General features: G+C 65.1%; 48 protein-coding genes and 2 pseudogenes. 37 read left to right on the forward strand and 13 right to left on the reverse strand.

All coding sequences use genetic code 11. The annotated features are described in order from the left end of the window. Nucleotides 1-318: pseudogene (locus tag LL06_RS15730) on the forward strand (hypothetical protein); the annotation flags it as partial. Further along, nucleotides 311-943 (forward strand): cytochrome b/b6 domain-containing protein, encoded by a 633-nt coding sequence (locus tag LL06_RS15735; protein WP_035528906.1) that lies wholly within the window; start codon nt 311-313, stop codon nt 941-943. The pseudogene LL06_RS15730 and the gene LL06_RS15735, both read left to right, overlap by 8 nt. Nucleotides 944-973: 30 nt before the next feature. Here LL06_RS15735 and LL06_RS15740 read toward each other — a convergent pair whose 3' ends face one another. The 7 genes from LL06_RS15740 to LL06_RS15770 all read right to left on the reverse strand — a co-directional run bounded on the left by LL06_RS15740 (nt 974) and on the right by LL06_RS15770 (nt 8,023). Continuing rightward, nucleotides 974-1,594, reverse strand: coding sequence for a glutathione S-transferase (locus LL06_RS15740; RefSeq protein ID WP_081964010.1), 621 nt, complete (start codon nt 1,592-1,594; stop codon nt 974-976). A gap of 158 nt (nt 1,595-1,752) precedes the next feature. After that, nucleotides 1,753-2,541, reverse strand: a complete 789-nt coding sequence (locus tag LL06_RS15745; protein ID WP_052161628.1) for an ABC transporter ATP-binding protein — start codon at nt 2,539-2,541, stop codon at nt 1,753-1,755. Then, on the reverse strand, nt 2,538-3,296 hold the full coding sequence (locus LL06_RS15750) for an ABC transporter ATP-binding protein (protein ID WP_035528909.1): 759 nt from the start codon (nt 3,294-3,296) through the stop codon (nt 2,538-2,540). The genes LL06_RS15745 and LL06_RS15750 overlap by 4 nt, the downstream gene beginning before the upstream one ends. Before the next feature lie 18 nt (nt 3,297-3,314). Further along, nucleotides 3,315-4,526 carry a branched-chain amino acid ABC transporter permease gene (locus tag LL06_RS15755; protein ID WP_035528913.1) on the reverse strand — a complete coding sequence of 404 codons (1,212 nt, stop codon included), beginning with the start codon at nt 4,524-4,526 and terminating at the stop codon, nt 3,315-3,317. A gap of 3 nt (nt 4,527-4,529) precedes the next feature. Continuing rightward, complete coding sequence (locus LL06_RS15760; RefSeq protein WP_035528916.1) at nt 4,530-5,561, reverse strand: branched-chain amino acid ABC transporter permease; 1,032 nt, start codon at nt 5,559-5,561, stop codon at nt 4,530-4,532. Nucleotides 5,562-5,676: 115 nt separating this feature from the next. Further along, nucleotides 5,677-7,020 carry a substrate-binding protein gene (locus LL06_RS15765; protein ID WP_035528919.1) on the reverse strand — a complete coding sequence of 448 codons (1,344 nt, stop codon included), beginning with the start codon at nt 7,018-7,020 and terminating at the stop codon, nt 5,677-5,679. A gap of 253 nt (nt 7,021-7,273) precedes the next feature. Further along, complete coding sequence (locus LL06_RS15770) at nt 7,274-8,023, reverse strand: hypothetical protein (RefSeq protein WP_035528921.1); 750 nt, start codon at nt 8,021-8,023, stop codon at nt 7,274-7,276. A 265-nt stretch (nt 8,024-8,288) separates the two neighbouring features. On the opposite strand from LL06_RS15770, the gene LL06_RS15775 reads away from it, so the two are divergent. From LL06_RS15775 to LL06_RS15870, 20 genes are all read left to right on the forward strand, one after another. Continuing rightward, entirely contained in the window at nt 8,289-8,816 is a 528-nt protein-coding gene (locus LL06_RS15775; protein ID WP_152599641.1) for a hypothetical protein, read from the forward strand. 91 nt (nt 8,817-8,907) lie between these two features. Beyond that, complete coding sequence (locus LL06_RS15780; protein ID WP_244447156.1) at nt 8,908-10,122, forward strand: imelysin family protein; 1,215 nt, start codon at nt 8,908-8,910, stop codon at nt 10,120-10,122. A gap of 11 nt (nt 10,123-10,133) precedes the next feature. After that, a complete protein-coding gene (locus tag LL06_RS15785; protein WP_035528929.1) occupies nt 10,134-10,466 on the forward strand; it encodes a (2Fe-2S)-binding protein in 333 nt (110 codons plus the stop codon). Between the two features lie 26 nt (nt 10,467-10,492). Beyond that, nucleotides 10,493-10,975 (forward strand): bacterioferritin, encoded by a 483-nt coding sequence (gene bfr / locus LL06_RS15790; protein ID WP_035528931.1) that lies wholly within the window; start codon nt 10,493-10,495, stop codon nt 10,973-10,975. Between the two features lie 109 nt (nt 10,976-11,084). Further along, complete coding sequence (locus LL06_RS15795; RefSeq protein WP_081964016.1) at nt 11,085-12,665, forward strand: di-heme oxidoredictase family protein; 1,581 nt, start codon at nt 11,085-11,087, stop codon at nt 12,663-12,665. Then, complete coding sequence (locus tag LL06_RS15800; RefSeq protein WP_035528933.1) at nt 12,665-13,765, forward strand: imelysin family protein; 1,101 nt, start codon at nt 12,665-12,667, stop codon at nt 13,763-13,765. The genes LL06_RS15795 and LL06_RS15800 overlap by 1 nt, the downstream gene beginning before the upstream one ends. Beyond that, nucleotides 13,762-14,838, forward strand: a complete 1,077-nt coding sequence (locus LL06_RS15805) for a DUF1513 domain-containing protein (protein ID WP_035528935.1) — start codon at nt 13,762-13,764, stop codon at nt 14,836-14,838. Before LL06_RS15800 ends, LL06_RS15805 begins: the two co-directional genes overlap by 4 nt. A 597-nt stretch (nt 14,839-15,435) precedes the next feature. Then, entirely contained in the window at nt 15,436-17,016 is a 1,581-nt protein-coding gene (locus LL06_RS15810) for a globin-coupled sensor protein (protein WP_152599642.1), read from the forward strand. Between the two features lie 63 nt (nt 17,017-17,079). Further along, nucleotides 17,080-17,379, forward strand: a complete 300-nt coding sequence (locus LL06_RS15815; RefSeq protein ID WP_035528938.1) for an STAS domain-containing protein — start codon at nt 17,080-17,082, stop codon at nt 17,377-17,379. Further along, complete coding sequence (locus LL06_RS15820) at nt 17,376-17,741, forward strand: response regulator (protein ID WP_035528940.1); 366 nt, start codon at nt 17,376-17,378, stop codon at nt 17,739-17,741. The genes LL06_RS15815 and LL06_RS15820 overlap by 4 nt, the downstream gene beginning before the upstream one ends. Before the next feature lie 13 nt (nt 17,742-17,754). Further along, complete coding sequence (locus LL06_RS15825) at nt 17,755-20,046, forward strand: chemotaxis protein CheA (protein ID WP_035528942.1); 2,292 nt, start codon at nt 17,755-17,757, stop codon at nt 20,044-20,046. Between the two features lie 13 nt (nt 20,047-20,059). Further along, the gene (locus LL06_RS15830) at nt 20,060-20,515 is read left to right on the forward strand and encodes a chemotaxis protein CheW (protein ID WP_035528944.1); all 456 of its coding nucleotides are present in this window, start codon (nt 20,060-20,062) and stop codon (nt 20,513-20,515) included. Further along, the gene (locus tag LL06_RS15835; RefSeq protein ID WP_035528946.1) at nt 20,512-21,393 is read left to right on the forward strand and encodes a protein-glutamate O-methyltransferase; all 882 of its coding nucleotides are present in this window, start codon (nt 20,512-20,514) and stop codon (nt 21,391-21,393) included. The genes LL06_RS15830 and LL06_RS15835 overlap by 4 nt, the downstream gene beginning before the upstream one ends. A 5-nt stretch (nt 21,394-21,398) precedes the next feature. Continuing rightward, nucleotides 21,399-22,469, forward strand: coding sequence for a chemotaxis response regulator protein-glutamate methylesterase (locus LL06_RS15840; RefSeq protein ID WP_035528949.1), 1,071 nt, complete (start codon nt 21,399-21,401; stop codon nt 22,467-22,469). Continuing rightward, nucleotides 22,469-22,858, forward strand: coding sequence for a response regulator (locus LL06_RS15845; protein WP_035529008.1), 390 nt, complete (start codon nt 22,469-22,471; stop codon nt 22,856-22,858). Before LL06_RS15840 ends, LL06_RS15845 begins: the two co-directional genes overlap by 1 nt. Beyond that, on the forward strand, nt 22,855-23,409 hold the full coding sequence (gene cheD / locus LL06_RS15850; protein ID WP_035528951.1) for a chemoreceptor glutamine deamidase CheD: 555 nt from the start codon (nt 22,855-22,857) through the stop codon (nt 23,407-23,409). Before LL06_RS15845 ends, cheD begins: the two co-directional genes overlap by 4 nt. A gap of 12 nt (nt 23,410-23,421) precedes the next feature. Further along, nucleotides 23,422-23,814, forward strand: coding sequence for a hypothetical protein (locus LL06_RS15855; protein WP_035528953.1), 393 nt, complete (start codon nt 23,422-23,424; stop codon nt 23,812-23,814). A gap of 152 nt (nt 23,815-23,966) precedes the next feature. After that, nucleotides 23,967-25,658, forward strand: a complete 1,692-nt coding sequence (gene fliF / locus LL06_RS15860; RefSeq protein ID WP_035528955.1) for a flagellar basal-body MS-ring/collar protein FliF — start codon at nt 23,967-23,969, stop codon at nt 25,656-25,658. A gap of 364 nt (nt 25,659-26,022) precedes the next feature. Then, complete coding sequence (locus LL06_RS15865) at nt 26,023-26,694, forward strand: helix-turn-helix transcriptional regulator (protein ID WP_161784985.1); 672 nt, start codon at nt 26,023-26,025, stop codon at nt 26,692-26,694. A gap of 13 nt (nt 26,695-26,707) precedes the next feature. Beyond that, on the forward strand, nt 26,708-27,451 hold the full coding sequence (locus tag LL06_RS15870; RefSeq protein WP_081964013.1) for a LuxR C-terminal-related transcriptional regulator: 744 nt from the start codon (nt 26,708-26,710) through the stop codon (nt 27,449-27,451). A 136-nt stretch (nt 27,452-27,587) separates the two neighbouring features. Here LL06_RS15870 and LL06_RS15875 read toward each other — a convergent pair whose 3' ends face one another. The 6 genes from LL06_RS15875 to motA form a co-directional block, all read right to left on the reverse strand. Then, nucleotides 27,588-28,040 (reverse strand): hypothetical protein, encoded by a 453-nt coding sequence (locus tag LL06_RS15875; protein WP_035528957.1) that lies wholly within the window; start codon nt 28,038-28,040, stop codon nt 27,588-27,590. Then, complete coding sequence (gene flhB, locus LL06_RS15880) at nt 28,037-29,128, reverse strand: flagellar biosynthesis protein FlhB (RefSeq protein WP_035528959.1); 1,092 nt, start codon at nt 29,126-29,128, stop codon at nt 28,037-28,039. Before flhB ends, LL06_RS15875 begins: the two co-directional genes overlap by 4 nt. 12 nt (nt 29,129-29,140) lie before the next feature. Next, nucleotides 29,141-30,205, reverse strand: a complete 1,065-nt coding sequence (locus LL06_RS15885) for a flagellar motor switch protein FliG (RefSeq protein ID WP_035528962.1) — start codon at nt 30,203-30,205, stop codon at nt 29,141-29,143. 1 nt (nt 30,206) lies between these two features. Continuing rightward, complete coding sequence (gene fliN, locus LL06_RS15890) at nt 30,207-30,701, reverse strand: flagellar motor switch protein FliN (protein ID WP_345775684.1); 495 nt, start codon at nt 30,699-30,701, stop codon at nt 30,207-30,209. Between the two features lie 208 nt (nt 30,702-30,909). Next, the gene (locus LL06_RS15895) at nt 30,910-31,863 is read right to left on the reverse strand and encodes a FliM/FliN family flagellar motor switch protein (protein WP_035528967.1); all 954 of its coding nucleotides are present in this window, start codon (nt 31,861-31,863) and stop codon (nt 30,910-30,912) included. Nucleotides 31,864-31,867: 4 nt separating this feature from the next. Further along, entirely contained in the window at nt 31,868-32,746 is an 879-nt protein-coding gene (gene motA / locus LL06_RS15900; protein WP_035528970.1) for a flagellar motor stator protein MotA, read from the reverse strand. A 226-nt stretch (nt 32,747-32,972) separates the two neighbouring features. On the opposite strand from motA, the gene LL06_RS15905 reads away from it, so the two are divergent. The 15 genes and pseudogenes from LL06_RS15905 to LL06_RS15975 form a co-directional block, all read left to right on the forward strand. Beyond that, on the forward strand, nt 32,973-33,755 hold the full coding sequence (locus tag LL06_RS15905; RefSeq protein WP_035528973.1) for a DUF1217 domain-containing protein: 783 nt from the start codon (nt 32,973-32,975) through the stop codon (nt 33,753-33,755). Beyond that, on the forward strand, nt 33,755-34,480 hold the full coding sequence (gene flgF, locus LL06_RS15910) for a flagellar basal-body rod protein FlgF (RefSeq protein WP_035528976.1): 726 nt from the start codon (nt 33,755-33,757) through the stop codon (nt 34,478-34,480). Before LL06_RS15905 ends, flgF begins: the two co-directional genes overlap by 1 nt. Nucleotides 34,481-34,535: 55 nt before the next feature. Beyond that, nucleotides 34,536-35,915 carry a flagellar protein export ATPase FliI gene (gene fliI / locus LL06_RS15915; RefSeq protein WP_035528977.1) on the forward strand — a complete coding sequence of 460 codons (1,380 nt, stop codon included), beginning with the start codon at nt 34,536-34,538 and terminating at the stop codon, nt 35,913-35,915. Beyond that, the gene (locus LL06_RS15920) at nt 35,912-36,475 is read left to right on the forward strand and encodes a flagellar protein (RefSeq protein WP_244447155.1); all 564 of its coding nucleotides are present in this window, start codon (nt 35,912-35,914) and stop codon (nt 36,473-36,475) included. The genes fliI and LL06_RS15920 overlap by 4 nt, the downstream gene beginning before the upstream one ends. Nucleotides 36,476-36,574: 99 nt before the next feature. Beyond that, on the forward strand, nt 36,575-36,952 hold the full coding sequence (gene flgB / locus LL06_RS15925) for a flagellar basal body rod protein FlgB (protein ID WP_035528979.1): 378 nt from the start codon (nt 36,575-36,577) through the stop codon (nt 36,950-36,952). A 5-nt stretch (nt 36,953-36,957) separates the two neighbouring features. Then, the gene (flgC, locus tag LL06_RS15930) at nt 36,958-37,377 is read left to right on the forward strand and encodes a flagellar basal body rod protein FlgC (RefSeq protein ID WP_035529017.1); all 420 of its coding nucleotides are present in this window, start codon (nt 36,958-36,960) and stop codon (nt 37,375-37,377) included. Next, nucleotides 37,374-37,712: a flagellar hook-basal body complex protein FliE gene (locus LL06_RS15935; RefSeq protein WP_035528981.1), complete on the forward strand. Its 339-nt coding sequence runs from the start codon at nt 37,374-37,376 to the stop codon at nt 37,710-37,712. Before flgC ends, LL06_RS15935 begins: the two co-directional genes overlap by 4 nt. Before the next feature lie 10 nt (nt 37,713-37,722). Beyond that, the gene (gene flgG / locus LL06_RS15940) at nt 37,723-38,511 is read left to right on the forward strand and encodes a flagellar basal-body rod protein FlgG (RefSeq protein ID WP_035528983.1); all 789 of its coding nucleotides are present in this window, start codon (nt 37,723-37,725) and stop codon (nt 38,509-38,511) included. Nucleotides 38,512-38,528: 17 nt separating this feature from the next. Next, nucleotides 38,529-39,011, forward strand: a complete 483-nt coding sequence (flgA, locus tag LL06_RS15945; protein ID WP_052161632.1) for a flagellar basal body P-ring formation chaperone FlgA — start codon at nt 38,529-38,531, stop codon at nt 39,009-39,011. Then, nucleotides 39,008-40,165: a flagellar basal body P-ring protein FlgI gene (locus tag LL06_RS15950; RefSeq protein WP_081964015.1), complete on the forward strand. Its 1,158-nt coding sequence runs from the start codon at nt 39,008-39,010 to the stop codon at nt 40,163-40,165. Before flgA ends, LL06_RS15950 begins: the two co-directional genes overlap by 4 nt. Continuing rightward, complete coding sequence (locus tag LL06_RS15955) at nt 40,162-40,689, forward strand: MotE family protein (RefSeq protein WP_035528987.1); 528 nt, start codon at nt 40,162-40,164, stop codon at nt 40,687-40,689. Before LL06_RS15950 ends, LL06_RS15955 begins: the two co-directional genes overlap by 4 nt. Next, complete coding sequence (flgH, locus tag LL06_RS15960) at nt 40,686-41,390, forward strand: flagellar basal body L-ring protein FlgH (RefSeq protein WP_052161633.1); 705 nt, start codon at nt 40,686-40,688, stop codon at nt 41,388-41,390. Before LL06_RS15955 ends, flgH begins: the two co-directional genes overlap by 4 nt. 11 nt (nt 41,391-41,401) lie before the next feature. After that, entirely contained in the window at nt 41,402-41,917 is a 516-nt protein-coding gene (locus LL06_RS15965; protein WP_035528989.1) for a flagellar basal body-associated FliL family protein, read from the forward strand. Continuing rightward, complete coding sequence (fliP, locus tag LL06_RS15970; RefSeq protein WP_035528991.1) at nt 41,914-42,651, forward strand: flagellar type III secretion system pore protein FliP; 738 nt, start codon at nt 41,914-41,916, stop codon at nt 42,649-42,651. The genes LL06_RS15965 and fliP overlap by 4 nt, the downstream gene beginning before the upstream one ends. A 360-nt stretch (nt 42,652-43,011) precedes the next feature. Next, nucleotides 43,012-43,204: pseudogene (locus tag LL06_RS15975) on the forward strand (flagellin); the annotation flags it as partial.

Raw genomic sequence — 43,204 nt, forward strand, 5'->3', positions numbered from 1 at the left:
AAGAGCGCGGTCGGGACCGGCATGGAGGCGGCCGGCGCGCCGTTCAGCGGCGACGTGGCCTTCGCCAGGGTCCGGCAGATGATCCCCGTCAACCACATGGTGGCGCCCGCCGACCAGGCGCTCTCGTGCCAATCCTGCCACGCATCGGACGGGCTGCTCGCCTCCCTGCCGGGCGGCTTCGTTCCCCGGCGCGACGGCTTTGCCCTGCTCGACTGGGCGGGACTGGCGATCCTGGCGGCGACGCTCGCCGCCTCGCTGCTGCACGCCATGGCCCGCATCGGCTTCGGCATCTTCTACAGGGGGTCGCGACATGGCTGACACTGCTGCACAGAAATCCAGGGGCGTCTACCTGTTCACCGGGTTCGAGCGGTTCTGGCACTGGTTCCAGGCGGCGCTGATCAGCTTCCTGCTGCTGACCGGTTTCGAGATTCACGGCTATTACGATCTTCTCGGCTTCGAGCGGGCTCTCGATCTCCATGTCCTGGCCGCCTTCACTTTGGTGGTGCTGTGGGTCTTCGCCATCTTCTGGCACCTCGTCACCGGCCAGTGGCGGCACTATGTGCCCACCACCGAGCGGCTGTGGACGATCGTGCTGTTCTATTCGATCGGCATCTTCCTGGGCGCGCCGCACCCGTTCCGGCCGAGCACCAAGCGCAAGCACAATCCGCTGCAGGCCATGGTCTATCTCGGCTTCCAGGTGGTGATGGCGCCGGCGATCTGGATCTCCGGCATCATCCTGTGGGTCTATGGCCGGTTTCCGGATCTCTATCCGGGCGATCTGCCGGTTCTGTGGGTGAACGCCATTCACGTTGGAACCGCCTTCCTGATCGGCTCCTTCCTGATCAGCCACCTGTATCTGATCACCACCGGCGAGACCGTGGGCGCACAATTGCGGGCGATGATCACCGGCTGGGACCGGCACGGCGAGCCCGACAAGGACTGAGCGCAGCTTGGCTCCGGCGGCCGGGTGGCCTTACGGGAAGAGCACCGGCGGATCGCCCTCCTGCCACGGGGCCTGTTTCGCCATGACCCGTTCGAAGCGCTCCGAGGCCATAAACCGCTCCAGCCAGCGCTGCAGGTCCGGCCACGGCCGGGCGTCGAACCAGGCCTTGTCGACAAAGGCGAACTGGCGGACGAAGGGAAGAATGGCGTAGTCGGCCAGGGTCGGCCGGCCGAAGATGAAGCCGTCGATCCGCCTGTCGAGATCAGCCAGGAAGTCCGCAGCAAGGCCGCGCTGCTCCTCCGGATCGGTTCCGGGATAGCGGTCGGCGTATTTGGTCCGGTCGAGCGCCGCCTTGAACGGGCCGTCGGTACGGGAAATCCACTCGAACCCTTCCTCGGGCATGGCGAGCCAGCCCTCCGGGTCGCGCTGCCGGAGCGCCCACAGCATGATGTCGAGGCTCTCGTCGATCACGCCGGTATCGGTGACGAGGCAGGGAACGGTGCCGCTCGGCGAGGCTGCGAGAAAGGTCTCCGGCTTGTGCCGCAACGCGACCTCGCGCAGTTCGACCTCTGCCGCCGCGGAGGCGAGCGCCAGCCGCGCGCGGATGGCGTAGGGGCAGCGGCGGAACGAATAGAGCAGGGGCAGGGTCACGACGCCAGTCTAGGACAGATGCGCGACGCTGCAAACCGGCGGCCGGCGGCGGCGCACCGCACGGCCCGGCTGCTGCGGAGAACCTTGTCCTTGCCGGATCGGTTCTCCGCCGCGGCGGCCCCGGTTCGCCCGCCCCGGATCAGGGCAGGGCGACGGTTCTAGATCGCCAGATAGTCGTGACGCAGTTGCTCGTTGTGCAGCACGTCGTCGGCTGTGCCGTCAAACACGACTTCTCCGGATTCGAGGATCACCGCGCGGTCGGCGAGCTTGAGCGCCCGCACCGCGTTCTGCTCGACCAGGATGGTGGTGATGCCCTGCTGCTTGATGATGTTGAGCGTCTTCTCGATCTCGTCGACGATCACCGGCGCCAGGCCCTCATAGGGCTCGTCGAGCAGCAGGACCTTGATGTCGCGGGCCAGTGCCCGGCCGATCGACAGCATCTGCTGCTCGCCGCCCGACAGCGTCACGCCTTCCTGCTTGCGGCGTTCGCCGAGCCGCGGGAACAGCTCGTAGATCCGCTCGATCGACCAGCCGATCGGCGGCGCGATCTGCGCAAGCTGCAGGTTTTCCTCCACCGTCAGCCCGGCGATGATGCGCCGGTCCTCGGGCACCAGCGACAGACCGGCGCGGGAGGCCTCGTGCGAGCTCATCCGGTGCAGCGGCTGGTGGTCGAGCCAGACCTCGCCATGGGTCATCAGCGGCGAGCCGATCTGGGCGATGGCGCGCAGGGTCGAGGTCTTGCCGGCGCCGTTGCGGCCGAGCAGGGCGAGGATCTCGCCCTCGTGCACGTTGAAGCTCACGCCCTGCACGATGTAGCTCTCGCCGTAATAGGCATGGATGTCGTGCACGGCCAGGAATGCCGGCGCGGTCGCCGCATGGTTGGCGTTCTTGGAAAAGTCGGGCCGCACATATGGCTGCCTGCCCGTGTCGCGTTCGATCTCGCTCATGCTGCGGCCTCTCCCAGGTAGGCTTCCTTCACTTTCGGATGCCCCTTGATGTTTTCGGGGGTGTCTTCGACCAGGGGCGTGCCCTGCGCCAGCACGGTGATGCGCTTGGCCAGCGAAAACACCACATGCATGTCATGCTCGATGATCACCATGGTGATCTCGCGGCTGTCGTGGATCTGGTTCAGGAGATCGATCGTGTTGTTGGTGTCGGCGCGGGCCATGCCGGCCGTCGGCTCGTCGAGCAGCAGAAGCTTCGGCTCCTGCACCAGGCACATGGCCATCTCCAGCCGCCGCTTGTCGCCGCGCGACAGCGAACTCGCCGTCATGTGCCGCTTGTCGATCATGTTGACCTCGGTGAGCATGTGTTCGGCGAGCTCGATCAGGCCCTTCTCCGCTGCGATGGATTCGAGCGCGTGCAGCCGGAACGACCCGTCGCGCTTGGCGAAGCAGGGAATCAGCATGTTTTCGAACACCGTGAGATCGCCGAAGATTTCCGGCGTCTGGAACACGCGGGAAATGCCAAGCTGGTTGATCTCGTAGGGCTTGCGGCCGAGCACCGAGACCCCGTCGAACAGCACCGTCCCGGTGTCCGGGATCAGCTTGCCGACCAGCACGTTGAGCAGCGTCGACTTGCCGGCGCCGTTCGGCCCGATGATCGCGTGGACGGTCCCCTGGGCGATGTCCAGGTTGACATTGCCGAGCGCCTGCAGACCGCCGAACCGCTTGTTGACGTTAGAGACTTCGAGAATTCCCATGTCTGATATCTCCGCCGGTCAGTTGACGTGTGCTGATGGTTTGGGGTGATGGTCGTTGTCCTTGACCGCCCGTTTCGATTTCCGGCCCTTGCCGGTGATCAGGCCCCAGATCCTGTTGCCGCCTTCGATCAGGCCGCCCGGCAGGAAGATGACGACCAGCATGAACAGAAGCCCCAGCGTCAGGTTCCAGCCCTTGCCGATGAAGGGATGCAGCATGAACACGAGCGCGTCCTCCAGCCCGTCCGGAAGCGCGGAAAACCACGTATGCAGGATGTTGTCATTGATCTTCGAGAAGATGTTTTCGAAGTATTTGATGAAGCCCGCGCCGAGCACCGGACCCATCAGCGTCCCGGCGCCGCCGAGAATGGTCATCAGCACCACTTCGCCCGAGGCCGTCCACTGCATGCGCTCGGCGCCCGCCAGCGGATCCATCGAGGCCAGCAGGCCGCCGGCGAGACCGGCATACATGCCGGAGATCACGAAGGCGGCGAGCGTGTAGGGCCGTGAGTTGAGGCCGGTGTAGCTCATCCGCGTCTGGTTGGTCTTGATGGCGCGCAGCATGATGCCGAACGGCGACCGGAAGATCCTGAGCGACAGGTAGAACACGATGATGGCGATGATGGCGCAGAAATAATAGCCGTTGGAGAAGGTGAACTGCCAGCCGCCGATATCGACCTTCGCGCTCTCGTTCATGACGATGCCGAAGAAGTGAGGGCTGGACGGGCTGCCGGGGCCCATCAGCACCTGCGGGTCGTTGGTGTAGACCTGCAGGCCGGTCTCGCCATTGGTCAGCGGCGTCAGCACCGAATAGGCCAGGTTGAACGACATCTGCGCGAACGCCAGCGTCAGGATCGAGAAGTAGATGCCCGAGCGCCTGAGCGAGATGAAGCCGATGAGCAGGGCGAACAGCGCCGACATGATCACCGCCAGGATGAGGCCGGGCAGCACGTTGTAGCTCAGGAGCTTGTACATCCAGACGACCGAGTAGGATCCGACGCCCAGGAAGGCGGCGTGGCCGAACGAGAGGTAGCCGGTCAGGCCGAAGAGAATGTTGAAGCCGATCGCGAAGATCCCGTAGATCGCGAAGCGCTGCATCAGATCCGGATATCCGGCGTTGAACTGTGCCAGCGCCGAGTTTTCCGGGAACGGCTGCAGCAAGATCGGTGTCGCCAAAGTCAGAAAAATGACGATCAGCAGAAAAGTCGTGTCTTTCTTACTCAGACCCAGCATGGATTATTCCTCCATCACGCCTTTGCGACCCATAAGACCGCGCGGGCGGGTCAAAAGGATGATGATTGCAACGAGATAAATGATGATTTGGTCGATCCCCGGGATCACCGACTTGACTTCGTTCATCGAGGCGAAGCTCTCGAGAATGCCAAGCAGGAAGCCGGCCAGAACGGCGCCGGGCAGCGAGCCCATGCCGCCCACGACCACGACGACGAAGCTGAGCACCAGGAAGTCCATGCCCATGTGGTAGTTGGGGGAGTTGATCGGCGCGTACATGACGCCGGCAAGTCCCGCCACCGCCGCGGCGATGCCGAACATGATGGTGAAGCGCTTGTCGATATTGATGCCGAGAAGGCCGACGGTCTCGCGGTCGGCCATGCCGGCGCGGACCACCATGCCGAAGGTGGTGAACCTGAGGAAGGCGAAGACTGCGCCGATGATCACCGCCGAGAACAGGAAGTACACCAGCCGCCAGTAGGGATAGATGATCTCGTTCTGGGCGAAGCCGATCATCACGCCGAAATCCACCGATCCTCTGAACATGTCGGGCGCCGGCGTCGGGATCGGGTTGGCGCCATAGAAATACTTGACGATTTCCTGGATGACGATGGCCAGTCCGAAGGTGACCAGGATCTGGTCGGCATGGGGGCGTTTGTAGAAATGCTTGATCAGGCCGCGTTCCATCACGTAGCCGATCAGGAGCATCACCGGAATGGCGAACAGGATGGCGAGCGGCACCGACCAGTTGACGATGGCGTTCCCGGCCGAATCGCCGAACCAGCTCACGATATAGGGCGTGTCCACCTTCAGCGGATTGCCCAGGAAGTCCTTCTGGGTCGGATCCTCGATCGTGTAGGACAGCGACAGCATCCGCTGCAGCGTGACCGCGCAGAAGGCGCCGAGCATGAACAGCGCGCCATGCGCGAAGTTCACCACGCCGAGCGTGCCGAAAATCAGGGTGAGTCCGAGGGCGATCATGGCATAGGCGCTGCCTTTGTCCAGACCGTTCAGAATTTGCAGAATGATTGCGTCCATGAATGAAGCCCGCATCAATTAATCCGCGCGCGCATCCGGCACAGCGGTTTTCGTCATCAAGTCAATGAGAAAGCCGCGCCGCCCGGAAGGCGACGCGGCAGGCAGGGTGCGTGGCTTATGCGCCGGAGTTGCACTGGCCGAGGTCGCCGCCGGCGAACATCGGATGATCCGGAGCATATTCGACCTGGGCACGCGGGGTCACTTCGACGATTTCCAGCGTGTCGTATTCGTTGGTCGGGTTCTCGGTGCCCTTCATGACCAGCACGTCCTTGAAGCACTGGTGGTCATCGGCGCGGTACAGCGTCGGGCCATTGCCCATGCCGTCGAACTCGAAGCCTTCGAGCGCCTCGACGACGCCGCAGGGATCAAAGGTGCCGGCGCGTTCGCAAGCATCTGCATAGAGCAGGGTCTGCACGTAGCAGGTGTGCGCGGAGTTCGAGGGCGGACGGCCGTATTTCTCGCCGAACGACTTCACGAAGGCCTTGGAGCCTTCGTCCTGCAACTGCCAGTTCCAGTTCATCGACCCGTAGACGCCGCGCACGTTCGCGCCGGCGCCTGCCGCCATCAGCTCGGAGTAGAGCGGAACGATGATCTCGAACTGCTTGCCGTTGACCTGCTTGTCGCGCAGGCCGAACTGCACCGCGTTGGTCAGCGAGTTGACCATGTTGCCGCCGTAATGGTTCAGGATCAGCACGTCGGCGCCGGAGTTCAGCACCGGGGCGATGTAGGACGAGAAGTCGGTCGCCGCCAGCGGGGTGAGCACGTTGTTGACGGTTTCCCAGCCCAGGTTCTCGGTCGCCTTGGCAATGGATTCCTGCTGCGTCCAGCCCCAGGTGTAGTCGGCTGTCAGGTGGTAGGCGCGGCGATCGGCGCCGTAGGCCTTCGCCAGCACCGGCGCCAGGGCTTCGCCCGACATGTAGGCGTTGAAGAAGTGACGGAAGCCGTTGCGCTTCTTGTCCTTGCCGGTGGTGTCGTTGGAGTGGGTGAGGCCGGCCATGAAGATCACGCCGGCTTCCTGGCAGAGGCCCTGCACGGCCACGGCCACGCCCGAGGACGAGCCGCCATTGATCATTACGGCGCCGTCCTTTTCGATCATCGACTTTGCCGCGGCGCGGGCTGCGTCCGACTTGGTCTGCGTGTCGCCCGACACGAAGGTCACCTTCTTGCCGAGGATGCCGTTGCCCTTCAGGGCCTTCGACGAGAAGGTGTTCAGCATGCCGCCGTCGCCTTCGCCGTTCAGGTGCTGAACCGCCAGTTCCTGGGCGCGCAATTCGTCCAGTCCTTCGTCGGCATAGGGGCCGGTCTGGGGAACGTTGAAGCCGAGGGTGACGGTGTCGCCCTTGGGTTCATTGAGATAAGCCCGGGCCGAGCTCGTGAAAATCGTCGGCAGCGCCAGACCTGCGCCGAACGCCGCACCTGACTTGATCAGCGTACGGCGATTCACTTGAAACTTCGTCATGTCATCCTCCCTGGAGTGGAACCGGCAAGACCTCCCAGTCTTGCCACCATAGCTACGGTGATAGCAGGCTTAAGACAAACATGGCCGTGGCTCCGATACTATTCGACTATTGTATATTCACGCGAAAATCTAAGCCCGGCGCCTGTTCGGTCCGCCCGCGACCGCCGCCGGACAGGGACCTGCCCTGGCCCGCTCCCGGGGAAAGCTTCGGCCGTAAACCGCTAAGACGCACCGCCGCCTTGACAATAGTCACTCAGGCGAAACGTCTTTCCAGGTCCGGCGCGGCGCAGGCGCCGAGCCAGAGGCGGTCAAGTCTTGCCAGCGCCGCCGCGTCGAAGCGGTCGGCGTGGCGCCAGTATTCACCGTCCTCGACCATGTATCCGAGCCGCGCTTCCTCGGCGAGCGCCGCGTTGACCGCGTCGGCGTTGATTCGCATCCCGGCCGGCCTCGCGCCGAGCTCGGCGAGCCGGGCGCGGGGAAAGCATAGCCGGCTATCGGGCTCTGCGGACAGATTGAGGCAAGCGCAGCCCTGCCGCGCCGCGAGCGCCATCAGCCGGACTGACTTCGCCTCCAGCGATTGCAGCGTCACATCCGGCCGCAGCGGATCGGCCGTTCCTGCGCCATAGAAATGCGTCACGCTGCCGGAATAGGTCATGTCGCAGGCGAAATAGGCAAGGATATCCGGCTTGAGCACGGCAAGGGCCCAGTAGCCGGCGGTGAAGGCCATGGTGCCGCCGCCATAGACGAATCCGCCATAGCTGTTCTGGGCGGGCACATAGCTTTCATGGCTGTGCACGCGCTGGCCCGGCTCGAGCCGGTCGGGCAGCCGGGAGGCGGGAAAATCGCCGGCGTGAACCAGGTGGTCCCAGTCGGGCCGCGCGCGCCAGGCATTGTTGATGACCACCAGCGCCAGATTGCGCGGCTTCGGCCAGTCGCGCAACAGCGGCGCGCTCGGGGCGCTCCCCACGATCAGCGCAATCGTCACAGGCGGCACGTCACTCATCGGCACAAGTCCCCAAACCCCAGCTCGCTGGCGAGCCCGCCCTGCAATCCAGAACATAGGCGGGGCGGGGCGTTCGGCAATGCGCCGGGCAGGCGGTTTTGATCGGCCGGATTCGGTGGTTGAGCGGGGCGCGCCCCGGCCCTCCAGCGGCGCCGCGGGCCGGTTCCCGGCCGTTCTTTGGAGTCATTCTAAACTATACAGTTTGACTCCACTTTCTAATTACAATACCAAAATTCTCATGTTTAAACGACATGGGGTCGGGACAGTGCGAGCACCACAGCACAGGGACGGGGATTGCCCGGCGGCAGCCTATCTGCGCCGGCAGCCGGAGAACCTGGTCGTCAACGGCTACCGCAATTGCGTCGCGGGCCTCGCGCACCAGGACATGCGTTATTGGGATGCGGCCCGCACCGCCCATGCCGCGGCGCTCGGCGCCATCGACGGCCAGTACGCACTCGACGTGATGGCCTCGCTGATCGGCCAGCTCGGGGTCTGCGCCACCTGTCCGCTCAGGTTCTACAAGCCCGGCACCGGCCATCTGTGCCGCGACGAATGCCTGGTGCTCGGCATGGTCGCCGGCGCGCAGCATGGCGACGAGGCGATGATGGTGCATTCGGCCAAGCTGCTCTCCTGCTCCGACGCCTGCATCGAGGTCGTCGACCGGGCGAGCGCCTATGCCGCGGTCCTGCTCGGCCACGGCCACAGGCTCACGCCGATTCCGCTCGGCGCCATCGCCGACATCGACTTCCGCTCGTCCTCGATCCCGGGATCGGGCGGCGTCTCCCTTCACTGAAAATACGCATAAGACAGGAGTACCACGAACCATGAACACCCTCGCGAAACTGATAGGGCTCGGCCTCCTGGCCTCCACGTCGCTGACGGCGATGGCTCGTGCGGACACCACGCCGGAAGCCGTGATCGAGCACTATGCGGATGTCGCGGAGGCGAAGTTCGCCGATTCGCTCTCGACCGCGAAGGCGCTCGACGCCGCCATCGAAGCCTTCCTCGAAACCCCGACCGAGGAAAAGCTCGACGCCGCCAAGGCCGCCTGGCTGGCCGCCCGCGTGCCCTACCAGCAGACCGAGGTCTACCGCTTCGGCAACGCCATCGTCGACGACTGGGAAGGCCGGGTCAACGCCTGGCCGCTCGACGAGGGCCTGATCGATTACGTCGATGCGAGCTACGGGTCGGAGAGCGACGAGAATTCGCTGTTCACCGCCAATGTCATCGCCAATCCGCAGATCGAGATCAACGGCAAGACGGTCGACGCCGGCAAGATCACGCCGGAGCTGATTTCCGGCACCCTGCAGGAAGCCGGCGGCATCGAGGCCAATGTCGCCTCGGGCTATCACGCCATCGAATTCCTGCTCTGGGGCCAGGACCTCAACGGCAACGGACCCGGCGCGGGCGCCCGTCCCGCCACCGACTACAGCCTTGAAAACTGCACCAATGGCAATTGCGACCGGCGCCGCGACTATCTCGCCGCGGCGAGCGACCTCTTGGTCGCCGATCTCGAGGAGATGGCCGCCAACTGGACCGACGGCGGCGCCGCGCGCGCCGCGCTCGAACAGGCCGGCGTCGCCGGCGGGCTCTCGACCATCCTCACCGGCATGGGGTCGCTGTCCTATGGCGAGCTCGCGGGCGAGCGCATGAAGCTCGGCCTGCTCCTGGGCGATCCGGAGGAGGAGCATGACTGCTTCTCCGACAACACCCACAATTCCCATCGCTACGATGCGGTCGGCATCCGTTCGGCCTTTACCGGATCCTACACCCGTCCCGACGGCACGGAACTCAACGGTCCCTCGCTCGCCGAGCTTGTCGGCCAGAAGGACCAGGCGATCGCCAGGGAAGTGTCGGCCGATCTCGACGCCACGGTCGCGGCCATGGACGCCATGGTCGCCCGCGCCGAGACCACCGAGGCCTATGACCAGATGATCGCCACCGGCAATGAAGAAGGCAACGCCACCGTGCAGGCGGCGATCGATGGGCTGATCAAGCAGACCCGTTCGATCGAACGCGCCATTGCCGCGCTGGAGCTGGGGACGATCGAGCTCGAAGGCTCCGACAGTCTCGACAGCCCCGATGCGGTGTTCAAGTAAGAGAAAGCGCCATGATAGTTTGCAGTTGCAACATCGTCACCAGCAAAGAGATCGAGGCCGTCATCCTTGAGTTCCTCATGGCTGACGAGTGGCAATTGATCACGCCCGGGCGGGTGTTCCAGGCCATGAGCGCCCGCGGCAAGTGCTGCGGGTGCTTTCCCGGGGTGATCAACATCATCGTCGAGACCACCCGCCGCTACCATGAGCTCATGGACAGTCCCGCGCCCAAGGTGGTCGATCTTCTCAACCGCATCGCCGCCCAGCGGACGCGGATCGAGAGGGCAAAAAAGAACGCAGTTGCAAAAAGGAGTTCCTCTCCCGTGACCGGATACTCTAGAGTGTAGCGCTGTCACACAAGGGAAAGAACACCATGAAAAAAAGCAAGAAAGTCGTCGAATGCCTGAACGAGGCGTTGTTTCTGGAGCTGGCCGCGGTCAATCAGTACTGGCTGCATTACCGCCTGCTGGAAGACTGGGGCTTCACCAAGCTCGCGGCCAAGGAGCGTGCCGAAAGCATCGAGGAGATGCAGCACGCCGACAAGCTGATCGAGCGCATCATCTTCCTCGACGGCTTCCCGAACCTGCAGAATGTGGCGCCGCTCAGGATCGGCCAGACGCTGAAAGAGGTTCTCGAAGCCGATCTCGCCGGCGAGCAGGATGCCTGGAACGCCTACACCAAATCCCGCGACATCTGCGAGCAGGAGGGAGACTACGTCAGCAAGAACCTCTTTGAATCGCTGATTGCCGACGAGGAGGGACACATCGATTTTCTCGAAACCCAGCTTCAGTTGCTCGGCAACCTCGGCGAACAGCAATACGGTCAGTTGAACGCCTCGTCCGCTGACTCGGAGTGAGCGCAAAGGGAGTGCAATGACTGTCACGACACTGTCGCCAAGTTGCTTTTTGATAGGCTTGGCGAATTGTTTTTTTGCGCCCACGCGGCTCCGGCCCGTGCGGCGCTTCATGACCGAAAAATTTTCAGCACCTGCCTTCACGGCGCCCCGTCCGCGCCCGTCCGGAACAGCCTTAATCGCCAGCCTCGCAGTCTGCCTCGGGCTCCTCGCCGGGGCGCCGGCCGCCGCCGGAGACCTGTCCGATTTGCCGACCGTCCGCGACGACCTGTCCCGGAAGGACCGCGACCGGGTCGGGCGCGTGGTCGCGCCTGCGGTCTCCTTCGCCGAGCCGGAACAGTTCGAGGCGATGCAGGGCGGCGCCGGCACCTCGACGAAGCTCGTCAACCGCGACGCGCTGTCCCATTTCAATGCCAATCTCACCTTCAAGGAGGAAGAGACCTTCAAGCTCGGCAACGCCCTGTTCCGCAAGCTGTGGGTGTCTTCGCCCTCCTCGACGCAGGCCTCCGACGGGCTGGGTCCGCTGTTCAACGCCCGGGCCTGCCAGAGCTGCCACATCAAGGACGGCCGCGGCCACCCGCCGGAAGGTGCCGCGGACGCCACGTCGATGTTCCTGCGGCTGGCGCGTCCGGCCAGGACCGACGAGGAACGCCAGGCGCTCAAGACCTATCTGGCGGCGTCGCTGCCCGACCCGGTCTACGGCGGACAGCTCCAGGATCTGGCGGTGCCGGGCCTCAAGGCCGAGGGCCGGATGGTGATCGCGTACCAGGACCTGCCGGTCGACCTTGCCGACGGCACGCGCGTGACACTGCGCAAGCCGAGCTACAGCGTCGCCGATCTCGGCTTCGGCCCGCTCGATCCGGAGACCACCCTGTCGCCGCGGATGACGCCGCCGATGACCGGCCTGGGACTGGTCGAGGCCATTCATCCCGCCGACATCCTGGCCCGCGCCGACCCCGACGACCGGGACGGCGACGGCGTGTCGGGCCGGGCGGCGCTCGCCCGCGATCCCGCCACCGGCCGGATCGCGCTGGGCCGGTTCGGCTGGAAAGCCCAGAATGCGACGGTAAGGCAGCAGTCGTCCGGGGCATTTTCCGGCGACATCGGCATTTCCACGCCCGACACCCCGGCCGGCCATGGCGATTGCACCCCGGCCCAGACGTCCTGCATGGACCTGCCCACCGGAGCCCAGGCCGGACTGGGCGACACCGAGGCGCCCGACCCGGTCATGGACCTGGTCACCTTCTACGCGCAGAACCTGGCCGTTCCCGCCCGCCGCAATGTGGGTGACAGGGCCGTGCTCGCTGGCAAGGAGCTGTTCTACACGCTCGGCTGCACCTCCTGCCACACGCCCAAATACGTGACCTCGCGCAAGGCGGAGAACCCGGCGCACCGTTTCCAGCTCATCTGGCCCTATTCGGATTTCCTGCTGCACGACATGGGCGAGGGACTGGCCGACGGACAAGCGGTGGGCGCGGCCAGCGGCCGCGAATGGCGCACGCCGCCGCTCTGGGGCGCGGGTCTCACGCAGGTGGTCAACGGCCACACGTTCTACCTCCATGACGGCCGGGCCCGCAATCTGACCGAAGCCATTCTCTGGCATGGCGGCGAGGCCCGGGCCGCGCGCGACGGCTTTGCCGGGCTGGACGAGGCCGACCGCGACAATCTCGTCAAATTTCTGGAAAGTCTCTGATGTCCCGTGTCCTGACACTGCTTCTCGCGCTGATGCTGGTGGGCGCCGCCGGCCCCGCCGGGGCGGAGACCGGCACGCCGCCTTCGATCGAGCCGGTGCTTGAGCGCATGGTCACCGACTACGTTCGCCCCCGTTACGCCACGGTCAACCAGGCCGCCGCCGGGCTCGAGGCGGGTTTCGACGCATTGTGCGCCACCCCGTCCGACGAGGCGCTTGCGGCAGCGCGGGAGGGTTTCCGCGAGGTCGCCGACGCCTGGTCGCGGATCGAATGGCTCCGGCTCGGCGCGGTGATGTCCGACAACCGGCTGGAGCGCATCCTGTTCTTCCCCGACCGCAAGGGCACCGGCCGGAAGCAGGTGCAGGCCGCCATCGCCACCGAGGACGAAAGCGTCACCGACGCCGCCGCGCTGTCAGGCAAGAGCGTCGCCATGCAGGGGCTCGGCGCGCTCGAATACATCCTGTTCGGCTCGGGCAGCGAGACACTCGCCACAGGCGGCGACAGCGGCGCCGGCCACCGCTGCCGGTTCGGCCGCGCGGCGGCGGCCAATATCACCCATGTGTCGGCCGAACTGATGGCCGAATGGGAGGAGGGAAGTCCGTATCTTACGGCCTTCCTGAAGCCCGGACCCGGCAATCCGCTGTTTCGCACCGACCAGGAAGCCGTCAGCGTTCTGTTGGGGCAGATGATCCACGGGCTCGAGGCCATCCGCGACACCCGCATCGGCGCCTTTCTCGACACCCAGAACCCGGATCGCGACCGGCCCAGATCGGCGCTCTACTGGCGCTCGGACATGACCCTGCCATCGATCAGCGCCGGCGTGTCGGGCCTGGAGGCGCTGTTTACCCGCAGCGGAATCGAGATCGTCGCCCAAGAGATGGCGCCACGGCTTGCAGACACCATCCGGTTCGAGTTCACCCAGGCGATCCGCACCGCCGACAGCCTCGACGCCCCGGTCGAGGACCTGCTCGCCGATCCGAAGACGCGCGACAGGCTGGCCTATCTCGCCTACGCGATCCGGATCATCATCGGCCGGCTCGACCAGGAGTTCGCCCAGGCCGGCGGGCTTGCCGTCGGCTTCTCGTTCGGAGACGGCGATTGACCCGGATCCTGCTTGAACGGCGCACATTCCTGGCCGGCGCCGGCCTCGCCTGGCTCTTTGGCCTGACGCCCGCCGGCGCGGAACGGCTGGCCCGGTCGGAGCTCCTGTTCGCCTCGGCCTACATGGACCCGCAGGGCGCCTATGGCGTGGCCATCCTCGACGATGGAGGCGCGCTCGTTTCGACCCATCTGCTGCCGGGGCGGGGCCACGGCTTTGCCACCTCTGCGGCCGCGCAATGGCTGGTGGCGTTTGCCCGGCGTCCGGGAAATTTCGCCGTCGCGCTCAACAAGGCCCGGGCCGCCGAACCGGTGCCGTTCCACACGCCCGGGGACCGGCACTTCTATGGCCACGGCGCGTTTTCGCCGGACGGCAAGCTGCTCTACGCCGCCGAGAACGCCTTCGACAGCGGCGACGGCGTCATCGGTGTCTACGACGCCACGAGCGGCTTCAGCCGGATCGGCGAATTCCCCTCGCACGGCATCGGCCCGCACGAGATCGTGCTCATGCCCGACGGCAAGACGCTGTGCGTGGCCAATGGCGGCATCCGCACCCATCCCGACCAGGGTCGCGAGAAGCTCAATCTGCCCACCATGGCGCCGTCCATCGCTCTCATCGACACGGCGACGGGATCGCTTCTGTCCTCGCACGCCCTGCCTGAACAGCTGCACCGGCTGTCCCTGCGCCACATGGCCGTGGATGCCGCAAGCCGGGTCTGGATCGGCGGCCAGTACGAGGGCGATGTGATGGACGACGTGCCGGTCCTGGCCAGGCTGGACCAGGAACTTGGCCTCGTCTCCGTCGACCTGCCCGGGGATGTCGCAGCAACCTTCGGCAAATATGCCGGCTCCGTCGCCATCGGCAATGACGGGGTCACGCTGGCCGTGGCCTCGCCCCAGAGCGGCGTGGTGCTGACGCTCGACACCAGGTCCGGCCGACCGCTCGATCTTGAAACCGCGCCCCGCACCTGCGGTATCCAGGCCCGGGCCGACGGCTTCATCAGCTCCAGCGAACTGGGCCGCTTCGGACCCTCCTCCCACGCCTGCGCCTGGGACAACCACATCGCCGCGCTCTGAACGGGCAGGGCGCCTGGATGGACCTTCGGCGTTGGGCGCACCCGGTCGGGATGCGGGCCTGGTCGATCGGAATTATGCGAAGTGTGTGACCTGTCAGAAAACCGGCATGTGCCGGATTCGCGCGCCGTGGGACCGCAACAGAATTGAAAAGCTTGCGAGGGTGGCGGTTGCGATGGCGAGAGCGCCAATTCCTAGAACAATCATTGCTCGAATCCTGGTGACATCATTGTCATCGATGGCCGGGACACTGCCTGACGCAACTTGTGCGAAACTGGCGCAGGCGATGCGCGGGTTATCCCCAACAACTGATTAACACTAGCCCTGCGGCGTTAACCTTCAGGCAAGGATTAGCACGTAAAAATCTGCTCAATCGTCGGATTGTGAAGGCTTCGGTAGTCCGCCCTCGCAAAGGCATGAAGCCGCTTCGCCGTACCGGAGTCAGTCCGGATCCAAAAAATTCCATGAGCCAGGCAGCGCTGCGCAATCGTGTCCCGTCATCTCAGCGTGGCGGCCGCGCAAATCGCACGGGGACGATTTCGGTACAAGCCAGGTTTGAATGCAGATGCGCGGCCGGGGGCCGCCGATTGGGGTGATGGCGTGGGGCAGGTTCAGGCAAGGGTGAGGGATGCGGCGGCGGCGGCCGACGGCCTGCGCGCGCGCCTTGACCTGACAGCGTTCGACGCCGAGGGCTGCGAACGTCTGCGCACGATCCGCCCGATGATCGAGGCCGAGGCCCGCATTGCGCTGTCCGCCTTCTTCGAACGCCTGCAGAACACCCCTGAAATCGCCTCTCTGTTCACCTCGGCCCGCCAGATCGACCGGCTGGAAGAGCTGGAAGTGGCGCACTGGTCGATCCTCGCCGACGGCCGTTTCGACGGGCTCTATGTAGACCGCTCGGTCATTCTCGGCGAAGTCCGCCAGCGCATCGGGCTTGACGCGGGCTGGTCGATCGGCGGCCATGCGCTCGTGCTCGAGCGCGTCATAAGGCGCCTGGTGGAGGAAAGCCGCACCGGCATTTTCAGCCTGTTTTCAAGCCGTTCGGACCACAGGCTGCTGGCCGATCGGCTGGTAGATGTCGTCAAGGCGGCGCTGATCGACATCGACATGCAGGTCTCCCATCGCCTGAGCGAACAGTCCAGGAGCCTGATCCGCCAGCGCGAGGAGGCGGTCGCTGGGGAGCGGGAGCTCGTCGAAACGACGCTTGGCACGGCGCTCGCCCGGCTGGCCGAGGGCGATCTGTCGGTGCGCGTCGAACCGGCCGGCATCGAGCCGCACCGCGAGGTCGCCGACAATTTCAACCGCGCCGTCAGCCGCCTTGAAGAGCTGGTGACGGGCGCGGCTGTGCGCCTGTCCGACGCCGAACGGCTTGCCGCGCGGCTGAGCGACGATCTCGACCAGGTCCGCGCCGACATCGAGAGCCACGGCGCGAGCCTGGGCGGCGAGCACGACACGCTGGCCGCCGTCGCCGGCCGCATCCGCCTCACCGCCGAAACCGCCCGCAAGGCCGAGACGCTGATTGCCGAGGCCCGCCAGAGCGCCGAGGCCGGCGACAGGGTCGTCGAGAACGCCATTGACGCGATGGCCGGTGTCGAGAAATCCGCCGAGCAGATCGGCAAGATCATCTCGGTGATCGATGAAATCGCCTTCCAGACCAATCTCCTGGCGCTCAATGCCGGCATCGAGGCCGCGCGCGCCGGCGACGCCGGCCGCGGCTTCGCCGTCGTCGCCACCGAAGTGCGCGCGCTGGCGCAACGCTCGGCGGGCGCCGCCAACGAGATCAAGGACCTCGTCTCCGACGCCAAGTCCCATGTCGGGCGCGGCGTCGAACTCGTCGACCGCACCCGCTCCGCCATCTCGGGACTGGTCGAGCAGGTCGGCAGGATCTCGCAATCGGTGGCGGGTGTCGGCGCGGCGGCGGAAAACGAAGCCGCGCAGCTTGCCGGCACGGCAGCCAGCCTCGGCCAGACGGCCGGCCTGATCGCCGCCGGCGCCGCCCGAATCTCGGGCGCGGCCGAAACCCAGGCGGATCTGCGCCTGGTGATCACCGAACTGGGCGAGAAGATCAGGATGCACCGGCAGGCCCACCATGCCGGCTTTCAAAGCGTGGAGCTGTCGGGTGGCGCACAGCCCGCCGGGCTCGCGCAAGACCGCTATGCGCAGCGGAGGTTGGCGCGATGACACGGCTTCTGGGTCACGCCGCGGCAAAGAACACAAGCCCTTTCACGAGCGAGGATATCTGGCATGTCGTCCACCGACGTAGCACCTAAAGTACTCAAACTGCCCGAGGTCCTGGACCTCAATGCGGCCAGCAGGCTGCATGAGCAAGTGCTCGCGCACAAGGGCGAAGACATCGATATCGACGCGACAGACGTGACCCGGGTTGGCGCCCAATGCGTTCAGGTCCTGCTGGCCGCGGCGCTGAGCTGGCGCGCCGAAGACCAGAGCCTGAGGGTCAATCAGGCCTCCGATGCATTCATTAAAACATTGCAATTGCTGGGAATTTCGGATGAAGCCCTGCTTCCAAAGGAGATGCTGAAATGAAGAAGAAGGTTCTTACGGTCGACGACTCGCGGACAATCCGCAACATGTTGCTGGTCACCCTCACCAATGCCGGCTTCGACACGGTGCAGGCGGAAGACGGTATCGAAGGGCTTGAAGTCCTGGAGGAATCCAATCCGGACGTCATCGTCACCGACATCAACATGCCCCGCCTTGACGGGTTCGGCTTCATCGAAGGCGTGCGCCAGAACGACCGCTTCCGGGCGATCCCGATCTTGGTGCTGACCACCGAAAGCGACGCCGAGAAGAAGAACCGCGCCCGTGAAGCCGGCGCAACGGGCTGGATCGTCAAACCCTTCGACCCGTCCAAGCTTATCGCAGCCATTGAGCGTGTAACCGCCTGACAGGACCTGTCCCATGGATATGAATGAAATCAAGGACATTTTTTTCCAGGAATGCGAGGAACAGCTCGCGGAACTGGAATCTGGTCTTCTCCGCATCAATGATGGCGACACCGATCCGGAAACGGTCAATGCGGTGTTTCGCGCCGTGCATTCGATCAAGGGCGGGGCGGGGGCTTTCGGCCTCGATGACCTCGTCGCCTTCGCCCATGTGTTCGAGACGACCCTTGATTGCGTTCGATCCAACAAGCTACAGACATCGTCGGAACTGCTCAAGGTGATGCTCAAGTCGGCCGACGTGCTTGCCGACCTCACCGCCGCGTCCCGCGACGGCGGCAGCATCGACAAATCCCGCACCTCGGTCCTGGTCAAGGAGCTCGACGCCTTCGCCAAGGGCACGCCGTTGCCGGCATCGGCGCCCGAGCCGGTCAAGCAGGAAGCGCCCGCCGAACCGGCGCCGCAGGCCACCGACGACAGCGGCTTCCAGCCGGTCCCGTTCAGCTTCGACGGCTTCGAGGATGAAGCCGAAGCGGCCGAATTGCCGGACGAGGCCATTGCCGGCCGGTCGGTGTTCACGGTGCGCTTCAAGCCCCGCTCCGATCTCTACGCCAAGGGCAACGAGGCGGTGCTGCTGCTGCGCGACCTCGCCAGGCTTGGCGATCTCCAGGTCCGTTGCGACATCGACACGCTGCCGCCCATCGACCAGCTCGATCCGGAAGGCGCCTATTTCTCATGGCTGATCCGGGTCGAGACCGACAAGGACGAGGAGGCCGTCCGCCACGTCTTCGAATTCGCCGAATGGGATTGCCTGATCGAGATCACGCCCGGCTCCGATGACGAGGCGTTCTCGGCCCCCACCGCGGCGGGCGAGGATCAGCCCATGGCGCCGGTGCCGTTCGATCTATCCATGCTCGAGGAAGAGCCGGTCGTCCCCGCCGAGACCGCCGCGGCGGTGGTCGTCCCCATTGCCGCCGCCCGTCCGGCGGCCGTCGCCGCCGTCGAGGAGGCGCCGCTCGCGCCGCCGAGCCTGCCGCGCGCCGAAAAGGCCCTTGCCGCGGAAGCGGAGAAGAAGGAAAGCGCGGTTGCCGCGGTTCCCGCCGCGCCGCAGACCATCCGCGTCGACCTCGACCGGGTCGACCGGCTCATCAACCTGGTGGGCGAACTGGTCATCAACCAGGCGATGCTCGCGCAAAGCGTGGTCGAGAACGAAACCGGCGGGTCGTCGGCGATCAATCTCGGCCTGGAAGAACTGCAGCAGCTCACCCGGGAAATCCAGGACAGCGTGATGGCCATCCGCGCCCAGCCGGTCAAGCCGGTGTTCCAGCGCATGGGCCGCATCGTCCGCGAAATCGCCGACATGACCGGCAAGAACGTCCGTCTGGTCACCGAGGGGGAGAACACCGAGGTCGACAAGACCGTCATCGACAAGCTCGCCGAGCCGCTGACGCACATGATCCGCAACGCGGTCGACCACGGGCTCGAAACGCCTGAAAAGCGCGCGGCGCTGGGCAAGAACCCCGAAGGCATCCTGCGCCTGACCGCCAAGCACCGTTCCGGCCGCATCGTCATCGAGATCGCCGACGACGGCGCCGGCATCAATCGCGAGCGGGTCCGCTCCAAGGCCATCGAGAACGGCCTGATTGCCGCCGATTCCAACCTCAGCGACGAGGAAATCGACAACCTGATCTTCCACCCGGGCTTCTCCACCGCCGAGAAGCTCTCCGACATCTCCGGTCGCGGCGTCGGCATGGACGTGGTCAAGCGCTCGATCCAGCAACTGGGCGGCCGCATCTCCATCACCTCCAAGCCGGGCAAGGGCTCGATCTTCACCATGAGCCTGCCGCTCACGCTCGCCGTTCTCGACGGCATGGTGGTGACGGTCGCCAACCAGACCCTGGTGGTGCCGCTCACGGCCATCGTCGAGACGCTGCAGCCGGAAAAGCAGGACATTCACGCCTTCGGCCCGACGCAGCGGCTCATCGCCATCCGCGACACCTTCTGCCCGCTCGTCGATGTCGGCCACATCCTCAATTTCCGCCCCGACCTCGCCAACCCGATCGACGGTGTGGCGCTGCTGGTGGAATCGGAAGGCGGCGGCCAGCGCGCGCTCATGGTCGATGCAATCCAGGGCCAGAGGCAGGTCGTCATCAAGAGCCTGGAGGCCAACTACACCAATGTTCCGGGCATCGCCGCGGCCACCATTCTCGGCGACGGCAGGGTGGCGCTCATCCTCGACGTCGATGCGGTGGTCACCGCCTCGCGCGGCCATGCGCTGAGCTCCGAAATGACGCTTTCGGCGACAGGGTGAGGGGAGCGGGCTGATGCGGGTATCGGGCAACGACATGTGCGAATTGATTGCATTCACCATCGGCGACCAGGAGTTCTGCGTCGAAGTGATGGCTGTGCGCGAAATTCGCGGATGGACGCCCGCAACCCCGCTGCCCCATTCCCCCGGCTATGTCCGCGGCGTGATCAATCTGCGCGGCGTGGTCCTTCCGGTCATGGACATGTCGCAAAGGCTCGGGATGGACAGGACGGATCCCTCCCAGCGCCATGTCATCATCGTCATCCAGACAGGCAGCCAGCTTGTCGGCCTTCTGGTGGACTCGGTCTCCGACATCCTCGCCGTTGCCGAAAGCGCCATCCAGCCGGCGCCGGACGTGAGCCGGGAAATGGGTCGCGACTTCGTCCAGGGCATCATCCCGATCGAAGGCAGAATGGTCTGTCTCATACAACTTAACGCCCTCTTCGGGTCCATTGAAAGCGAGGCCGCATGAGCGCCGCAGCCATACTCCAGGCAGGACGACCAGACGATTGCCTCGTCAACGGGGAATATCCCCTGACGCGCCGGGATCTCTCCGAGATCGCCGCGATGATCTACTCGGATGCGGGCATCGCGCTCAACGAGACCAAGGCATCGCTTGTCTATTCGCGCCTGTCCAAGCGGCTGCGCCAGACCGGCCTGGCGAGCTTCCGGGACTATTGCGCCCTGGTCGGCTCCTCCGAAGGCGCCGCCGAACGCCGCGAGATGCTGAGCTTCCTGACCACCAATTTCACCCGGTTCTTCCGCGAAAACCACCATTTCGACCATCTCCGCACCGAGGTTCTGCCGGGCCTGAGCGCCCGCGCCAAGGCCGGCGGCCGGGTCAGGATCTGGTCGGCGGGCTGCTCGGACGGACAGGAGCCCTATTCGATCGCGCTCACCGTGCTCGGCCTCGTGCCCAACGCGGCAAGCCTGGACATCCGCATTCTCGCCACCGACATCGACCCCAAGATCATCGCCCAGGCCAAGGCAGGGGTCTATGACGGCCAGTCGATCGAAACCGTTGATGCGGCCATGCGCAAGCAATGGTTCACCCAGACGCCCGAGAAGCGCTGGCAGGTGGGCGACCAGGTCAAGCAGCTCATCACCTTCCGCGAACTCAACCTGATGGCCCAGTGGCCGTTCCGCGGGCCCTTCGACGTGATCTTCTGCCGCAACGTGGTGATCTATTTCGACGAGCCGACCCAGGCCAAGATCTGGGTCCGCTACGCGGATCTGCTGCCGCCGGGCGGGCATCTCTACATCGGCCATTCCGAGCGCCTCTCCGGCGAGGGCAAGGACCGCTTCGACAACATCGCCATCACCACCTATCGGCTCAAGGGGAGGAACTGACCGTCATGACACCGCAAGCGCGCGTCCTTGTTGTCGACGATTCGCCCACCATGCGCGGCCTGATCAAGGCGGTGCTGCGGAGCGATCCGGGCATTGACGTTGTCGGCGAGGCCGGCGACGCCATGGAGGCCCGCAACGCCATCAAGCAGCTCAATCCCGATGTGATCACGCTCGATGTCGAGATGCCCAACATGAATGGCATCGATTTCCTCGAGAAGATCATGAAGCTCAGGCCGATGCCGGTGATCATGGTGTCGACGCTGACCAACCGCGGCGCGGAAGCCACGCTGGCCGCGCTGGAACTGGGCGCCTTCGACTGCGTCGGCAAGCCGCTGCCGGGCGATCCGGCGCCCTTTGCCCATCTCGCCGAAACGGTCAAGGCCGCCGCGCGCTCGCAGCGCCACCTGCCCGAAGCCGCCACGGTCGAGCATGCGCCCGCCGCCGCAACGCCCGCCTATGCGGCGCCCAGCGACTATCAGCCGTCGCGCAAGATCATCGCCATCGGCGCCTCCACCGGCGGCGTCGAGGCGCTGATCGCGGTGCTGACCAAGTTTCCGGTCAATTGTCCGCCGACCGTCATCACCCAGCACATGCCGGCGACCTTCACCAAGAGCTTCGCCGAACGGCTCAACCGGCTCTGCGCGCCGCAGGTCAAGGAAGCCGAGGACGGCGACCGGCTCGAGATCGGCCGCATCTATCTGGCGCCCGGCGGCAACCGCCACATGGAAATCTCCAACCAACTGGCGCCGCGCTGCATTCTGACCGACGGCGATCCCGTCAACGGCCACCGGCCGTCGGTCGATGTCCTGTTCAATTCCGTGTCCATTCTCGCCGGAGCGAAGGCCGTCGGCGTCATCCTGACCGGGATGGGCCGCGACGGCGCAGCCGGTCTTCTCAAGATGCGCCAGGCCGGCGCCACCACCATCGGTCAAAACGAAAAAACCTGCGTGGTCTACGGAATGCCGCGGGTGGCTCAGGAGATCGGCGCCGTCGGGATCCAGTTGCCGCTCAACCTCATTGGCGAGGAAATCCTCAAGTCCACAACCATAACCTCTCGCAAAGATAGGGTCGCATGATGTCCATTGCACAGAAGATCAAGGTTCTCATAGTTGATGATCAGGTGACCAGCCGGCTCCTGCTCGGCGATGCGCTTCAGCAACTCGGGTTCACCCAGATCACGGTGGCTGGGGATGGCGAACAGGGCGCCAAGATCATGAACCAGCAGCCCCACCACCTGGTGATTTCGGACTTCAACATGCCGAAGATGGATGGCCTGGGCCTGCTGCAGGCAGTCCGCAGCAATCCGGCGACCAAGCGGGCGGCCTTCATCATGCTGACCGCCCAGGGCGACCGGGCGCTGGTGCAGAAGGCCGCGGCGCTGGGCGCCAACAACGTTCTCGCTAAGCCCTTCACCATTGAAAAGATGAGAGCAGCCATCGAGGCCGTGTTTGGGGCGTTGAAGTGAGCGCAGACATTCAGTTTCGCAGAATTCATGTGATTCAGGGTGAGTACAAGGTCACCAATGACCCGGAAGTGGTGCTGTCGACCATTCTGGGCTCGTGCATTGCCGCATGCATGCGCGATCCGGTGGCCGGTGTCGGCGGCATGAATCACTTCCTGCTGCCCGGCCAGGGCACCGGCTCGGGGGGCGAGGCGACCCGCTACGGCGTCCATCTGATGGAGCTGCTGATCAACGGCCTGCTCAAGCAGGGCGCCCGTCGCGAGCGGCTGGAGGCCAAAATCATCGGCGGCGCCAAGACGATTTCCGGCTTCTCCAATGTCGGCGAGAAGAACGCGGAATTCGCGCACCAGTTCCTGAGCGACGAAGGCATCCGCGTCGTCGGCAGCAACACCGGCGGGGACGTCGGGCGCAAGCTCGAATATTATCCCGTCAGCGGCCGCGCCCGCCAGTATCCTCTCTCGGGCGCAGAGACGCAGAAGACGGTGGCCCTCGAGACCGCGCCGCCACGCATTGTTGTACCGAAGCCGGCGGACACGTCGATCGAGTTTTTCTAAGGAGTTCGCCCCATGACGAAATCGTCCATCGACGCCGGCGGCGATCTGCACGAACCCCTCTACGAGGTGATGTCGCGCATCAGCCTGGAAATCGTTGACGTCGCCGAACTGATCGAGCGGCTCGAGCCGCTCCTGTCCAATGGCCGCTCCACCGAATTCCTGGCCTCTCCCGATCACATGCGGGTGATGCAGGGCATCGATCTTGCCGTGCAGAAGGCCCGCGGCCTGGCGAACTTCATTGACGGCATCGGCGAGCGGCTCGATTCCGGGCAGCTCATCGACATCACCACCGCGCTCAACCTGATCACGCTCGAAGACATGAAGCGCCGCCTGAGGGCATCGATCCAGGCGCCCCATTCCGCCGAAGTCTACCAGAAGGCCTCGGGGGATCTCGATTTCTTCTGACGCCGCCGCGCCCGAAGGCGCCATGGGACGGTGCTGCCGGACCGCGCCGCGCGGCCTTTCCGGCCGTCGATCACTTTCGCGCAAGTTTCGCCGCCTAGGGTGAGCGTACCGGTCATCCTGGCCGGCCTGACCCTATTGAGCGCGGATACAGAATGAATCTGTTGAACCAGCTGTCCCTATTCACGAAGAACCTGGCTGGCCTGGGTCAGGCGAAACTGATGGGACTCGGCCTTGTCGGCGTCCTGTCGGTCATGCTGATCCTCGGCGCCGCCATCTTTCTCAACAAGCCCACCCGCGAGACGCTCTACATCGGTCTCACGGGCGAGGACGTCAACCAGATCAGCCTGGTGCTTGCCGAAGCCAATATCGATTTCGCCACCGGCTCCGACGGGACCTCGGTGACGGTGCCGGCCGGCCTCACCGGCCGGGCGCGGATGCTGCTGGCGGAACGCGGGCTGCCCTCGTCCAACACCGCCGGCTACGAGCTGTTCGACCAGGTGGGATCGCTCGGCCTGACGAGCTTCATGCAGGAAATCACACGGGTGCGCGCGCTCGAGGGCGAGATTGCCCGCACCGTCCAGTCGATCAACGGCATCTCGGCGGCGCGGGTTCACATCGTCATGGCCGACCGCGGCAATTTCCGCCGCGGCGACCAGCGCCCCTCGGCCTCGGTGATGGTGCGCACCGGCAACAATCTGGCGCCGCGCACCGCCGATTCGATCCGCCACCTGGTCGCAGCCTCCGTCCCGGGCCTCAATGTCGATGAAGTCACCGTTCTCGACGCCACCGGCAAACTGCTGGCCGCGGGCGACGACTTCTCCAATTCGAGCCTCAACAAGTCGCTCTCGATCGTGCAACTGGTCCAGAACGAGGTCGAGGCCAATATCGAAAAGGCGCTGGCGCCGTTCCTGGGCGTCGAGAATTTCCGCGCCAGCGTGAGCGCCGAAGTCAACACCGACAGCCAGCAGATCCAGGAAACCATCTACGATCCCGAATCCCGGGTCGAGCGCTCCACCCGCGTGACGCGGGAGAACCAGAAGTCCAACCAGTCGTCCACCGACGCGCCCGCCACCGTTCAGCAGAACATTCCCGACCAGCAGCCCGGGGCCGGCGAAGGCGCGGGTCCGCAGTCGAGCGAACTGGCCGAACGCAAGGAAGAGCAGACCAATTTCGAGATCAACTCGAAGACCGTCTCCACGGTCCGCAACAGCTACAGCGTCGAGGGCCTGTCGATCGCCGTCGTGGTCAACAAGGAGCGGATCAACGCCATGCTCGGCGGCACGCCGACGCCCGAACAGACCGCGGCCTACATCGCCGAGCTTGAAAAGGTCGTCGCCACCGCCGCGGGCGTCGATGCCGAGCGGGGCGATCGCGCCACCGTCACCATGATGGAATTCCTGGCCAACGAGCTGCTCGTCGACTCGGCGACCCAGCCCGGCTTCGTCGACACGCTGAAAACGCAGCTCGGCACCATCATCAACGCGGTCGCCTTCATCACCGTGGCCGTGCTGCTCATCCTGTTCGGCTTCCGCCCGCTGATGCGCAACAACCGGATGATCGCCGGCGGCGGAGCCGACGCGGAAGACGGCCTGGAAGACGGCCTGGAGCTGCCCGATTTCTCGCCGGCGGCGCTGGGCGGCGCCAACACCATGCCGATGGAAGGCTTCGGCGCTGACTTCGGTTTCGGCGAAGAGACCGATTCCGAGCTCGAGCTCGAGCAGTCAGGCACCTTCAACCGCCGCGTCAAGGAAGGCCCGGAACGGCGCCTGGCCCGCATGGTCGAGATCAACGAAGAGCGGGCGGCCAAGATCCTCCGCAGTTGGGCCTCCAGCGAAGCGGCGTGATCCGCGCCTGCGGCCGGGCCTCGGCAGGGCCCCGCCAGCATTTCCCGTCATCGGTCAGCAACTTCACGCCGGACGCCTTCGCCAGGGCGGCCGGCGTGCGCGCATCTGATTCGATTAGCTTCAGCTAAAAAGCAATCCGTAAAGTCCCAGATAATGGTTATATGTTTTTGGGGTCGCCTGGGTCACACTGCAACAATTGATGGATTGATTCGCTGATTCGTCATGCGGGGTAACCATGGCGGGGGCGTGGTTCCGGGGTGAAGTTCAGGGGCGGCCTTGCGGTCAGACTGAGGCATACCGGAGTCAGGGTTGTTCTTTGGAGGCGCGCATCGAATACGCGCCAACACCGGCGAAAGGGGACCGAATGATTGCGCGCGGTGCGTTTATACAGGATCTCGAATCCAAGGAAAGCTGCGGCCAGATTACAGGCGGCATGGATCTTGTCTGCGCTTATGCCGGCGCCCGGTGCTATCTTCTGGCCCGCACCGATCTCTTCCTCGACCGGCATCATGATTTCATCGTCACCTCGAACTGGCCCTTCGACCTGGTGCGCACCTTTGGCGCGGCGCTGGTCGACGGCCAGGCCCGGACCAGCGAGATCCGCCGCTGTCTGCAGGCCTTCGAGCCGGCCTTTCAGGACATCGACCGGTCGGTCGGCCTGCCGGAGGAGTTCTCCCAGCGCGTCTGCCTGATCCCGTACAATGCGGGCCATGCCCGGATGGTCCTGGCTCTGCTGTTCGCCAAGGACGCCTTCCTGTCGCATGACCGTCTTCGCGATGTCGCGCTCGCGGCGGCCTATTTCACCTCGCGCTTTCCGGAAGTGGTCTCAACCAACGACACGCTCTCCGATCTGACCGACCGGGAAGTCGAGTGTCTTTCCTGGATCGGCGAAGGCAAGACCAGCGACGAAATCGCGCTGATCATCGGAATCTCACGCAACACCGTCAACAATTACATCACCAGTATCATGAACAAAACTGGAGCAAAAACACGCTCAGAAGCGGTTGCCTTCGCTGTGCGGCAGCGAATTATATAACAAGGGAGCATTCATGATGGCATACGGAACATCACACCTTATTCCATCCGGCCAGGATCGGGTTCAGCATCTCTCCCAGGGCGGAGCGAGCGGAGGGGCGGGCTCCACGGCTGATCTGTTCCCCAAGCTCGTCATCATGCAGCGGCTCTGCGCCAGCGAGGGCTTTGCGGTGCTGACCGCCCAGGCGCAGACGCTGCTGACTCCGGGCCGCCTCGAATGCGGAATACAGAGCCCGGGAAGCGACGCCTTCGTCGACGGGCTGATGCAGGCCCAGGCGGCTTTCCTGCTGTCGCATCTCGCCCTGTCGCCACGGCCGGTGATTTTCACCCCGCACAAGACGCAGATGCACGACGTCTCGCCCGCGCTGACGGTTCATGTTCCCGACGGTCAGGGAATCGATCTGGCCCTGCCCGCGCAGTTGGGCGCCATGGGCAACGGCTATGTGATCTTCTTCTCGGTGCGGGCCGCCATGGACAATGACCTGCTCATCGACATGCACCGCAAATCGCTCGGCGTCATGCGCGAGAAGCTGAGGCTCGCCTTCGGCGGCGCCTCCCAGTCCGACAAGCTCAACGAGCGGGAAATCGAGTGCCTGCAGCTCGTCGGCAACGGCATGAAGAGCGAGGCGATCGGCGAGCGGCTCAATCTGTCGGTTCACACCGTCAACGCCTATCTGGGATCCGCCACCACGAAGCTCAATGCCGTCAACCGGATCCAGGCCATCGCCAAGGCGATCCGCCTCGGCATCATCGCCTGACCGGAGCCGGCTGACGCTCAGGCGAGTGTCGCGCATCCGGCCGGACCATCCGATCGGCGGTGCCGAAGCTTGCTTGGGATGGCGAGCGCCGCATCAGGATGCAGCAGCGCCCTGCACCGGGTCGGCGCAAGTCACCTCAAGCGGCGGGCCGGGCGATCTGGTGGGCCTGCAGGAACGGCCGGAACGCCGCGGCGCGCAGGCTGCTGGCCAGCAGCAGGGCGTTGTCATGGGGATTGTCGTGCGGCGCGTCAAAGTCGATATGATTGATCTCTACGCCGGCATAATCCTGCTCCAGCGTCAGGCGCGCATAGATCGTCACCCCCCGCGGCCGGATTTCCAGGTCGAGCACCACTTGCGGCGGGCCGCCCCAGTCCAGGTTGTAATCCCCGCCGATGCCGAGCTTGATGGTTCCGGGCAGGAAGAACATCTCGGCGGCCGAAGCCACCAGGTCGGCGAGATCCGCGTGCCGCTCGAAGCGCAGCATCGAGATCAGGTCGGCGACGTCGATCAGCCGCATTTCCGAGGCGACCGCGCAGATGGCGTCCGCGACGATCTTTTCCCATTCGGCCGAATACTCGTTCTGTCTCATGAAAGCGCGCCCGCAGGTTTGGATTTCGACTTGACGGCGTAGATCCGGTGCACCAGCTCGGCCACAGCCTTGTAGAACACCGCGGGAATGAAATTATCCACCGAGACTTGCGCAAACATGGAGCGTGCGAGCGGCGGATCCTCGAACACCGGAATGCCATGGGCTTCGGCCACTTCGCGGATCTTCAGCGCGATCAGGTCCTGGCCCTTGGCGATGACCACCGGCGCGCCGCCTTCTTCGCGGACATAGCGCAGGGCCACGGCATAGTGGGTCGGGTTGGCGATCACCAGCGTGGCGCGCGGCACCTCGGCGATCATCCGGCGGCGGGCGCGGTCGCGCGCCAGCGAGCGCTGCCGCGCCTTGAGGATCGGATCGCCGTCGGACTGCTTGAGTTCGTCCTTGATGTCCTGCTTGCTCATCCTGAGATCGGCGTTCCAGCTATAGCGGGTCCACAACAGATCGAGGATCGCCAGCGTCGCCGTGCAGATCAGCACCACCACGATCACCTTGCCGGCAAGGCGGGAGATGTCGGGCGCCACCAGGGTGGGGTCCATGAACATGTAGTCGAGCGAGCGGAAGAAATCCTCCCGCATCACCGCCGTGACGATCGCCGAGACGATGACGATCTTGGACATCGATTTGGCGAATTCCACCATGCCCTTGGCGCCGTAGATCCGGCCAAATCCCTTGGCGGGCGAGATCCGCTCGAGCTTGGGCTGGACCCGGTCGAACACCGGGCTCGGCATGTTCTGCAGCACGGAGGCGGCGATGCCGAAGCCGATCAGCAGCGCGAAGGCCGGCAGCAGCACCGCGCCCGCCTCGAAGAACAGCACCTGGAACAGCGCCAGCGCGTCGCCGCCGTTCTCCAGCCGCCATCCGTCGGCCTGTTCGAACAGATCCCTCAGCGCCTCAGTAAAATGCCCGGCGCGGCCGGGCAGGAAGAACACAAGATAGATCAGCATTCCCAGTACCGAGGCGAAGATCGGCACTTCCCGGCTGAAGGGCACATTGCCCTTGTCCACCGCGTCGCGGAGTTTTTTCTCTGTCGGTTCTTCAGTTTTGCTGTCTTTGTCCTCGCCGTCAGCCATCGGGGCTCAGACTCACGCCGCTTCGGCCTGGGCTTCGGCGGCGGCCGGCGCCGGCGCATTCGGATCGCGCAGCGTGAGCTGGTCGAGGCCGGCGAGCCGGATCGCCTCCTGCGCGATGGTGCGCCGGGCGACCGCGATCTCGCGCGTGCTGACGCCCGCATCGCCCGCGGCGAGGTCGGATTCGATCATCCGGCGCTGGCGGGCGCCGATCGCCGACAGCAGGGCTTCGCGCAGCGTGTTGTCGGCGCCGCGCAGGGCCGTGGTGATGATGTCGCCGGAGATGTCGTTGAGCAGGGTGACGCGGCTGCGCTGCGGCATCTGCACGATGTCGTCGAACAGGAAGATGCGCGGACGCACCTTGGCGACGGCGGTCTTGGACGCGGTCTCGAGCGCGCCCAGCAGCGATTCGACATCGGGCTTGGACAGCTCGTTCATGATTTCGGCGACCTTCACCGCCCCGGTGCTGGCCCGTTCGGCCTCCATCTCGGCGACAAGTTCCCGCACGCGCGTCTCGATGATCTCGGCGGCGCGCGGATTGACGTTCTTGAGCTCGACCGCGCGCCGGACGATGTCGACCCGGACCTGCTCGGGCAGCCGCATCAGCGTCCGCCCGGCAAAGCCCGTCGGCAGCATCGAAACGATGTAGGCGGCGGTCTGTGGGTGCTCGTTCTGCAGGAAGCGGCCCACCCGGTCGGGATCGGAATCCTGCAGCCGGTCCCAGACCGACGTCTCGTAGCTTTCGAACTGGGTGCGCCGCCCGAGAAGACCGTCCACCTCGTCGGGGGTCAGGCCTTCCTCGAGAATGCCTTCCATCGCCTTGGCGTTGTCCATCAGGCCGGTGCCTTCGCTGAACAGGTCCTCGAATTCGTTGACCAGCTCGACCAGTTCCTGCGGCTTGATGGTGCGCAGGTTCTGCGCCTTCTTGATGATTTCCTGCAGTTCCTCGTATTCGAAGAACTTCAGCAGCTTGCCGGCCACCGGCTTGCCCATGGCCAGCAGCACCGCCGCCGCCTTTTCCGACGGCGTCAGCGCGGTGTTTTCTGCGTTTGCCGTGTCGAACTCGCCGTAAATTGCCATGTCAGCTGGACTTCTTCCGTTCTTCGCCAATCACTTCGATGATGCGCACCGCAAACTTGGTGTCGTCGGAATCCAGCACCGTGATTTCGCCGCGGCCGATCAGCTTGCCGTTGACCATGATCTCGACCGGCTCGCCGATCTTCCGGTCGAGCGCGATGGTGGCGCCTTCCTGCAGGTTCATGAGCGAGGAGACCGCCATCCGGCTCGAGCCGAGGATGATCTGCACGTCGATGGGAATGCCCATCACGAGGTCTAGCCGGCTGGTGGTGCCGGTGGCGCCGGTCTTGACGCCGGCATGGGCGGCGGGTTCGGCGGCGAAATCATGGCCGAGTCCGGCATCGGCGCCGAAATCGCCGCCAAAGGCCGCGCCGCCGAGGCCCGGCATGCCGAGATCCGGCGCATCGCCGATGTTGAATGGGTCGTTGACGTCGCCCGCGGCGTCGCCGTCGGCGAAATCCGCGCCAAAATCAGAACCGAAGGCCGCTGAGCCACCCATGCCATCCACGCTTTCATTCGTGACAACCGGTTTCTCGCCGGCGTCTTTCTTCAATACTCCGCGAAGCTCATCGATGGCCCCGTCAATCGCGCCGTCGCCTTGCGCCATCGGATCGGCGTCACCATCAAATGCGTTTTCGCCCGCCATATGCCCTTATCCCGTTTCAAGCTTGCCCGGAGCCTGCCTCGACGCGCCCCGGGGTCCATCTTCATGCGAAATCTGTTTTCCAGTTTTCGTCCGGTCCCGCCGGCCCTTCGACCTTGACCATGTAGCGTGTTCCGGCCCGGCCGAGCGCGCAGGTGTAGAGCGGCTTGCCGTTGGCGCTGAGCGTCACGGCGATGTCGCCCGTGTCGGCGAAGGCGATCAGGTCGCCCGCCTGCAGACGGCTGATCTCGCCCAGCGGAAGCGGCGCCAGCGCCACCGCCGCCTGCAGGCTGATCTGCGACTGGGACACCCGGTCGCTCAGCCGTTCGGTCCAGTCGAGCGCGCTGGCGCTCGCCTTCTTGCCCTGCGCGGGCGCGGTGATTTTCGCCTTGAGCAGGAGCGCCTGGGGCAGGATCAGGATCAGCGGCGCGACGACGGCGCCGAAGCCGATCTCCAGCGTCATCGCCGCGGCGTGGAAATTCGGGAACGGGTCATCGATCTCTTCGCGCAGGTCGAGCTGCGGCCTGGCCACGCTGGCCTTGGCCTTCGGGTCGGCCGACACCAGCGTGCGCAGGCTGTCGTTGAGCTGCTCGAACACCACCAGCGACATGTCGAGCTCGATTCCCGAAAGCGGCCGCGCCACGATGTCGAGCTGGTCGGGGTCGTTGCCGCCGAGCAGGCATTCGACCAGGCCGATGATCAGCTTGGTCCCGCACAGGCTGGCGATCTCCTTCGACCAGCCGGCGATGGTGGTTTCGCAATAGACCGCGTCGGTGATCAGCTCCGAGAGCAGTTCGCGCCGCCGGCCCTGCCGGATCGCGCCCGGACGGGCGTCGATCTCGACGCCGGTCGCCTTTTCGAACGCCGTCGCCAGCATCGGGCCGAGCGCCTGCATCAGGGTCTGGCATTTGGCCTCGATCGTTGCGGCGCTGCCTTTCGCTCCGGTCATCAGATCGAGCAGTTGCGGATCGAACTGGGCCGGGCCTTGCGGGCTTTCGGGGGCTGCTTCTGCGCTCATTGTCTCACGCCGCCTTTGCGTCGCCGCCGCCGCCGGGGTTCATCATTTCCTGCTCCACCGCGTCGATGGAGGGACGCTCGTAGGACGAGATCGTCTTGCGTCCGTGCTCGAGCGCCACCTGCGGCACGGAGCCGTTCATGTAGGCGAGCAGGGTCTGCTTGACGATGGTGTAGAGCCGGTTCTGCTTGGTGCGAACGATCTTGATGTTGGTGGCGATCGGTCCGATCAGGCAGTAGGACAGGAAGATGCCGAGCATGGTTCCCACCAGCGCCGCGCCGATCAGGCCGCCGAGGATGGCAGGGGATTCGTTGATGGCCGCCATGGCCTTGATGACGCCGAGAACGGCGGCGATGATGCCGATCGCCGGAAAGGCGTCGCCCATCGTGCTCACCGCGTTGTAGGCCTTGAGACTGTCGGTCGAGATGGTCTCGATTTCCTCGTCCATCAGCGCCTCGATTTCATGCGGGCGGGCGTTGCCGATGATGATCAGCCGCACATAGTCGCAGATGAAGGAGGTCAGCTCCTTGTTCTTGAGAACAGTGGGGGCGGACTGGAACAGCTCCGATTCCTCGGGGTTGTCGATATGGCTTTCAATCTCGTTGCGGCTCTTGGTCCTGAGGTCGCGCATCAGCGAATAGAGAATGCTCAGCGTGTCCAGATAGTCGCGTTCCTTGGGGACCTTGTTCTTGAACGCCTCGCCCAGCGCCTTGAGCGTGTCCTTGATGGTCTTGACCGGGTTGGCCATGATGAAGCCGCCGACGCCCGCGCCGCCGATGATCATCAGCTCGAACGGCTGGTTGAGCACCTCCAGGTGTCCACCCATAGCCATGAAGCCGCCGAGGATACACCCGAGGGTAACCACAAAGCCGATAACCATATTCATGATGAACCACCGCGCGAATTGGACATGCTGTTTACTGCGTACGGCGTGAGCCTTGTGTGAAGCTGAATCTCTCCGTCTAATTAACGGTTTGTCCCCGCCCTACAGCTTCGCGCAAGCAAGATGGCCTAATCCGGGGCAAGCATGCGGGCGACTGCGCCCTGTCGCGACAAATGCGCCATGGCGGGCTTGAGCGATGCGCCCTGACGGATCGGAAAGGGTAACCCCGGTGACGACCACTTACACCAGCTACAATCTGATTGCGCGGGATTTGCCGCGCTCGCTCGACCGGATCGCCAGTCAGCCCGTGGTTGCGCGCGAGAGCGAATATTACCTTTCGCGGATCTCCGAGATCAAATCCGTCGACGAGTTCATGGCCGACACGCGCCTGTTCAACTACGCGATGAAGGCCCACGGGCTCGAGGACATGAGCTATGCCAAGGCGTTCATGCGCAAGGTCCTGACCGAAGGCGTCGACAACGAGGATGCCTTCGCCAACAAGCTCGCCGATTCCAAGTACAAGCAATTCGCCGAGACCTACAATTTCGCCCGCCATGGCGAAACCGCGACGATCTTCACCAAGGCGCAGCAGGGCACGGTCGACAAGTACCACCGCCTGTCGCTGGAGCAGGAGGCCGGCGAAGACAACACCGGCGTGCGCCTGGCGCTCTATTTCCAGCGCAACGCGCCCGAGATCACCTCGGCCTACGGCATCCTTGCCGACACCGCGCTCTACCAGGTCGTGCAGACCGCGCTCGGCTTCTCCTCCGAGCTCGCCGGAGCGGACATCGACCGCCAGGCCGACATGATCAATGCGCGCATCGATATCGAGGATTTCAAGGATCCCGAAAAGCTCGACAGCTTCATGCAACGCTTCACGGCGCTGTGGGAGATCGAAAACCCCTCCTTCAGTTCCGTCGATTCGAGCCTGTTGCTGAGCTCCTCGTCGGGCTTCGGCATCTCTCCGGAGCTGATGCTGACCATCAACAATCTCAAACTCGGAGGTCACTGATGCAGGGTTCGCTCTATGTCGCCATTTCATCGCAGATCGCGCTTGAGCGTCGCCTGACAACGCTGGCCGACAATGTCGCCAATGCCAACACCACCGGCTTCCGCGCCACCGAGGTCAAGTTCAACGAAGTGCTTGCCGACACCGGCGTGGCCGATGTCTCCTTCGTCGACCAGGGCCAGGACTTCCTCAAGACCTCCAATGGCGGCCTGAACGCCACCGGCAACCAGCTCGATTTCGCCATTCGCGGCGAGGCCTGGTTCATGATCGAGACGCCCACCGGCAACATGCTCACCCGCGACGGCCGTTTCTCGCTGACCGAGACCGGGCAACTGGTCAATATCAACGGCTATCCGGTCCTGGATCCCGGCGAGGCGCCGATCCAGCTCGATCCGGGCGGCCCGCCGCCGAAGGTCGGGCGCGACGGCGGCCTCGAGCAGGACGGCGTCCGGCTTGGCGCCATCGGCCTGTTCGAGGCGGACCTGTCGCAGGGGTTCCAGCGCAAGGCCGCGCTCGGAATCGTGCCGACGGTTCCGCCCGAACCTCTGCTCGACGCCAACAGCGCCGGCCTGCTGCAGGGCTATCTCGAGGAATCCAACGTCAATCCGGTCTCCGAGATGAGCCATCTGATCATGCTCTCGCGCGCGTTCGAAAGCGCATCCGCGATGATGAAGGCGACCGAGGACATCTTCAAGGAAGCGATCCAGACGCTGGGCAGCGGCAGATGAGTGCCGTGCAGGTGGGTCTGGGCGCTGACCGCTCATTTGTGCCGGAGGCCTTGCGATGAGCGGCCGCCAGGGCCTTGCCAGGCTCGCCGACAGCGTGCGCGAATTTTCCAGGCCCCACGGCGGCTGCGACATCTCCGGCACCGTCACCTCCGTCTCCCCGGGACGCTGCGTCATTTCCGGCCTGTCGCGCCATGTCCGCATCGGCGAGTTCCTGGGCTTCCGCCATGGCGATGCGGTCAAGCTGGCCGAGGTGGTGAGCCTCGGCCCCGACGAGGTCGTCGCCTGTCCGGTCGACGGTGCGTCTCAGGCCGGCATCGGCGAGCGCGTCTGGCGCCGCGGCGCGTTCCGCATCTCCCCGGACGCGGGATGGTGCGGGCGCACCATCAATTCGCTCGGCGAACCGGTCGACGGGCTCGGCCCGCTGCCGCAGGGGCCCGTGGCCCGCACCGTCACCGGCGCGCCGCCCGCCTCGATGCTGCGCCAGAGGGTCAGCGCGCCGCTGCGCACCGGCATCCGCGTGGTCGATGTCTTCGCGCCGATCTGCCAGGGCCAGCGGCTCGGGATCTTCGCCGGATCGGGCGTCGGCAAGTCGACGCTGCTGTCGATGTTCGCCAAGGCCTCCGATTTCGACCGCGCGGTGGTCGCCCTGGTCGGCGAGCGCGGCCGCGAGGTGCGCGAATTCATCGAGGACACGCTCGGCCCGAACATGAAGAAGACCGTCGCGGTGGTCGCCACCAGCGACGAAAGCCCGATGCAGCGCAAGCTCGCGCCGCTGACGGCCATGGCCGTTGCCGAGCATTTCCGCGACACCGGCGAAAACGTGCTGCTGATCGTCGACAGCCTGACGCGCTTCGCCCATGCGCTGCGCGAGATCGGCATGGCGGCGGGGGAGCCACCGGTGGCCCGCGGCTATCCGGCCTCGGTGTTCACCGCCTTGCCCGGCCTGCTCGAACGCGCCGGACCTGGCCCGGAAGGGTCGGGGGCGATCACGGCCATCGTCTCGATCCTGGTCGACGGCGACAATCACAACGACCCGGTCGCCGATTCCGCCCGCGGCATTCTCGACGGCCATCTCGTGCTCGACCGCGCGCTTGCCGACGAGGGCCGCTATCCGCCGGTCAATCCGCTGACCTCGATCTCGCGGCTGGCCCGCAAGGCCTGGCGCGGCGACGAGGAAAAGCTGGTGATGCGGCTCAAGGCGCTGATCCACCGCTACGAGGAAACGCGCGATCTCCGGCTGATCGGCGGCTACCGGGCCGGATCGGACGCCGAACTCGACATGGCCATAAAGCAGGCGCCGGTGATTTACGAGATCCTGCGCCAGACCCCCGAACAACCGCCCAGCGTCGACGCCTTCGCCGAGCTGGCCGAAGCAATGAAGGCCGCGGCCGGCATCCCCTCCGCGCCGCCCCCCAAGGAAAGGGCCAGACCGTGACCGACACGATCGATTTTGACGATGCTGATGACGACGCGCCCGGTCCCGTCGCCAAGCCGAAACGCACGGGCGATCGCGTCTTCGCGGTCTCCGGCTTCCTGCTCGCCACGGCGGCGGCGTTCTTTCCCTGGTATGTCTTCTTCAATCAGGAAAGCTTCGGCATCGCTCCCATGGGCTACAACGACACCAGGGACCTGCCCGAGACCCCCGGCCGCGCCGTGGTCAATGTCTCGCCGCTCGCAATCCCCGATGAGAAGGATGGATCGGCGCCGGCCTCGGCCTTCGACCCGATCGTCACCGCCACCGTCCCCAATGCCGAAGACCGGGCGGCCGGCGAGTCCGCTTCGCTGAGCGAGGATCCGAACCAGTCCTTCCCCGGCAAGCCGCAGTACCGGTTGCTGCACGTCGCCAACGGCCGCGCCCTCATCGAGGACCGGTCGGGCATGTACATCGTCCGCATCGGCTCGGTCCTGCCGGACAATTCGCGCCTCGCCACGCTCGAGCAGCGCAATGGCCAGTGGGTCATCGTCACCTCGAACGGCGACGTGATCCAGAACTGAGACCGGTCGCCGGCGTGATCCTGCGGCAATCGGCTCCTCGCAAGGCACGCACAAGATTGACCGCCTAGTTTCCGGACTTGCACAGGACGGAGACATGTCATGCAACCGATCCAGCTTTTCGATCTGACCTCCAAACAGGCGCACTGGCTGACCGTTCGCCAGAGCGTCGTCGCAGGCAACATCGCCAACGCCAACACGCCCGGCTACGCCACCCGCGAGGTCGCAGCCTTCGAGGCCGTGCTCCAGGAGACCGGGGCGCGGATGGCCGCGACCCATCCCGGACATATCCAGGAGGACGCGCTGCGCGGATCTGTCAGCAGCCGCGACAGCCGCGACGTCGAGGTCCAGCCCTCGGGCAATTCGGTCAATCTGCCTGATGAACTGAGCAAGACAGGGGAGATCAAGCGCATGTACGAGCTCAACACCGGCATGGTGAAGGCCTTTCACCGGATGATGCTTCTGACGGTGAGGCGCTGATGGTCATCGATCCGCTTTCGCTGGCCTCGCGCATCGCCTCCTCGGGTCTGGACGTCCAGGAAACCCGCATGCGCATCCTGTCGGAAAACCTGGCCAACGCCCAGTCCACCGGCGACACGCCCGGCGCCGACGCCTATCGCCGCAAGACCATCAGCTTCTCCTGGGAGCTCGACCGGTCGCTCGGCGCCTCGAGCGCCAAGATCTCCAAGATCGCCACCGATCCGGGGGAATTCACCATCGAATACGATCCGGGCAATCCCGCGGCCGACGACAAGGGCATGGTCAAGCTGCCCAATGTCAACGTGCTGATCGAGCTTGCCGACATGCGCGAGGCCAACCGGTCTTACGAAGCCAATCTCCAGACCGTCAAGCAGACCAGGGAACTGGTCTCGATGACGATCGATCTCCTGAGGGCCGGACAATGATTGACATGATCGGAGCAGCTTCCGCGCTGTCGCGCCTGGGTGGCGCGGGCGGAACCGAAGTCGCCAGCGCGGCCTCGATGTCGCAGACGGCGGCCACCGCGGCGTCGGCCATGCCCGGCGGGTCCTTCGCCGACGTCATGCAGTCGCTGGGCGAGGGCGTGATGGACAATCTGAAGGTTGCCGAGGGCCAGTCCTTCGCCGCCGTCCGCGGCGAGGCGGCCACCCGCGACGTCGTCGACGCGATCATGACCGCCGAACAGTCGCTGCAGACCGCCGTCGCCATCCGCGACAAGCTGGTCACCGCCTATCTCGAAATCGCCCGCATGCAAATTTAAGGATATCGCCATGAAGGCCTTGGCCATCGCAGCAACCGGCATGAATGCCCAGCAGCTCAATCTCGAAGTGATCGCCAACAACGTGGCGAACATCAACACCACCGGCTTCAAGCGCGCGCGCGCCGAATTTTCCGACCTTCTCTACCAGGTCGAGCGCAATGCCGGCGTCGCCAATGCCTCCAACCAGGCGATCGTGCCCGAAGGCGCGCATATCGGTCTCGGCGTGCAGACCTCCGCGGTGCGCAACCTGCACATCCAGGGAAGCCTGGTCGGCACCTCCAACAAGCTCGATCTCGCGCTTGTCGGCCGCGGCTGGTTCCAGATCGAGATGCCCGACGGCGCCACCACCTACACACGGGCCGGGGCCTTCAACACCAATGCCGACGGCCAGCTCGTCACCATCGACGGCTACACCGTCGTCCCCGGCATCACCTTTCCCGCCGACACCAGCGAGGTCGTGATCTCGGCCTCGGGCCAGGTCTTCGGGCGGATCGGCAACGAGACCGAAATGCAGGATCTGGGACAGTTGACGCTAGCGAGCTTCGTCAACGAGGCGGGCCTCGAGCCGATGGGCGACAACCTGTTCCGCGAGACCCCGGCCTCAGGCCCGGCGACGGTCGGCATCCCCAACGATCCCGGCTTCGCCAGCATCCAGCAGGGCTATCTTGAAGCCTCCAACGTCGATCCGGTCAAGGAAATCACCGACCTGATCTCGGCGCAGCGGGCTTACGAGATGAACTCCAAGATCATCCAGGCCGCCGATGAAATGGCCTCCGTCGTTTCGAAGAATCTCCGGTAACAAAGGACAAGGCAAACATGACGTTTGGCCACACATCAGCTTTGACACGGCTTTGCCGCGCAGCCTTCGTGCTGGCGTGCGCGCTCTGCGCCCTGGCGCCGGCGCAGGCCGGGCAGGGCACCGCTGTGGTGCCGGAACGGACCATCTATCCCGGCGAGGAACTCGTCGCCGGCCTGGTGCGCGAGGTCGAGGTCACCAACCCGAATCTCGCCAGCGGCTATGCCGAGATCACCGCCGACGTTGTGGGCAAGGTCACCACCCGCACGCTCCTGCCCGGACGGACCATTCCGGTCGGCGTGCTACGTGACGCCTGGGCGGTGGAGCGCGGCGCGACCGTCAAGCTGGTCTTCGCCGGCGGCGGCCTGACCATCACCGCCGAAGGCACGCCGCTCAAGAACGGCGCGGTCGGCGATTTCATCACCGTCCGCAACATCGAATCCGGCGTGGTTATTTCCGGCACCGTCATGGACGACGGCAGCGTGCGGGTGGCCTCGCAATGACCGGCAGGCTCGCACGCATCGCCGCGGTCTGGCTTGGCCTTGTGTGCCTCGCCGGCTCCGGGCTTGATCGCATCGTCGCGCCGGAGCTCGGCTGGGTGCGACCCGCCGCCGCCGCCTCGCGCATCAAGGACATCGCCTCGCTGCAGGCGGCGCGCGACAACCAGCTCATCGGCTACGGCCTGGTGGTGGGCCTCCAGGGCACCGGCGACGGGCTGCGCAACTCGCCCTTCACCGAGCAGTCGCTGCGCGCCATGCTGCAGAATCTCGGCATTTCCACCGAAGGCGGCGCCTCGCGCGCCAACAATGTCGCGGCGGTGATCGTCACCGCCAACCTGCCGCCCTTTGCCAGCCTCGGCTCGCGCATCGACGTCAGCGTCTCCTCGCTCGGCGACGCCACCTCGCTGCGCGGCGGCACGCTGGTGATGACCTCCATGTCCGGCGCCGACGGCCAGATCTACGCGGTCGCCCAGGGCTCCGTCGTGGTCTCCGCCGTCACCGCCCAGGGCGACGCGGCGAGCCTGCAGCAGGGCGTGGCCACGGCCGGCCGCCTGCCTGGCGGCGCCATCATCGAGCGCGAAATCCCCGCCACCTTCAAGCAGGTCGGCGGCCTGGTCTACCAGTTGCGCAATCCGGATTTCTCCACCGCCGTCGGCATGGCCGACGTGATCAACGCCTATTCGCAGGCGCGCTACGGCGCTGCCATCGCCGAGGCCCGCGATTCCACCACCATCGCCGTGCGCAAGCCGGAAAAGGCAGACCTTGCGCGGCTGACCGCGGAAATCGAGGGCCTGATCGTCGAGACCGACACGCCGGCCCGCGTCGTCATCAACGAGCGCACCGGCACCATCGTCATCGGCAATGACGTGCGCGTCTCCCGCGTCGCCGTCACCCATGGAACGCTCACGGTGCAGATCACCGAGACCCCCACCATCGTGCAGCCGGCCCCGTTCTCCAACGGCGTGACCGCGGTCGAGCCGCTCACCGACATCACCGCCGGCGTCGAGGGCGGGCAGGTCGCCATCATCGACGGGCCGGACCTGCGCACGCTGGTCGCCGGCCTCAACTCGATCGGCGTCAAGCCCGACGGCATCATCGCCATCCTGCAGGGCATCAAGTCGGCCGGCGCGCTGCATGCCGAACTGGTGCTGCAATGAGCGCCGCCCGTCGCAGCCTCCTTGGCAGGGCGGTCCGGGGCCTCGGCCCCGCGGCGGTCGTCGTGCTCGGGCTCGTCGCGCCGGGAGCGCTGGCGCAGCAGGCGCCGCCTCCGACCTCGGAAGAGGACGTCCGCGCCTTTTGCGGCAACATCGCCGATGCCGCGCGCGACCAGCGCTACCTTCTGCAGAAGAAGGAGCTCGAGGATCTGCAGGCCGGCGTCGACGAGCGGCTCAAGCGGCTCGAGGACCGGTCGGCGCAGTACCAGGACTGGCTCAAGAAGCGCGAGGAATTCATGCGCGTGGCCGAATCCCAGCTCGTCGACATCTACAAGAACATGAAGTCGGACGCGGCCGCCCAGCAGCTCGAGATCGTACGGCCCGAAGTCGCCGCGGCGATCATCATGAAACTCAGCCCGCGGCTTGCGAGCGCCATTCTCAACGAGATGGATTCGACCAAGGCCGCCGGCCTGACCGGCATCATTGCCAGCGCCGCGGCGCCCGACCAACCCGAGGACCCGTCATGATCAGGGCAATAGCCTTCACCGCTCTCGCCCTTTCGCTCGCCGGCTGCAACTCGCAGACCTTCAACGAGATCGGCAAGGCCCCGTCGATGAGCCCGGTAGGTTCCGGCCTCGCCTATGGCGAGACGCCACAGATGGCGGCCTACCCGAAACAGCCGCCCCAGCGCTCGGGCAGTTTTTCGTTGTGGGACGACCGCAGCTCGAAGCTGTTCCAGGATGCCCGCGCGGTCAGCGTCGGCGATATTCTCACCGTCGATCTCGCCATCAACGACAGGGCCAGCTTCGACAATGCCACCGACCGCAGCCGCACCAACGACAGCGCCATGAATCTCGGGGTCAACATTCCGGCCATCGGCGCGGTCGGCGCGGGCGACATCAATTACGGCTCGGACACGAAGACCAAGGGCCAGGGCACCACGGCGCGGTCCGAGAAGCTCAACCTGCGCATCGCCGCCGTCGTGACCGGCATCCTGCCCAACGGCAATCTGGTCATCAGCGGCAGCCAGGAGGTGCGGGTCAACCACGAACTGCGCATCCTCAACGTCGCGGGCATCGTCAGGCCGCTCGATGTCGATCACAACAACACCGTGGCCTACGACAAGATCGCCGAGGCGCGCGTCTCCTATGGCGGCCGCGGCAGGCTCACCGAAGTGCAGCAGCCGCCGGTCGGACAGCAATTCGTCGACATCTATTCCCCGATCTGACGGGCTGACCCATGGCTGACACCGAAGAAGAGACCGAGGGAGCAGGCAAGAAGAAGTCCGGCCTGATCGTCACGATCGCGATCGTCCTGGTTCTGAGCCTGCTCGCCGGCGGCGGCGGCTGGGTGCTGGGCGGCATCCTCGCGCCGAAGGTGGCCCAGCCCGAGGAGGAGGCGGCCGCGGCGGCCGCAGCGCCCCATGGCGGCGCCGAGGGCGAGAAGGAAGGCGAGGGCGAAATCAAAGCACGGGAAAACCTCGTTCAGCTTGAGCCGATCACCACGAATCTGTCATACCCTTCCGACAACTGGATTCGAATCGAGGTATCGCTCGTGTTCACCGGCGAGACCGATGACGAACTCGCCGATCAGATCCACCAGGACATTCTTGCCTACCTGCGGACCGTCTCGCTTCAGCAGATAGAGGGTCCCCGGGGATTTCAGTATTTGCGGGACGATTTGCGTGAACGGGTGAAGCTGCGGTCCGAGGGCCGCGTCAACGATCTCCTTTTGAGGACCTTTGTGATCGAATGATTCGATTTTTTTCGGCCCTTGCAGCCATGATGGCATTTGCAACGGCGGCCAACGCACAGGGCATAGACCCCAGCCTGCTGCAGCTCCCGGTCGACGGGTCGGTCGCAAGCTGGATCATCCGCACCTTCGGCCTTCTCACCGTGCTCTCGGTCGCTCCGGGCATCCTGATCATGGTGACCAGCTTCCCGCGCTTCATCATCGCGTTTGCGATCCTGCGCTCGGGCATGGGGCTGGCCACGACGCCGGCCAACATGATCCTGGTCAGCCTGGCGCTGTTCATGACCTTCTATGTCATGGCGCCGACCTTCGACCGGGCCTGGGAGACGGGCGTCACGCCGCTGCTCGAAAACCAGATCACCGAGGCGCAGGCGATTCCGCTGATCGCCGATCCGTTCCGCGAGTTCATGCTGGCCAACACCCGGCCCAAGGATCTCGCCCTGTTCATCGACATCGCCACCGAACGCAACCAGTCCACCGAGACCGCCGGCAAGATCGACCTGCGCGTTCTGGTGCCGGCCTTCATGATCTCCGAAATCCGGCGCGGCTTCGAGATCGGCTTTCTCGTCGTGCTGCCGTTCCTCGTCATCGACCTCGTCGTGGCCACCATCACCATGTCGATGGGCATGATGATGCTGCCGCCGACGGCGATCTCGCTGCCGTTCAAGATCCTGTTCTTCGTCCTGATCGACGGCTGGAACCTGCTCGTGGGCAGTCTGGTCCGCTCTTTCGTCTGAAACGGTCCGCCACGGCGGATAAGTCAGCGCCGGCGTCCGCGCGGGCGGGCAAGCGCTGTCCCGTTCCTTCGAAGTGCACCCGCCCTGCCGGCACCGGTCGGACCCCGGCGACGCGTTGCCCGCGCGCGATTCCCGCATTCTTTCATCAGTCGTTAACCATATAGTAATTCCTGGTCTTTTTGCCTTTCGATTAATCACTTCGAAAGTCGGAACTGTGATTATGGTGCCAACACGACGGGAAGGAACTCCTTCGTGAAGCAAAAGAGTTCCGACAGGCATGACGCCGAACTGCCGTGACCGGTAAATACATAAGCCCGGTATGTCCCTCTCCAGTATCTCGTAATAACAAGGGACAACCCTATGACAAGCATCATGACCAATGCCTCGGCGATGTCTGCCCTGCAGACCCTTCGTTCGATCAACTCCGATATGGAATCCACCCAGAACCGTATCTCTTCGGGCTACAGGGTCCAAAGCGCTGCCGACAACTCCGCCTATTGGTCGATCGCGACCACCATGCGTTCCGACAACAAGGCGCTCGGCACCGTGCAGG

It is taken from the genome of Hoeflea sp. BAL378 (genome assembly GCF_000759435.1).
Lineage (GTDB): Bacteria > Pseudomonadota > Alphaproteobacteria > Rhizobiales > Rhizobiaceae > Hoeflea.

What these genes read in the sequence shown, in the direction of transcription:
- flgG (WP_035528983.1), top strand. Translation starts at nt 37,723, where the DNA reads ATGAAGGCCTTGGCCATCGCAGCAACCGGCATGAATGCCCAGCAGCTC.
- LL06_RS15855 (WP_035528953.1), top strand. Translation starts at nt 23,422, where the DNA reads ATGACGAAATCGTCCATCGACGCCGGCGGCGATCTGCACGAACCCCTC.
- fliP (WP_035528991.1), top strand. Translation starts at nt 41,914, where the DNA reads ATGATTCGATTTTTTTCGGCCCTTGCAGCCATGATGGCATTTGCAACG.
- LL06_RS15865 (WP_161784985.1), top strand. Translation starts at nt 26,023, where the DNA reads ATGATTGCGCGCGGTGCGTTTATACAGGATCTCGAATCCAAGGAAAGC.
- LL06_RS15745 (WP_052161628.1), bottom strand. Translation starts at nt 2,541, where the DNA reads ATGAGCGAGATCGAACGCGACACGGGCAGGCAGCCATATGTGCGGCCC.
- flhB (WP_035528959.1), bottom strand. Translation starts at nt 29,128, where the DNA reads ATGGCTGACGGCGAGGACAAAGACAGCAAAACTGAAGAACCGACAGAG.
- LL06_RS15820 (WP_035528940.1), top strand. Translation starts at nt 17,376, where the DNA reads ATGAAGAAGAAGGTTCTTACGGTCGACGACTCGCGGACAATCCGCAAC.
- flgB (WP_035528979.1), top strand. Translation starts at nt 36,575, where the DNA reads ATGCAACCGATCCAGCTTTTCGATCTGACCTCCAAACAGGCGCACTGG.
- LL06_RS15770 (WP_035528921.1), bottom strand. Translation starts at nt 8,023, where the DNA reads ATGAGTGACGTGCCGCCTGTGACGATTGCGCTGATCGTGGGGAGCGCC.
- LL06_RS15780 (WP_244447156.1), top strand. Translation starts at nt 8,908, where the DNA reads ATGGCTCGTGCGGACACCACGCCGGAAGCCGTGATCGAGCACTATGCG.
- LL06_RS15950 (WP_081964015.1), top strand. Translation starts at nt 39,008, where the DNA reads ATGACCGGCAGGCTCGCACGCATCGCCGCGGTCTGGCTTGGCCTTGTG.
- fliF (WP_035528955.1), top strand. Translation starts at nt 23,967, where the DNA reads ATGAATCTGTTGAACCAGCTGTCCCTATTCACGAAGAACCTGGCTGGC.
- flgH (WP_052161633.1), top strand. Translation starts at nt 40,686, where the DNA reads ATGATCAGGGCAATAGCCTTCACCGCTCTCGCCCTTTCGCTCGCCGGC.
- LL06_RS15845 (WP_035529008.1), top strand. Translation starts at nt 22,469, where the DNA reads ATGTCCATTGCACAGAAGATCAAGGTTCTCATAGTTGATGATCAGGTG.
- LL06_RS15760 (WP_035528916.1), bottom strand. Translation starts at nt 5,561, where the DNA reads ATGGACGCAATCATTCTGCAAATTCTGAACGGTCTGGACAAAGGCAGC.
- motA (WP_035528970.1), bottom strand. Translation starts at nt 32,746, where the DNA reads ATGAATATGGTTATCGGCTTTGTGGTTACCCTCGGGTGTATCCTCGGC.
- LL06_RS15870 (WP_081964013.1), top strand. Translation starts at nt 26,708, where the DNA reads ATGATGGCATACGGAACATCACACCTTATTCCATCCGGCCAGGATCGG.
- LL06_RS15825 (WP_035528942.1), top strand. Translation starts at nt 17,755, where the DNA reads ATGGATATGAATGAAATCAAGGACATTTTTTTCCAGGAATGCGAGGAA.
- LL06_RS15840 (WP_035528949.1), top strand. Translation starts at nt 21,399, where the DNA reads ATGACACCGCAAGCGCGCGTCCTTGTTGTCGACGATTCGCCCACCATG.
- LL06_RS15735 (WP_035528906.1), top strand. Translation starts at nt 311, where the DNA reads ATGGCTGACACTGCTGCACAGAAATCCAGGGGCGTCTACCTGTTCACC.
- LL06_RS15765 (WP_035528919.1), bottom strand. Translation starts at nt 7,020, where the DNA reads ATGACGAAGTTTCAAGTGAATCGCCGTACGCTGATCAAGTCAGGTGCG.
- flgF (WP_035528976.1), top strand. Translation starts at nt 33,755, where the DNA reads ATGCAGGGTTCGCTCTATGTCGCCATTTCATCGCAGATCGCGCTTGAG.
- LL06_RS15800 (WP_035528933.1), top strand. Translation starts at nt 12,665, where the DNA reads ATGTCCCGTGTCCTGACACTGCTTCTCGCGCTGATGCTGGTGGGCGCC.
- LL06_RS15955 (WP_035528987.1), top strand. Translation starts at nt 40,162, where the DNA reads ATGAGCGCCGCCCGTCGCAGCCTCCTTGGCAGGGCGGTCCGGGGCCTC.
- LL06_RS15935 (WP_035528981.1), top strand. Translation starts at nt 37,374, where the DNA reads ATGATTGACATGATCGGAGCAGCTTCCGCGCTGTCGCGCCTGGGTGGC.
- LL06_RS15835 (WP_035528946.1), top strand. Translation starts at nt 20,512, where the DNA reads ATGAGCGCCGCAGCCATACTCCAGGCAGGACGACCAGACGATTGCCTC.
- LL06_RS15830 (WP_035528944.1), top strand. Translation starts at nt 20,060, where the DNA reads ATGCGGGTATCGGGCAACGACATGTGCGAATTGATTGCATTCACCATC.
- LL06_RS15755 (WP_035528913.1), bottom strand. Translation starts at nt 4,526, where the DNA reads ATGCTGGGTCTGAGTAAGAAAGACACGACTTTTCTGCTGATCGTCATT.
- fliI (WP_035528977.1), top strand. Translation starts at nt 34,536, where the DNA reads ATGAGCGGCCGCCAGGGCCTTGCCAGGCTCGCCGACAGCGTGCGCGAA.
- LL06_RS15875 (WP_035528957.1), bottom strand. Translation starts at nt 28,040, where the DNA reads ATGAGACAGAACGAGTATTCGGCCGAATGGGAAAAGATCGTCGCGGAC.
- LL06_RS15785 (WP_035528929.1), top strand. Translation starts at nt 10,134, where the DNA reads ATGATAGTTTGCAGTTGCAACATCGTCACCAGCAAAGAGATCGAGGCC.
- LL06_RS15795 (WP_081964016.1), top strand. Translation starts at nt 11,085, where the DNA reads ATGACCGAAAAATTTTCAGCACCTGCCTTCACGGCGCCCCGTCCGCGC.
- LL06_RS15895 (WP_035528967.1), bottom strand. Translation starts at nt 31,863, where the DNA reads ATGAGCGCAGAAGCAGCCCCCGAAAGCCCGCAAGGCCCGGCCCAGTTC.
- LL06_RS15750 (WP_035528909.1), bottom strand. Translation starts at nt 3,296, where the DNA reads ATGGGAATTCTCGAAGTCTCTAACGTCAACAAGCGGTTCGGCGGTCTG.
- LL06_RS15965 (WP_035528989.1), top strand. Translation starts at nt 41,402, where the DNA reads ATGGCTGACACCGAAGAAGAGACCGAGGGAGCAGGCAAGAAGAAGTCC.
- flgA (WP_052161632.1), top strand. Translation starts at nt 38,529, where the DNA reads ATGACGTTTGGCCACACATCAGCTTTGACACGGCTTTGCCGCGCAGCC.
- bfr (WP_035528931.1), top strand. Translation starts at nt 10,493, where the DNA reads ATGAAAAAAAGCAAGAAAGTCGTCGAATGCCTGAACGAGGCGTTGTTT.
- LL06_RS15815 (WP_035528938.1), top strand. Translation starts at nt 17,080, where the DNA reads ATGTCGTCCACCGACGTAGCACCTAAAGTACTCAAACTGCCCGAGGTC.
- fliN (WP_345775684.1), bottom strand. Translation starts at nt 30,701, where the DNA reads ATGGGTGGCTCAGCGGCCTTCGGTTCTGATTTTGGCGCGGATTTCGCC.
- LL06_RS15885 (WP_035528962.1), bottom strand. Translation starts at nt 30,205, where the DNA reads ATGGCAATTTACGGCGAGTTCGACACGGCAAACGCAGAAAACACCGCG.